A 56,632-nucleotide genomic window follows, 5' to 3' on the forward strand; every position below is an offset into this window, starting at 1 on the left:
TGGGTGAGGACGTCGAAGCCCGGCGCTCCTTCATCCAGCGCAACGCCAAGGACGTCCGCTTCCTCGACATCTGAGTCGGCTCCGCTGACCGCCGCCTGAAAGGACTTCTGACCAGCAATGGCCGACGAAACCACCCCTACCGCAGAGAACTCCGCGGAGGAGCAGCCCGTGATGCGCATCGAGCCCGTCGGGCTCGAGACGGAGATGCAGCGCTCCTACCTCGACTACGCGATGTCCGTCATCGTCTCGCGCGCCCTGCCGGACGTGCGCGACGGCCTCAAGCCGGTGCACCGCCGCGTGCTGTACGCGATGTACGACGGCGGCTACCGGCCCGAGAAGGGCTTCTACAAGTGCGCCCGTGTCGTCGGCGACGTCATGGGTACCTACCACCCGCACGGTGACAGCTCGATCTACGACGCCCTGGTCCGCCTGGCCCAGCCGTGGTCGATGCGCATGCCGCTGGTGGACAGCAACGGCAACTTCGGCTCCCCGGGCAACGACCCGGCGGCCGCGATGCGCTACACCGAGTGCAAGCTGATGCCGCAGGCCATGGAGATGCTCCGGGACATCGACGAGGAGACCGTCGACTTCCAGGACAACTACGACGGCCGCAACCAGGAGCCGACGGTCCTGCCGGCGCGCTTCCCGAACCTGCTGGTCAACGGCAGCGCCGGCATCGCGGTCGGTATGGCGACCAACATCCCGCCGCACAACCTCCGCGAGGTCGCGGCCGGCGCCCAGTGGGCGCTGGAGCACCCGGAGGCCACGCACGAGGAGCTCCAGGACGCGCTCATCGAGCGGATCAAGGGCCCCGACTTCCCGTCGGGCGCCCTGGTCGTGGGCCGCAAGGGCATCGAGGAGGCGTACCGGACCGGTCGCGGCTCCATCACGATGCGCGCGGTGGTGGAGGTCGAGGAGATCCAGAACCGCCAGTGCCTGGTGGTCACGGAGCTCCCGTACCAGACCAACCCCGACAACCTCGCGCAGAAGATCGCGGACCTGGTGAAGGACGGCAAGGTCGGCGGCATCGCCGACGTCCGTGACGAGACCTCGTCGCGGACCGGCCAGCGCCTGGTGATCGTCCTGAAGCGCGACGCCGTCGCCAAGGTCGTGCTGAACAACCTCTACAAGCACACGGAGCTGCAGACCAACTTCGGTGCGAACATGCTGGCGCTGGTGGACGGCGTGCCGCGCACGCTGTCGATCGACGCGTTCATCCGCCACTGGGTGACGCACCAGATCGAGGTCATCGTCCGGCGCACGAAGTTCCGCCTGCGCAAGGCGGAGGAGCGCGCCCACATCCTGCGCGGTCTGCTCAAGGCGCTGGACGCGATCGACGAGGTCATCGCGCTGATCCGGCGCAGCAACACGGTCGAGATCGCGCGCGAGGGCCTGATGGGCCTCCTGGAGATCGACGAGATCCAGGCGAACGCGATCCTGGAGATGCAGCTCCGCCGCCTCGCGGCCCTGGAGCGGCAGAAGATCGTCGCCGAGCACGACGAGCTCCAGGCCAAGATCAACGAGTACAACGCGATCCTGGCCTCGGAGGAGCGTCAGCGCTCCATCGTCAGCGAGGAACTGGCGGCCATCGTCGAGAAGTTCGGCGACGACCGGCGTTCCAAGCTGGTGCCCTTCGACGGTGACATGTCCATCGAGGATCTGATCGCCGAAGAGGACATCGTCGTCACGATCACGCACGGCGGTTACGTCAAGCGCACCAAGACCGAGGACTACCGCTCGCAGAAGCGCGGCGGCAAGGGCGTGCGCGGGACCAAGCTGAAGCAGGACGACCTGGTCGACCACTTCTTCGTCTCCACCACGCACCACTGGCTGCTGTTCTTCACGAACAAGGGCCGGGTCTACCGGTCCAAGGCGTACGAGCTCCCGGACGCCGGCCGCGACGCCCGCGGGCAGCACGTGGCGAACCTGCTGGCCTTCCAGCCGGACGAGAAGATCGCCCAGATCCTCGCGATCCGCGACTACGAGGCGGCGCCGTACCTGATCCTGGCCACCAAGGGCGGCCTGGTGAAGAAGACGGCGCTCAAGGACTACGACTCGCCGCGTTCGGGCGGCGTCATCGCCATCAACCTCCGGGAGACCGAGGACGGCGGCGACGACGAGCTGATCGGTGCGGAGCTGGTGTCCGCCGAGGACGACCTGCTGCTGATCAGCAAGAAGGCGCAGTCGATCCGTTTCACGGCCACCGACGACGCGCTGCGTCCGATGGGCCGCGCCACCTCGGGCGTGAAGGGCATGAGTTTCCGAGAAGGTGACGAACTGCTCTCGATGAACGTTGTCAGGCCGGGTACGTTCGTCTTCACCGCGACCGACGGCGGCTACGCCAAGCGGACGCCGGTCGACGAGTACCGCGTCCAGGGCCGTGGCGGTCTGGGTATCAAGGCCGCCAAGATCGTGGAGGACCGCGGATCGCTCGTCGGGGCGCTCGTGGTCGACGAGAGCGACGAGATTCTCGCCATCACGCTCGGCGGTGGTGTGATTCGTACGCGCGTCAACGAAGTCAGGGAGACCGGCCGTGACACCATGGGCGTCCAGCTGATCAACCTGGGCAAGCGCGATGCCGTGGTCGGCATCGCCCGGAACGCCGAGGCCGGTCAGGAAGCTGACGAGGTCGAGGCCGACGAGAACGACACCGAGGTGGCCGACGGACAGGCCGCCGAGGCCGCCGAGGGCACGCAGCCCTCGGCCGGGGAGCACGAGGAGTAAGTCGTGAGTGGAGCCACGGGCGCCGGACCGGCCAAGACTGGAGCGAACGGTGCCCGTGGCCCTGCCGCGGACTCCCAGGGGGGAACCGTGACGGACACCCGAGGTCCGAAGCCGTCGGTCGACGCGGACGCCGGCCAGGACAAGCCCGCACAGCCGTACCACCCGCCGCAGGCCTACCCGGCGCCCCCGGGCCCCGCGACGGCGCAGGGCGGCACGGGAGCGGGCGCGCAGCGCAAGCCGCGCACGGGGGTCCGTACGGCCCCCCGCACGCGCAAGGCGCGGCTGCGGGTGGCCAAGGCCGACCCGTGGTCGGTCATGAAGGTCAGCTTCCTGCTCTCGATCGCGCTGGGCATCTGCACGATCGTGGCGGCGGCCGTGCTGTGGATGGTCATGGACGCGATGGGCGTCTTCTCGACCGTCGGCGGCACGATCAGCGAGGCGACCGGTTCGAACGAGGGCAACGGTTTCGACCTCCAGTCGTTCCTGTCGCTGCCGCGCGTTCTGATCTTCACATCGGTCATCGCGGTGATCGACGTGGTGCTGGCGACGGCACTGGCGACGCTGGGCGCGTTCATCTACAACCTGTCGGCGGGCTTCGTCGGTGGTGTGGAGCTCACCCTCGCCGAGGACGAGTAGGCCCTCCGCCCGGGCGCCCGCGACGGGTCGGATGACCTGCGCAGACGCCCCCGGACAACGGATTTTGGCCTGACCGGGTCTGTGCGCTAATCTTCAGGAGTCAGCGCGCAGCGCGGATGGGGCTATAGCTCAGTTGGTTAGAGCGCATCCCTGATAAGGATGAGGCCACAGGTTCAAATCCTGTTAGCCCCACAGTGTCGAAGACCCCCAGGCCAAGGCCTGGGGGTCTTCGTCGTTGGGCCAGTTGGTGGACCGCCAGGTCACCGATCGGTATCGGTCGGTGTGTATTGTTGGGCGCCAGAAGTCCCCTACGTCAACGAAAGACGAGGTCGCGCGGTGAAGAAGCTGCTCCTGGTCGCACTGGCCGCCATCGGCGGGCTCCTCGTGTACCGCCAGATCCAGGCGGACCGCGCCGAGCAGGACCTGTGGACGGAGGCAACTGACTCCGTGCCCTCTGGTTCCGGTGTGTGAGACCCAAGGCTGATTCATGAAGCCCCGGCTGCCGCTGCGGCCGGGGCTTTGTGCTGCTCTGTGACGAAAAATTCCGTTATGTAAAGATTTGGCTTGCGCGAGCAAACTCGGGGTGGGCGTGATGGTTCGGGGACGGACGACAGCGTGGGCGGCGGCCCTGGGCCTGGTGGCGGGAGCGCCGGGGCTCGCGTACGCCGACGGGGCCGCGCCCGGCCCCCTGCCGGCCTACCGGGCCGCGGACGGCGCCAAGGCGATCGAGGGCAGGCCCTCCACGGCCGACGCCCCGCAGATCGAGGCCGGGAACGTCTACCAGGACAGGCTCGGGCCGGGGGAACGCGTGTACCGGCTCGTCCTGGACCAGGACGGGTCCGACGTCTACGTCTCCGCCGTGGTCCGCCCCGCGGCGGGCGCGAAGGTCTCCGGCGGCGACGGCATCGCCGTGGAGGTCATGACCACCGCCGGGCGCTCCTGCCCGCGCAGCGGCGGCCGGGCGAACTTCGGCTACGACCCCTACCCGATCGCCGCCGCGGGCGTCCGCCGGGGCGCCGAGGACGAGGACTGCGCGCCCGCGGGCGTCTACTACGCCAAGGTCACGCGGACCTCGGCCAAGGGCTACGACCAGAGCCCCTGGCCGCTGGAGATCAAGGTCCAGCGGGAGCCCGGCCCCGGCGCCGGCGTCCCCACCACCGCGCCCGGCACCTGGCCTTCGGGCGCCCCCGTGCTGCCCGGCACCGAGGCGGTGCCCCGCAGCGGCGGCACCGGCTTCAACGACGCCCGCGCCCTGGGCTCCGGCGTGTGGCGTGACGAGATGAGGCCCGGGCAGACCCGCTTCTACCGGGTCCCGCTGGACTGGGGGCAGCAGCTGGGCCTCGGCGCCGAACTGGCCGCCGCGAAGATGACCAAGACCTACGGCTCGGCCTCGGGCGGGCTCACCGTGTCCCTGTACAGCCCGTACCGGAGCCTGATCTCCGACAAGGACACCTCGTACGACGGCAAGCAGGCCGGGATCACCCTGGAGAAGACCCCGCCCGTCGCGTACGAGAACCGCTTCGCAGGTGACCCGGGCGTGAAGCCCGTCTCCCTCGCGGGCTGGTACTACGTCGCGGTGACGATGGGCGCGAAGGTCGCCGAGTTCACCGAGGACGCGGCGCCCGTGCCGCTGACCCTGCGCCTGGACGTCACCGGTACGCCGGCCAAGGCGCCCGCGTACCAGGGGAGTTTGGCCGCGGGAGGCTTCGGCGTGGGCGACGAGGACCGGGCCGCGGCCAAGGAGGGGCTCACCGCTCCGGAGGCCGCCGAGGCCGCCGAGGCCGCCGAGCGGCACTCCACGATGCGGATCGTGGCGGGCGCCGGATTCGGCGCCGGGACCGTCCTGCTGCTGGTGCTGGGCGGCTGGACGCTGCTCGGGCGGCGGGGGCGCGGTCCTACAGCCGGGTGAGGGCCCAGACGCCCACCGCGAAGCAGAGCAGCGCCGCGGCGAGCAGGGAGGCCACCGCCTTCGCCGGGGGCGGGGCGATGCCGCCGCCCGCCCGGACCGGCGCCCCGGCGGGGGCCGAGGGGACCGGCGCGGCCGGCGCGCTCGGCGGCGGCAGGTGGAAACTGCCCGTCTCCGAGGGCCCGTACGCGGGCACCTGGGCCGGGACGGCGGCGACGGGGACGGCAGGAGAGGCGGGAGCGGCCGGGTAGGGGGACGTCGGCGTGGTGCGGGCCACCGGGGCCGTCCCCGCCGTACCGCGCGGGTCGGGCCGGACCGGCTCCGCGGGCACCGTCACGGAGGCGGAAGCCCCCGGCGCCACGGCCTCGGCGGCGGGCGCCTGCGGGGTCGCGGCCGCCGTGCTCAGCGGGCCCTGCGGTCCGAATCCGGGCGGCAGCGGGCCGAGTTGGTCGAACACCTCCACCGGATCCTCGTCCGGGGCGGGCGGCGGCAGCAGCTCCACGGCCTCGGCAAGGGCCTTGCGCGCCCCTGTGGCCGTCCGGAAGCGGCTCTGGGGGTCCGGCTGCAGGAGACCGGCGATGACGTCCCAGAGGGGTGCGGGAACGCCTTCGGGGGCGCCCGGGGTGCCCTGCGCGAAGAAGTGCTCCACCAGGGCCCGGGAATCGGGCTTGCGGCCCTGGAGGAGGTACAGGGCGACCAGCCCCACGGCGAAGAGGTCGGCGGGGAAGTCCGGCTCGGCGCCCAGGAGTTGCTCGGGGGCGAAATAGCCCGGCGTGCCGACCACGAGGTCGGTCTCGGTCAGCCGGGGCTCGCCCTTGCGCATGGAGATGCCGAAGTCGGACAGCCGCAGGTGCGGCCGCCCGGTTCCGGTGGCCTCCATCAGGATGTTGGCCGGTTTGATGTCGCGGTGCACCACGCCCTCCGCGTGCACTGCCGCGAGCCCCGACAGGAGCTGGTCGAGCAGGGCGCACACGAAACGGGGCGGCAGGGGCCCGTAGTCCCCGATGACATGGCCGAGCGAGCCGCCGCCGACCAGGTCCATGGTGAAGAGGACCTTGTCGTCGTCGGCCGCCCAGCTGGCCGGAGCCAGTACGTGCGGATGGTCGATCCGCAGCGCCTGCTCCCGTACGAACCGTAGGAGCGTGTGGGCGTCGCTCTGCAGGAGGACCTTCGCGGCCACGTAGCGACGACGGCGGTGGTCCCAGGCCCGCCATACGGCACCCGCGCCACCGCGTCCGATCGGATCGATCAGCTCGTACCGACCGGCGAAGACCTCACCCATCGCTGCGCCCGTCCCCCGTCACCCGTCGTCCGCCCCCGTGTGTGCGTGTCAGTTCTGGTGGGCCTCGTAGTGGGCGACCGCGTCGGCGGTGCGGCCCGCGCCGTACACCCGGAGGAACTCTGCCAGTTCCGGGTGGCTGGGGGCGAGGGTGTTCGCCGCGTCGATGATGTCGCCGGCCGCGGAGACCGAGCGCAGCAGCGACTGGATCTCGCGGACGACCCGCTTGACCGTGGGTGCGCCGGAGCTGGTGGTGGTCTGGCCGCTGTTGCTGAGGACGGAGCCTCCCTGGGTCTTCTTGATCTCGTCCATCCGGTCGGTGGCCTCCCCCGCGCTGACGCTTCCGTCGGCCACCTGGCCTGCGAGATCCTGGAGGGCCTGGACGCGCTGGACCACGGCCGGGTTCCCGATCTTGGCTCGCTGGCCGCTCATCAGCTGGGACAGCATGGGCGCCGACAGTCCGAGGACGGCAGCGAGGCGGGCCTGGTTCAAGCCGAGGTCATCTATGAGCCGGCGGAAGAGCGCTCCCAGCGGCTCCCCGTACCAACTGCGCTGAAGCTCTCTGGCTCTGGCCGTGGCCTCTTGTTGTACTGCGTCCACTCTTACTACTCCCCTTCGCTGGTGCGAACCTCGCGAGCATCTTACGGAGAGTGGTCGCACGGCGGGAGTCCCTATCATTTTGCGAGATGAGGGGGTACACCCGGTACTCTGTTCTGCGGAACGACCACACCTCCCGCAGGGGACCGGTGCGTCCACTTCCATGGGGCCTTAGCTCAGTTGGTAGAGCGCTGCCTTTGCAAGGCAGATGTCAGGAGTTCGAATCTCCTAGGCTCCACACTTCAAATGCCCTCCGACCTGCGTAAACGCAGTGTCGGAGGGCATTTTTCATGCCTGCCGGCGGGGTTCGCCGAACCAGTGGTCCAGGGCGCCGGCCAGGGAGCCGCCGTCCGGGGCCCAGGCGATGTACCCGTCGGGCCGGACGAGGACGGCGTCCCAGGGCAGCGGCCGGGCGGTCGTGGCGGACACCGTGCGCACCGCGTGGGTCCAGCCCGCGCCCTGCTCGCCGTGGGCCAGGCCGGCGTCCCCGAGCAGGAGCAGGAGGGGACGGCCGGGCAGCAGCAGCCGGGTCAGGTCGGTCGGGCCGTCGGCGGTGGTGAGCGGCAGGTTCGGCAGGAACCGGCCCTCCCAGCGGGAGCCGCGCCCGGTGCGCGCCGGGTACACCGTCTCCTGGGCGCTGATCATGTGGCCTACGTGGGTGCTGACCGCGTCGATCGCGAGGAGTTCGGAGACGAGGTCGCGCAGGGGGTCGAGCCCGGGGTCCGGCCGCATCAGGGCGAGCTGGGCCCGGGTGTTGCCGATGACGCGCTGCGCGGCGGGCCGGCGTTCGGCGTCGTAGGTGTCGAGCAGGTCCTTGCCCGCGGTGCCCGCGAGGGTGTGGGCGAGCTTCCAGGACAGGTTGAGTGCGTCCTGCAGACCCAGGTTGAGGCCCTGCCCGCCCACGGGGAAGTGGATGTGGGCGGCGTCGCCGGCGAGGAACACCCGGTCCTGGCGGTAATGGCGCACCAGCCGGGCGAAGTCGCTGAAACGGGAGAGGAATCGCGGGTCGGCCATCGGCACGCGGTGGCCGAGGATGCGCTCGGCCTCCCGGCGCAGCTCGTCGAGGGTGAGCGGGGAGCGCCGGTCGGGGTGCGGCCCGCGGAAGTCCATCGTGATGAACCTGCTGTGCCCGTACGGGGAGACGCCCGCGACCGTCCAGCCGTGCGGGGTGCGGTGCCAGCCGTACGGCACGCTGTCCGGGTCGGTCAGCCGTACGAGGCCGAGGAGGGCGGACACGGTGGCCGGGTGGGTGTCCGCGGCGAAGCCGAGCCGCTCGCGCACCGTGCTGCGTGCGCCGTCCGCGCCGACGGCGTACTCGGCGGTGAACTGCCGTAAGCCGTCCGGACCCTGGGCGGTGACCTGGACGCCGTCGGGTCCCGGGACGATGTCGGTCACGCGGTGTCCGCGCAGTACGGTGACGCCCCGTTCGCGGGCCCGGTGCTCGAAGTCCCGCTCCAGGTCGGCCTGGGAGCGGCCGAGCACGGGTCCGGGCTCGGTCGCGGGGGCGGTGATGGCGAGTCCCGGCATGCCCGCGAAGTGGAACGCGTCGGCGCGGCCGCGCCCCAGCAGTTCCTCGGTCGCGACGGGCGCGGGGAGATGGCCGCGGCGGGCCAGGCCCTGCGCGGTGCGGGCGTGCAGGGTGCCGGCCTTGGGCCGGTCGACGGTCCGCGGTTCGGCTTCGAGCAGGACGGTGGCGACGCCGTGGTGCCCGAGCTCGGCGGCGACGAGCATCCCGACGGGCCCGCCCCCGACGACCAGGACCTGGGTGTGGGTCATGCGGTCCTCCTGGGGGAGCTGCCGCGCAGCAGGGTGGCGATCGCGGCGCACAGGACGGCGCAGACCGCCGCGAGTGCCCACAGGACGGTGTGGAAGGCGGAGTCGTAGGACCGGGCGAGGAAGTCGGCGAAGCCCTCGGAGTCCAGCGCACCGGACAGTTCGGTGGCCCGGGCGAGGTCACCGCCGGCCGCCCGGTCGGCGACCTGGTCCGCCTGCGCGGCGCCGGCGTATCCGCCGATGCCGTCCTCGACGCGGGAGCGGAGCACGGTCGCGAGGACCGATCCGTACACGGCCACGGCGATGGCCTCGCTGCCGAGGCGCAGGGTGTTGAGGAAGCCCGCCGCCATGCCCGCCTTGGCGGGGTCGACCAGTGCCAGCGCCTGGCCGTCCACGAGCCCCGCCGACAGGCCCATGCCGGCGCCGGTGACGAGCATCGGCAGGGCGACGACGAGGATCGTCACGTCGGGCGAGAACAGCGTGAGCGCCAGGTCGCCGACGACCAGGCAGGCGAGGCTGACGTGGACGAGGGTGAGCGCGGGGACCCCGCGGGTGACCAGCTGCGCGGCGAGTATCGGGCAGACCAGCACGGGCGCGGTGAGCAGCAGCATGATCAGGCCGGCCGCGCCGCTGTCGCGGCCGGTGGCCGCGGTCAGGTAGCTCGGCAGGTACGTGAGCATCGTGACGAACCCGAAGGACGCGGCGACCGGTACCAGGCACAGGCCGACGAAGCGCCGGTCGCGCAGCAGGCCCAGGTCCAGCATGGGGTGCTTCCGGCGGTTCTCCACGGCGGCGAAGACCGCGAGGACCACGACGGCGCCCGCGAACAGCCCGAGGACGCCCGGGCTGCCCCAGCCCCACTGCGAGCCCTGCACGATGGCGGTGGTCAGCAGCACCATGGCGACGACGAACAGCGCGCTGCCCGGCACGTCGACGGGGGCCCCGCTGCCGCCGCCGGCCGGCACGGCCCTGGCGATGGCGGGCACCGCGAGCAGGACGAGGAGCAGGGCGGCGGCGTGCACCGCGAACACCCAGCGCCAGCCGAGGCCCTGGACGAGCGCGCCGGCCAGCGAGGGGCCGACCGCCACCCCGACGCCCGCGACGGTGCCGAACAGGGCGAAGGCCCTGGCGCGTGCCGGGCCGTCGAACACGGTCGCGATGATCGCCGCGCCGCAGGAGAAGATCGCGGCGCCGCCTGTCCCGGCGAGCGCGCGGGTGGCGTCCAGCCACAGCACGTCGGTGGCGAGCGCGCCGCCCAGCGAGGCCACGGCGTAGACGGCGGCGCCGGCGGCGAAGGCCCTGACCCGGCCGACGATGTCGGCGACGGAGCCCCAGACGAGGGTGAAGCAGGCGAAGGCGACGTTGAAGGCGTTCACCACCCACTGCAGGGGCGCGAGGCCGGCGTGGGTGTCGGCGCCGATCCCGGGCAGTGCCACGGCCGTGCCGGAGATCGACATCGGGACGACGAACACCGCGAGGAGCACGGCGGCCAGGGTCGCCGTGCGACCCGGCTGCCCTTGCGCCCGCACCGGTGGCGCGGCCGACGACATGGTCTGCGTACTCATGGGCACAACTCCAGGCTCGGCCCGGCCGGCTGACGGCTAGGTTCGGTTTTGATCGAACCTTAAGCTGGCACAGGAGGGAGGTATGATGCAAGCCGTACCTAAGGGAGGAGGGCGCGATGCCCGACGAGGACGGCCACCCCTCGCTGGAGGAGATGAGCCTGCTTGCCGTGCTGAACGCGCTCTCCGACCCCCTGCGCTACGCCGTCGTCAGCGAGCTGCTGGGGGAACCGGCGGGCACGGCGCGCACCTGCGCCTCCTTCAACCTCCCGGTCTCGAAGTCGACCACCACCCACCACTTCCGGATCCTGCGCGAGGCGGGCCTGGTGCGGCAGGTGGACCGGGGCAACAGCCGGGCGGCCACGCTGCGCCGCGCGGACCTGGACCTGCGCTTCCCCGGCCTGCTCGACCTGATCGACGCCGACCGCTGAGGACGCGTCGGCCGGAGGCCGGACGTCGGCCGGAGGCCGGACGTCGGCCGGAGGCCGGACGACAGCCGGAGGTCAGACGACGGCCGGGCGGCAGCTGAGACAGCCCCGGAACCCGGCGGCGGAGGCCTCGTCGGCCGAGGTGAAGGGCACCTCGTGGCGGGCGGTGATGCGGCGCGCGTGTGCGCACGTCGGGTAGCAGAAGATCCGCGTGGTGCCGCTGCCCAGGAACCGTGCGCCCGCCCGCACGAACCGCTCCACCCGCTCGGCGTCCACGCCCTCCCACTCCCGCAGCCGCCGTTCGAACCCGGCCGGCAGCCCGCAGTCCGCCGGGAGCCCGTCGTCCGTGCACAGCCGGTGCGCCGGCACGAGCACCGGGACGGGATTGATCCGGACCGCCGCCAGAACCGTCTCGGGTGCGAGACCCGGCATGCCGGCCTCGCGGGCCAGCCAGGCCGCCGGACGGAGCTGCCCGAACGGGATGGCCCGGGTCGCCTGCAGGACGGCGCGCTGTTCGTCGGCGAGCGGCCCGAATTCGTAGCGCAGGGTCCGGTCCCGGCCACGCAGGGCCCGCGCCAGACCCGGCGGGGGCTTGACACCGGAGAGCGCCGACCGCCGGGTCCGGGCCCGGTAGGCGTCCTCGAAGGCCCCGTCGTCGGCGTACCAGTCCGTGGCGGCGGCGCCCGTCACCGCGCCCCGCCCGTGGGCCACGTAGAGGGGGCCGACCGGGGAATCGGCCCGCACGTAGCAGTCGTAGCGATGGGCCGGAACGCCGACGCGGTCCAGCACGCGTGCCGCGAACCCCGCGGGTGCCGCCTCGCGCAACGTGTCCAACTCGTCCGGCAGTCTCATCCCGTCGCCTCCTTCCTTTCCGTCCGGGCCGGTTCGTGTGCCGTCTTCGCCGTCGTTCCCCCAGCCGCTCCGGCCGCTCCGGCCGCTCCGTACGTCCTGCGGTCGGCGGCCAGGCCGGGCTCCGCGCGCAGGGTGGCGAGCCCCCGCGACACCTGGGCCTTCACCGTGCCGACGGGACACTCCAGGATCGCGGCCACCTCCTGGTAGCTCAGCTCTCCGATGTGCCGCAGGACCACGGGCAGCCGGTGGTGGTCCGGCAGCCCGGACAGCGCGGCCACCAGCCGGGCCCGGCGCGCCCCGTCGAGCGCGCGCTGCTCCGGCCCCGGGGAGCCGTCCGGGATCTCGATGGCGGTCACCTCGATGCCGTCGGCGACGCCGGGCCGCCGGCTCAGGGTGCGGACGTGGTTGCGCCACACGTTCGCGGCGATGGTCAGCAGCCAGGCGCGCGGCTGGAGCTGCCCGCGGCGCTCGGGCGGGTACTCGCGCAGCGCGGAGTAGGCGCGCAGGAACGTTTCCTGACCCAGGTCGTCGGCGTCCCGCGCGGATCCGGAGAGACGCAGCAGGACGGAGCGCACGGTGCCGGCCTGGGTGCGTACGAGTTCGGTGAACCCGTCGTCCAGGTCGGTCGCGAGCAGTTCCGTCAGTGGGAGAGTCGTCTCGTCCATCCTCCTTGTGAACACCGGGCCGCGTGAGAACGTTGCACCTCACGGAAAAGTTCTTCTACTTTGCCTGCCATTCGCATTCGGTGCGATATCCGGTTCCCTTTACGTCATCCGAATATCGGGCGCGCCGGTGCGATCTTTCCCGGGCGTGACGGAGATCGTGTTCGGGCGAGATCGTGAGCAACTGGCCATTTCTCGCCACCTGGCCGGTATTCGAGGGATTCCGAAAACCGGAGGTACAAGGGGTGCGATGCGACCGGTTCGGAACAAAGGGGGCGAGCCCCTTGACCAGTGGTCGCACCGCGAAGCTAGAGTTGCGAACGAGTTGTGGGCGCTCAGCCGGGTCGCTCACGGTTCGGGTGGGTCAAGATCCGGCGAGGTCTCGGGGGAGGCGTGGTGGCGACCGTTCTGCACACAGCAATGGAAAAACGATTCACAAGACGTTTCCTTCCTCCCTTCCTTTCGGCCGTTCCCGCATTCCGGGCATGATGGGGAACCGTGTCCGCGGCACGGCGCCCGCGGACGAGGACTTAAGCAGCGGCAGTTGGTCGTTCGGCGAACGGCTTCTCTCCTTCCGGGGGCGGGAGGGACTGACCCAGCGCGAGCTGGCGGAACGCGCCGGGGTGAGCGTGCGGGTCCTGCGCGACATCGAGCACGGCCGGGTGCACCGGCCCCAGACGCGGACCGTGCGGCTCCTGGCCCGTGTGCTGGGCCTCGACGCGGACACCGCACGGCGGTTGGCGCCGCCCGCGCGTGAGCCCGTACACCCGGGGAGCGAGCGGCTCCACATCGGCATCCTCGGTCCGCTGTCCGTCCGGTACCGAGGCGTCGAGACCCACGTCCACGCGGCCAAGGTGCGGCGCCTGCTGGCCCTGCTCGCCCTGCGGTATCCCGAGGCGGCCGGCCTGGGGGAGATCACCCACGCGCTGTGGCCGAAGGACCCGCCGCGTTCGTACCAGAACCTGGTGCACACCTACGTCAGCCAGGCGCGCCGGGTGCTGCTGCTCCCCGGCGGCCAGGCGGGGGCGCCGGCCCCCTCGTTCCTGGCGCGCACGCACACCGGCTACGTGCTGGAACTGGAGCGCGACCAGGTCGACCTCACCCAGTTCCAGGACCTGTGGGCACGGGCGCGCCAGGCGCACGGGGCCGGGGACGCGGAGGCCGCCCACGAGCTGGCCGAACGCGCCTACGGCTGCTGGCGCGGCCCGCTGCTGGCCGGCGAACCGCTGCTGCCGCACCACCCCGCCGCCATGGCGGCCGCCCGGCAGCGGGTGGAGAGCCTGCTGCTCTACACGGACCTCTCCCTGCAGGTGCGGCGGCCCGAGCGGGTGCTGGGGGCCCTGCGCGGTGCCACGGAGGAGGAACCGCTGCACGAGGGACTCCAGGCGCGGCTGATGCTGGTGCTGGCGAGCTGCGGGGAGCAGCGGGAGGCCTTGAAGATCTACTCCGAGGTGGCCCGCGGACTCGACCGGGAGCTGGGCGTCCAGCCGGGTGACGAACTGCGCCGCGCCCACCTGCGGATCCTGCACCAGGAGCTGCCGTGGCCGCGGACGGGACCGGCGGCCGCGTGGGCCGCGTTCGACGTGCCGGCCGTGCCCGCGTCCCGGCCGGCCGCGCCCCCGCCGAGGCCCCGGCCGTCCCAGACACCGGCCGTGAGCCCGGGGTTCGTCGGCCGCGCCGCCGAGCTGAAACGGCTGGACCGGCTGCTCCTGCCCACCGGCGAGCGGGTCGGGCAGGTCCCGGCCGTGCTGGTCACGGGCTTTCCCGGGGTGGGCAAGACGGCGCTGGCCGTGCGCTGGGCGCACCGGGTGCGCGAACGGTTCCCGGACGGGCAGTTGTACGTCGACCTGCACGGGTACGCCGACCGGCGGGCGCTGCACCCGCAGGAGGTCCTCGCCTCGTTCCTGCGCGCCCTGGGCGTCCCCGACGGGGAGCTTCCCCGGTCCCTCGACGAGGCCGCGAACCTGTACCGCACCCTGCTGTCGGACCGGCGGATGCTGATCGTGCTGGACAACGCGCGCGAGGAGAGCCAGATCCGTCCGCTCGTTCCGGGAGCGGCCGGCTGCGCGGTCCTCGTCACCAGCCGCGACACCCTGCCGGGACTGGTGGCCCGGGACGGTGTGCCGCGCCTCGACCTCTACGTGCTCGGTGAGGACGAGGCGCTCACCCTGCTGTCCCGGCTGCTGCGCAGCGGGCGGGTGGATGCCGAACCGCTGGCCGCGCGGGCGCTGAACCGGCAGTGCGGAGGTCTGCCCCTGGCGATCCGGCTGCTCGCGGCCCGTCTGGAGGAGCATCCCCGGGTCGGGATCGCCCAGCTCTGCGTGGAACTGCAGGAGTCCGGGGCGTTCCGGGAACTGCCGGTCGAGACCGACGACCTGTTCACCGCGGTCCACGCGGCGATCGAACTCTCCTACGTGTCCCTGCCGGAGCCCCTGCGCCGCTGGTTCCGGCTGTTCGCGCGGACCGAGGGCCGGCTCGTCAGCGGCTACGCCATGGCGGACCTGGCGGGGACGACTCCGCTGGAGGCGACGCGCGCACTGCGCCGTCTGGTCGGGGTGAGCCTGCTCCGGGAGTGTGCGCCCAACCGGTTCTCGCTCCCCGCTCCGCTGCTGCGCTATGCGCGCAGACTGGCGCTGCGGGAGGACGCGCAGTGCCCGCTGCGGTCGGTGTGACCGCAGCGGGGCGCAGGCAGGCGGCCGGGTCACCCGCCGAGCGCCAGCCGGACCGCGAAGAGCCCGAACACGGCGGCGGTGAGGCTGTCGGCGATCCGCAGCACCCGCGGTGAGCGCAGGTGCGGTGCGAGCCGGTGGACCAGCCTCATCCAGGTGAGGAGCCAGAGCAGGCCCAGGGCCAGGTAGCAGGCGGCCAGCAGCGGGACGCCGGCCTCGGGGGCCATGCCCGCGGGCACGAACTGGGGCAGGAAGGCCATCAGGAAGATGCCCACCTTGGGATTGGACCCGGTGCACAGCAGGCCCTGTCCGAAGGCCTGGCGCACCGAGGGGCCGGCGTGGCCGGCCGCTCGCCCGGACGGCGGGGGGCCGGCGGGCGGCTCGCCCGTCGCGTGCGCGGGGACCGAGACCGTGGCCTGGGGTGACGGCGCCGGGGCCTGGCGTGACGGCGCCGGGGCCTCGGTGCCGGCCCGGCCGGTGGCCCGCCGCACGGCGAGCACGGCCCAGCCGAGCAGCACCACGGCGCCGGCCCAGCGGAAGGCCGCGAAGAGTCCGGGGCTCGCCGCGAGGAGCGCGGCCAGCCCGGCCGCGCCGAGCCCGGCCTGGACGGCCCCCGCGGTGATCATGCCGAGTGCGGCGGCGGTGGCCACCCGCAGGGAGCCGTTCAGCACCAGGTTGGTGATCATGACGAGATCGGGCCCGGGCGTCATGATCACCACCAGGGAACTGATCAGGAAAGCGGCGGTGTTGATCGCTGCTCCTCGATGGAAAGCAGGCGTTCCGCGGCCCGGACGGCCTCGTAGTCCCGCTGGATCTGCCCGGCGTCGGGGTGGGCGAGGATCACGAATCCGAAGTTGAGACTGTCGACCAGGTCCCGGGTGGCGGGGACGTGGTCGCCGTCGGACAGGTTCTGGATCGAGAAGTGGTGGCTGGGGAGGTCGCGGACGCCGTCCAGGGCGGCCGTGCCGCGGACCGTTCCGGAGCGGGGCGCGATGTGGAAGACGCACATCTGGTGCACGAGCAGCTCGTAGCTCTGCGGGAGTTCACCCCCGGTCAGCCAGCGCACGGTCCGGTCGATCTGGCTGTCGCCGGTGGCGTTGCGGTTGAACCGCGGCTGGCCGCCGCCGTGCGGCCGGGCCCCGAGCTCGATGAGCAGCGGTCCCTCCGCCGTGCCCATCACCTCGACGTGGGCCGAGCCGAAGCGCAGGCCCACCGCGTCCAGGACGCCGAAGACGTACTCCGTGAGGCCGGGCAGGGCCGGATCGTCCGGCGGGAGCCATCGCATGGTGTCGTAGACGGCCATGTGCGGACCGTTGTCGACCTTGCGGTAGGCGCACACGTCGACCACGGCGTGCTTGCCGTCGTGGCTGAAGGTGTCGATCACGTACTCGGTGCCGGTGACGAACTTCTGGACCAGGAGCCGGTCGTCGACCTCGCCGAACTGGTTGACCCGGCCGAGCTGGCGCGCGAACACCGTCCGCCAGTCCTCGCCGCCGGCCAGCTTGATCACACCGTCCGTGCTGGCGCTCTTGGGCGGCTTGACGACCAGGTCCGCCCCGGCCAGGCCCTCGCGCTCCAGCCAGGCCGCCACCTCGTCGGCGTCGGCGGTGCAGATCTGCGGGATGACCGGCAGGCCGGCCGCCGCGACGGCATCCGCCATGCTGCCCTTGTCCCTGCGCGCCGCCGCGAGTCCGGGGACGTTGCACCGCTCGGGCGTCACGAGCGGTGCGAGCCGTTCGGCCAGTTCCACCCCGGACTCGCAGCCCGCCACGACGCAGCGCGGGTCCAGCGCCCGCAGCCGCTCCGCGACGGCCTCCAGGTCGCCCTCGTAGACGATGATCTCGGGGAAGTCCTGCGGCTGGTAGGAGGAGGCGTAGGCCTCCGGCGGCCGGGGGCCGGTGACCACCGCCACGACCGGGACGCCGTGATCGGCCAGCGTCTGTGCGAACAGGGCCCCCGAGGAGTACGGGTCCACGATCACGCAGGGGCCCTGCGGTGCGTCCGGGGTCCGCTCAGCGCTCGTCACGGCCGGCCGCCTCTCCGGCCGCCAGGGTGGCCACGGCGTCGCAGTAGCGCGCGAAGAACGCCCCGGCCGGCTCGCTGATCCGGCGGGCGCGCACCGGGGCGTGCACCATCCCCTCCTCCATCACGTACGTCACCGGCGTGCCGTTCTGCCGCAGCCGGGCGGTGTACTTCTCGGCGTCCACGCGCAGCGAGTCCATCTCGCAGCCCACGACGTAGGCGGGCGGCAGGTCGTGGAAGGTGCCGGTGAGCAGCGGCGAGACGTACGGGAGTTCCGCCTGTCCGGGCTCCGGGCAGTAGCACGCGGTGTAGAACTCCATCTCCCCGCCGGAGAGCAGGGGCGCGTCCTCGCCGCCGTGCCGCCACCGGGTGAAGTCGAGCACCGGACTGATCACCGCCTGGCCGCGCAGCCGGGGGCCGCCCCGGTCGCGGGCGATCATCGAGAGGACGACGGCCATGTTGGCTCCGGAGCTCTCTCCGCAGAGCACCGCGCCCTCGGGGTCGATGCCGTCGAGCCCGAGCCCGGGCAGGTCGGCCAGCGTGCCGCACAGTCCGGCGTAACAGTCCTCCAGCGGGCCGGGGTGCGGGTTCTCCGGGGCCATGCCGAAGTCGAGGGCGATCGCCACCAGGCCGGTGCGGTCGGCGAGTTCGGCGACCAGGCTGTGGTGGCTGTGGAGGGAGCCGATGACGAAGCCGCCGCCGCGTATGTAGAACAGCACGGCGTCGCCGGTGCGCCGGGCCGGCTCGTAGATGCGGATCCGGGCGGTCCGGCCGCCGTGGGTGACGCTCGCGTCCCGGTGGCTGACGCCCTCGGGCACGGGGATCGGGAGGACCTCGGTCAGCCCGTCGTACAGGGCGCGCTGTCGTTCGACGGGGTAGGTGTAGAAGTCCGGCGGCAGGGCGCCGTCGACCGTCTTCACGAAATTCTCGATGCCGTCTGCGTAGGCCATGGGCAGCTTCGCTCACTTCCGGATCACGGTGTGCCGGCGAACCGCGGCACGGGGGAGAGGGCTCAGGGGGTTTCGGCGGGCGCCGGCGCGGCGGCCGGCTCGGCGTCCGCGGTCCGCTGCCGCCGGTCGGCGGGGGGTTCGGCCATGCCGATCAGGGTGACGACGACGGCGACGGCGGTCAGTGCTCCGCACAGCCACCACACGGAGGCGGCCGAGGCCTGCCAGGCGGCGATGCCGATCACCGGGCCCACCGCGTAGCCGATCTGCATCGGGAAGGCGGAGGCCGCGATGTAGCGGCCCCGCAGGTGCGCGGGGGCGACCTTGCCCGGCCAGGCGGAGGCGGTCGGGGTGCCGATCATCTCGCCGACCGTCCACACCACCGTCGCGATCACGAACGTGGCCATGCCGGGACCGGCCACGTACAGGTTCATGCCGACGCCGACCAGGCCGACGCCCAGCGCGACGGCGAACCGGCCCGGGAGGTGCTGCACGTACTTGGTGAACAGCAGTTCCAGGCAGATGACCATGGCCGCGTTCAGCGAGAGCAGGGTGGAGTAGAAGGTCGGTCCGTGGCCGTCGGCCTTGAGCTGGAGCGGCAGCGCGGAGGTGTGCTGGATGTAGACGACGGCGTTGAGGAACAGCGCCAGCAGGAACAGCAGGTAACGCCGGTCGCGGAGTACGGCCAGGTACGACGCGCCGTCGGCCTGCGGATCCCGGGCGCCGGGACCGGGGGTCGTGCCCGTGCGGACCAGGACCAGGGCGAAGAGGGCGAAGCCGACCGAGGTCACCGCATCGATATAGAACATCAGGTCGTACGAGTAGCTGATGAGCAGGGCGCCGAGCAGCGGGCCCGCGGTGGTGCCGAGGTTGAACGCCATGCGGTAGACCGCGAACACCATCACGTGGTGTTCCTCGGGGGTGGCCTCCACCAGCAGCGCCGAGGAGGCGGGCCGGTAGGCCTGGGCCGCGATGCCGATCACGGCGGCCACCGTGATCACCACGGGCAGGCTGTCGAGGAAGACCAGGCTGAGGGTGAGCAGGCCGGCGAGGGCCATCGATCCGACGATGGTCCACGCGTAGCCGACCCGGTCCGAGATCGAGCCGCCCGCCAGGACGCCGACGACCGAGCCCACCCCGTACGCACCGAGGGCGAAGGCGGCCGCGGACGTGCTGAAGCCCTTGTCGGTGAGGTAGAGCACCAGGTAGATCTGGAGGAAATTGCCCAGCCGGTTGATCAGCATGCCGACCAGGACCAGCCAGATCGGTCCCGGGATCCCGCGCAGGGTCTGTACGACGGACGGCCGGGCGGCCTTGCGGCCCTCCGGAGAGTCGTGTCCGGTGTTCGTCACGGAGCGGGTACCTCCGCCGGGCGGGAGTCGAGCTCCACGATCTCGGGGGCGCTCAGCAGGGCGGCGCGGGCCTGCTCGACCGAGTCGGCGAGGGCGATCACGCGGGCGTAGCGGGAGATGTAGCCGCGCGGCGGCAGACGCAGCACCGCGCCGGGGCCCGCCATCGCGTCGGCGCTGTGGACACCGGCCGGGAAGCGGTCCTCGTGGACGGTCACCGCATCGATCTCGATGTCCTCCTCCGGGTACAGGAAGGCGATGGCCGCGGCCTTGCGGTGGCGCGCCTCGGTGTCCGGGCGGACCCCCGCGGCGGTGTCCGCCGCCGCCATCGCGACGTCGACACCGGTGGCCAGTTCCCCGAGGTAGGGGATCATGTCCCCGCCGAGGCGGGCGTTGACCTCCATCAGGCGCAGTCCGCCGGCGGTGATCCGGAACTCCGTGTGGCTGACGCCGGTGTGGAAGTCCAGCGCGGCGTGCGCGGACCGCAGCGCCTCCAGCAGCCCGGGATCGGTCAGCAGCGGGTCGGCCCCGTCGACCTCGTGACCCGTCTCCTCGAAGAAGGGCGCCAGGCCGACCTGCTTGCGGGCGACGACGAGCGGAACGCACTCCCCGTCGAAGAAGACCGCGTCGACGCTGATCTCGGGGCCGTCGGCGAACTCCTCGACGAGCACCGACACGTCGAAGACGGGAACACCGGGGTAGGAGGCACCGGAGGCCGCCCGGTAGGCGTTCTCCACGTCATCGGGGCCGTCGGCCTTGCGCACGCCCATCCCGCCGGCCAGCCCGCGCGGCTTCAGCACGACCGGGAAGCCGATCTTCTCCGCCGCCGCCCGGGCCTCGGCCAGGGACCGGACGCCGATCGAGGCCGGCTGCGGCACCCGGGCCGTCTCCAGCGCGGAGCGCGTCGCGGCCTTGTCCCGGCAGGCGATGACGGACTCGGGGGAGTTGCCCGGCAGCCCGAGCGCCTGTGCCGCATGCGCGGCGGGGGTCACGAGCCCCTCGTCGTAGCAGAACACGCCGGCCACGTCGTGCTCGGCGGCCACCTGCCGGGCGGCCGCCGTCAGCGCCTCCGGGTCGGTGTTGTCCACGGTCGTGGAGCCCACGACGTACGGCTCTTCCCAGCTCAGCGGAGCGGGCTGGAGGAGCCATAACGCGTAACGCGTGCTCACCGTCCGCAGAATGAACTCCCTGCTGCGCTGACCGCTGCTTCCGATCAGCAGCAGAAGCGGCTTCTCGCCGTCCCACGCCATGGTCCACACTCCTCGTTCGTCGTGATGCCTTCGGCCGGTGCGCCGCCACCTGTAGAACACCGGGTCGGTGCAGGCCGTTGCACCCGGCGCCGGATGTCCGGCGCCGGGTGCAACGGGATGGGATCAGAGAGCCGCAGCCGGGCGGGCGAGTTCGGCCGACAATGGCCGGTACTCACGGCTGGTGCGGCCGCATACGTCGGCCGGGGCCGCCGCGGCGCGGGCGGGCCGGTCGGGGAAGACCGCCGTGACCCGGTTCCCGGTCCGCACCGCCGGCACCTCGGCCCGCAGCCGCGCCGCGGACGTCTTGCGGTCGTGCCAGGGGCAGACGAGCCGGCCGGCGTCCGGCGTCACACCGGCCAGGTGGAGCGGGCCGCCGCGGTGGGGGCACTGGGCGTTCATCACGAAGCCGCGTCCGCCGACCGTGGCGTACACGTACGCCGTCCCGGAGACGACCACGCAGTTCTCCCGCCCCGCGACGGGGAAGCTCACTACAGGCATTTGCGGTAATCCCCCACCGAGTGGATCTCGTAGACACACTCCTCGGACAGAATGTCGGCGCCGTGCAGCCGGTTGCGCCGGATGACGACTCCCTCTCCGGCCTCCAGCGTCAGCGACGAGCCGAGCCCGCTCTCGAAGCGCATGGTGCCGGAGACGATGTGGCAGAGCTCGTCGCCCTCGTGGCAGTGCGTGTTCGACAGCTCGTTGAACGGCTCGACCAGGTGCGCCACCGGCGCCTGGACCCGGCCTTCCTTGATGGCCTCGTAGACGGGACCGTGCAGCTTCTTGAGCTCCGGCTGGTCGTCCATCCAGGAGATCTGCGCGACGAAGTCCTTGTCGGCGACCTCCAGGAGCACCCGGTACTCCTCGATGCCCCGGACGATCTCGGGGATGATCCCCTCGCCGTGCGCCTCGATGAGCGGCGCGATGATCTTCTCGCGCGCCATGCGGCCGTGGTGCTGGTCGATGTGGACGTGCTCGGTGAAGTACGTGGTGTCGACGGAGTCGCCGAAGACGCCGTGCAGCAGGCGGTCGGCCCGCCGGCAGAAGTCCACCAGCGAGCTCTCGGTGTAGAACAGGGCGCCGACGTAGCGGAAGAACAGCTCGTGGTTCTTGCCCAGGTAGTGAAAGTAGTTGTTCAGCAGCAGGCTGCTGTTGAGGTAGTACTGCCAGTACCGGTGCAGGTCGGACTGCAGGCCGACGGATTCCAGCGTCCGCTCGAACAGGGTGCTGTGCTTGGTGTCGTGCACGCCGTAGCCGTACTCGTCGATGACGACCTTGAACCACTCGGACTGGACCGGTCCGTAGTAGCCGAGGACGTTGCGCATCATCGGCGACGCCTCGGACAGGAAGTCGGGGGCGAACTGCACCAGCCACATGCGGGCGGCGCGCTCGGGGTCGGTGGAGCCGGTGACGGCCGCCTCGATCGGTGACAGCTCCTCGCCGCCGCCCATGTCGAGCGAGTCGAGGTAGCTGTCCAGGCTCGCCCTGGTCCACTTCCCGGACGTCTCGACCTCGTCGTCGAGGAAACCGAAGGCGTAGCGCTCCAGAGCGGGGCGTATTCGCTCCCCGAGCGCCCGGTTGGCCGGACTGTAGAACGCGCGGAAGTCCTCCTCCTTGCCCTCCAGGCCGGACTTGGGGAAGAACACCAGGTCCGCCTCGTAGACCGAGGTGAGCAGGCGCTGCACGGCCAGGCTCGTGTAGTCGAGGATGTTCTCCCGGCCCGGCACCTTGTCGAAGTCGAGGTGCGGCAGGATCTGCGGGCGCAGCTGGCGACGGTAGGGATTGTCGTCGTTCTGCCAGTCCAGGTTGTCGAGGAAGATCGGGTTCGTGGCGTACTGCACGATCGCGTCGCGCAGTTCGGTGCCGCTGAGTTCGAACGGGACGTGCTGCGGTGCGTGACTCATTGCGTTCTCCTTGGTCCGGATGCGCAGGAGGTACGGCCGGCGGCGCGGGGTGGGTCCGCCGGCGGTGTCGGTCGGACGTCAGACGTGCACGCTGAGCGAGAAGTCGCTCCACCGGAGCCGGAGCGGGACGCTCTCGCCCGCCTTCACCTGGACGGACTTCTCCAGCGGGACCCAGCCCTGCATCCAGTGCGACCGGGTGTTCTCCGGGGAGTTGGTCAGCGTGGTGCCGGCCGCCATGTCCAGCTCGAACCAGACGACGAGGGCGTGCGCCTCCCCGTCGGTGCTCGCGGTCAGGTCGACCTGGCGTTCGCCCGGCTCCAGGGGGTCCTCGGCCAGGTCGAACTCCACGACCGTGGCGGTCTCGGACAGGAACCGGTGGGGCCAGGTGCTCAGGCGCACCGGGAGGTGGCCCCGGGTGGAGAGCGTGTTCATCAGCGAGACGTCGAAGCCGCCGGCCGTCGTGACCTGGTTGAGCCGCAGGATGTCCTCGCTGCTGACCAGCCGGCCGAGGATCCGGGCCGCGGAGGGGAACATGATCCCGCCGGGCTTCAGCAGATGCCGGCGCGCGTGCCGGATCGACGGCAGCAGGCCCTCGCCGATCAGCCCGCAGTCGACGATCTCCGAGACCAGTACGTCCACCGGGCCGTCGAGGTCACGGCCGGTCTCCAGCGAGGTCGACGGCTTTCCGATCACCGTGATGACGTCGCTGAAGCCGTGGGCGTCGATGACCTGCCGGGCCACCTCCGCGAGCAGCGGATTCATCTCGCAGGTGATGACGCGTGCCGCGCCCGCCCGGGCCGCCGCCATGGCGAGCAGCCCGCTCCCCGAGCCGATGTCCAGCACGGTCGCTCCGGCCGGGATGCCACGAGCCAGGGCGCCGGCCAGGGCGTCATTGCGCTCGGTGTCGTTCAGCATCGCGAAGTGCCAGCGGGGAACGGTTCTGCGGGCGATCCGGGTGAAGACCTCGGAGTCGGTCGACGGACGGCCCGCCGGGGTGGTGAGCAGTGCGGACGCCTGCTCGGCGATGTCGTTCATCTCCTGCGCCAGCGATTGCAGGGACGCGGTGATGAGCCGGTGTTGAGAGCTGTTGACCGACAGGCTCGGACCGTCGGGTCCGGGATCGTGCCCTGATGTCGCGACCTGTGCGCCCTGGACGTGCTGCATGTTCGCCACCGCTCCTCACGTTGGACCGCCCGATCAGCCGTGGTGCACGACGGCTCGTCAAGATCGGCGCTCCGTCGCAAGGCGACCGTACGGAAGCCCGGTGGGGCGGAACTTCAGCGGAACTCCAGCGCGAGCGGCGGTTCTGCCGGGGGTGGGCGTGCCGTACGGGGCGCTGACCCGCGGGAACCGCGGGTTCCGCCGGTCCGCTGGACCGGGGCGGCAGAAACCGGGTCCTCGGACCGGTTGATTCCGCCGCCTCCCGGTATAGACACCCGACCACTCCTAGCGCGCGTCGTGGAAGATGACGCCCAGTACGTGGCGCTGCCCGCTGAGGACGGCGCTCACGCCGTGCCGCAGCGTCACCCGGCTCCAGCCGCGCACCGAGCGCACCGGGCGGTGGTCGACCGTGAAGATCAGGCCCTGGCCCTGGGTCGGCCGTCTGACGAGCGGGCGGGACTGGGCGCGCGGGCGCTGTTCGACGAACACGCTCTCCCCGCCGGTGAAGTCCTCGTCCGGGCGGTCGAGCATGATCGCCACCTGGAGCGGGAAGGTCAGGTCACCGTAGACGTCCTGGTGCAGGCAGTTGTAGCCGCCCCGCCCGTACCGGAGCAGGAGCGGGGTCGGGCGGTGCTGCCCGGCGGCCCCGCACGCCTCGACCAGCCCCTCGTGGTCGGGGGCGAAGGACGGCTGCCCCAGACGCCGCGCCCAGTCGTTGGCGATCAGGGCGAGCGGCGGGTACAGCCGCTCCCTCAGGTCCTGGACGAGCTCGGGCAGCGGGTAGGCGAAGTAGCGGTAGAGGCCCTCGCCGAAGCGGTGCCGCGCCATGGTCACGGTGCTGCGGAAGGCCGTGGGGTGGTCGAAGAGGTCCCGCAGCTCCGCACACTGCTCGGCCGACAGCAGCGGCGGGGTCACCGCCACCCCCTCGGTGTTCAGTTCCGCGGCCAGCTGCGTCCAGTCGAGGGTTCCGGGTGCGGAGGGGGCGAAGACCGGGCCGGGCAGTTCGAGGCCGGGGAGCTGGGACGGCTCGTACGCGCTCACATGCTCTGCTTTCTGCGGCGGGGAGGGCGGATTCAGGCGGCCGGCGCGGCCGCGGCTTCGAGGGCGAGCAGATGGCGCTTGGCCTCCAGCCCTCCCGCGTAGCCGCTGAGACTGCCCGTGGAGCCGATGATCCGGTGGCAGGGCAGCACCACGCACAGCGGATTCGCTCCCAGCGCCGTGCCGACGGCACGCGCGGCGCCGGGCCGCTCCAGCGCCCGGGCGAGTTCCGCGTAGGTCGCGGTGCGCCCGTACGGGACGAACCCGGCCAGCATCAGGTTGGTGCGCCGGCTGAACGGGGTGGCGAGCCGCAGGTCCGTCGCGACGGTGAAGTCCCGGCGCGTCCCGGCCAGGTACGCGTCGATCTGTTCCCGGGCCTCGTCCAGGACCTTGTGTCCCGGTGCGCCCGCCTCCCCCGGTCCGGCCGGGCGCAGTCCGGCCCGGCCCAGGCGTTCCGCGGCTTCCTCGGTGGTGCCGTAGCAGCACAGCACGAGCGCGTCGTCCGTCGCCGCCAGCACGAGCGGCCCCAAGGCCGTGGGATGGATCTCCACCGTGGCGGTGCTGCCGCTGAGCGGACCGGGGGTCGGCATGGCGGGACTCCTTCGTTCGTCATGATCTTCGTTCGTCACGACCCGGCCCACCGCCAGGGCCGTGCGGCGACGGTAGAAACACCGTCGCCGCCGAAAGGGTTGCGCGGTCAGCGATCGCGCAGTTCCAGCGTGCAGCACTTGACGCTGCCGCCGGCCTTGAGCAGTTCGGAGAGCTCGACCCCGATCGGCTCGAAGCCGCGCGCCCGCAGCTTGGCGTGCAGGCCGGTGGCCGCGGCGGGCAGGAGCACGTGGCGGCCGTCGGAGAAGGCGTTGAGGCCGAAGACGGCCGCGTCCTCGGCGGTGGCCAGGATCGCCGTGGGGAACATGGCGCGCAGTACGGCCTGGCTGCCCTGGGAGAAGGCGGCCGGGTAGTACATGACCTCGTCCTCGGACAGCACGGAGAGCGCGGTGTCCAGGTGGTAGTACTCCGGGTTCACCAGGGTCAGCGAGGTGACCGGGAGGCCGAAGAACTCCTGGGCCTCCGCGTGGGAACGCGGGTCCGTGCGGAAGCCGGTACCGGCCAGCAGGCGGCGGCCGACGGTGAGGATGTCACCCTCGCCCTCGTTGACGAATTCGGGCCACAGCGTGTCCGTGTAGCCGCGGCCCTCCAGCCACCGCAGGTACGCGGGCCCTTCGGCGGTGCGCTCCGCGTGCCGGAACCGGGCCCCGTAGACCTTGCCGTCGACGACGGTGGCGCCGTTGGCCGCGAACACCATGTCGGGCAGGCCCTCGATGGGGTCTATCTCCTCGACCACGTGGCCGAGTTCGAGATACAGGTCGCGCAGGCCCTCCCACTGGCTGACGGCGAGCGCGTTGTCCGTGGCGTGCTGCGGGTTCATCCACGGGTTGATCGAGTACGTGACGTCGTAGTGCCGGGGACGGCACATCAGCAGACGTCGGCGCGTGGCGACCCGTGTGGGGCTCTCGGAACGGTAGAGCGCGCCGGCAGGGGTGATGGGCTCGGTGAGCGGCACGAGGGCTCCTTCTCATGGGGTTTCGATGGAAGCCCGGCTGCCCGAGGGATGGTTCGGCCAGCCGGATGCGTGTGACGCAACTGATCACAAGACCCCATGGAAATGGGGCCCGGAGTTGACCGGAAGTAATCGTGGACACCGGCCAATCAACGCGCCCGCGAGGGCCGCCGCCGAGTTGATTGTCCGTGGCCGAGACGGCTTCCGGGCAATCGGGCGACGCCATGGAATGTGGTCATCACCCGGGAGGCAACGCAAGGACGCGAACCGTCCTGCCTGACCGTACGAACCTGTCCACCTGTTCCATCTGGAGGTACTTCCATGGCGCATCGCAATGTCGAACTGCTCGCAGTCGGCGCAGGCCCGGCGAACCTGGCGCTGGCGGTCGCCGTCGAGGAGCTCGCACCCGAGCTGGCCGGTGACACCCTGCTGATCGAGCGCGAGCAGGACATCGTGTGGCAGCGCGGCATGCTGCTGCCCGACGCGCTCAGCCAGGTGTCCTTCCTCAAGGACCTGGTCACCATGCGCAATCCGTGCAGCAGATTTTCCTTCGTCAATTTCCTTCACTCGCAGGAACGTCTCGACGCTTTCGTCAACCTGGCGAGTTTCGTTCCTTACCGCAGCGAGATATCCGAGTACCTGCAGTGGGTCGCCAATGAACTGGAGACGGTGCAGGTCGAATACGGCCGTGAATGCTCCGGCGTCGAGGCGGTGACGGGCGACGACGGCGAGGTCGCCGGCTGGCTGGTCACCCTGGCCGACGGCGACACCATCGGCTGCCGCTACCTCGTGATCGGTGCGGGCCGTGACGCCCACGTCCCCGCCGTGTTCGACGGTCTGCCGGCCGAGCGCGTCATCCACAGCACCCAGTACACGCAGCGCATCGCCGAGGTGCGGGCCGACCTGCCGCACCGCGTCGCGGTGATCGGCGGCGCGCAGAGCGCGGCCGAGCTGTTCGGCGCCGCGCTGCGGGACCTGCCCGAGTGCAAGCCGACGATGATCATGCGCTCCATCGGTCTGAACGGTTACGAGAGCAGCAAGTTCACCAACGAGCTCTATTACACGTCCTTCATCGACGAGTTCTACGGCTCCTCGCCCGAGGCCCGTCAGCAGCTCCTCGGCGAGATGTACCGCTCCAACTACGGCGGTCTCTCCCCCGCCACGCTCGACGGTCTGTACCGGCAGTTCTACCAGGACCGCCGTTCCGGCCAGGAGCGCCTGGGCATGCACGCCATGACGGACGTGACCGGCGCCCGCATGGACGGCGACGAGGTGGTCCTGACCCTCGTCGACCGCAAGTCGGGAGCCGAGCGGGAGATGCGCACGGACCTGGTGCTCCTGGGCACCGGCTTCGTCCGCGAGATGCCGTGGGCGGTCAAGGCCCTCGCGGAGTCGATCGGTGTCGAGGAGATCAACGTGAGCCGCAACTACCGGCTCGACCTCGGCCGCCCCGGGACCGCCGCCTGCTACCTGCAGGGCGTCAACGAGGCCACGCACGGCATCGCCGACTCGCTGCTCAGCGTGCTCGCGGGCCGCTCCGCCGAGATCACCCAGGACATCCTGGCGCACCGCGGCAACCGTTCCGCGGAGGCCCCGGCCCCGCGCGAACTCGCGCTCGCCGGCGCGGTCTGAGACCCGCGCACCCCTCACGAGCCGTACCCGCCTGACGAGGAGAGACCGAAGCACATGCTCACCCAGCCACTCGACCGCGAAGGACTGACGCACGAGAACGGCCTCGACGCGCAGCGGCTGCTGCCCTGGCCCGAGCTCAACGCCCCGTTCGAGGGGTCCTGGTGCGTGATCCGCCCCGGCACCGCATCGACCGCCCACGCCCACCACGAGTACGAGATCTTCATCGCCGTCGCCGGCACCGCCGTCCTGGAGTCGCAGGGCGTCCGCAAGCCCTTCACGACCGGGGACATCGTGCACTTCACCCCGGGCTCCGACCACCGGGTGATCAACGAGTCCGACGAGGACTTCGAGATGTACAGCGTCTGGTGGGACCTCGACATGACACAGCGGTTCGCAGCTCGCCACGAAGGAGCCCAGGCATGACACGCCGTACGGTCATCATCGCGCCGCCGCCGACCCCGAACGGGGACCTGCACACCGGGCACCTGGCGGGCCCCTACCTGGCGGGCGACGTGTACGCACGCTACCTGCGGGCGTCGGACCGGCCGGTGATCTTCACCAGCGGTACCGACGACAGCCAGACCTACGTGGTGGCCAGCGCCGCCCGCGCCGGTCTGACCCCGGAGGAGCTGGCCCTGCGCTCCGCCACGCAGATCCGCGCCACCCTGGAGGCGGCCGGCGTCTCCGTCGACGGCTTCGCCCCCTTCGACAAGGGCTACCGGCAGACGGTCATCGACTTCGTCACCGACCTCCACAGCGAGGGGGCCTTCCGGCTCAAGACGGTGCTGCTGCCGTACGTCGAGGCCACCGGCGAGTACCTGATGGAGGGCCTGGTCGCCGGCGACTGCCCGGTGTGCCTCGTGGAGAGCCGCGGCGGACTGTGCGAGTCCTGCGGCCACCCCAACAACTTCGACGAACTGCTGCGTCCGCGCTCCACCGTCGACCCGGACGCCGTGGTCACGCACCGCGAGGCGCAGATCCTCGTGCTGCCGATGGAGGAGTACCGCGACCGGCTCGCCGACTACTACGTCCGCCACCGGGACGTGCTGCGCCCGCACACCGCGCAGCTCGTCCGGGAGGCGCTGGACCGCCCGCTGCCGGACTTCCCGATCACGTACCCGACCGCGTGGGGCATCCCGGCGCCGTTCACCGAGACGCCGGGCCAGGTCCTCAACGCCTGGGCCGAGGGCATGGCCGCCTCGATGTACTGCACCTGGTACGCGGCCGAGCAGCTCGGTGAGCACACCGACCGCTTCGACGAGCACTGGCTGTCCGAGCACGGCATCGACCTCGTGTACTTCCTCGGCTTCGACAACGTCTACTTCTGGGGCATGACGCACCTGGCCCTGCTGATGGCGCACGGCGACCGGTACGTCGAGCCGCACGCCATCGTGTCGAACGAGTTCTACGAACTGGAGAACCAGAAGTTCTCCACAAGCAAAGGCCACGTGGTGTGGGCCGCCGATCTGGTGGCCGAGGTACCGCGTGACCTGGTGCGCTTCTACCTGGCGCTGACGGCGCCGGAGCACTCCCGGACGAACTTCAGCCGTGAGGCGCTCGACAGCCTGTCGAGCTCCCGGCTGGTCGATCCGTGGAACCACCTCGCGGGCCGGCTGGACGCGCTGCTCGCCGGCGTTCCGGCGGACGCGCTGCTGCCGGTCTCCGAGACCGGTGCCCAGGAGGCGGGGATCGTCGTCGAGCGGTTCCGCTCCCACTACGAGCTGGAGAGCTTCAGCCTCCACCGGGCCGCGGACCTGATCGTCGTCCACCTCGACCGGCTGCTGAAGCAGGCGGACCGCGTGGCGGCGGACGTCCCGAGCGACCTCGGCGACCTGGTCCTCGCCGTCCGGACGCTGACCGCGTGCGCCGCTCCGCTGCTCGTCGACCTCGCGGCCCGTGCCGAGCGGGCCGGCGCCGATCTGAGCCTGCCGGCCGGTGCCTTCCCGGCCGACCCCGTCGCTCCGCTGCGACTCCCCCTCCTGTCGACCGCGGTCGGGGCCTTCGCGCCCGTGGCCGAGCCGGCCGACATCCGAGCCTGACCTCCGAGGAGCACTGTGTCCACGATCGCCCCGCCCCGTCCCAATCGGGCAGAACGACTGCTCATCCCCGCGACCTTCATCACCAACCTCGGCAACGGCATCCAGCTCACCGCCGCCTCGTACCTGGTCTTCACCGAGGCCAACACCATGCTCGCGGTCAGCTGGCTGATGATCGCCGTCACCATCCCGCAGGTGGCGCTGTCCCTCTTCTTCGGCAAGCTCGCCGACCGCTTCGACCGCCGCACCCTGGCGATGATCTCCGACCTGGCCAGCGCGGCCGCCGCGATCGGCCTGCCGGTCTGGCTGGCCCTCGGCGGCAACCCCTCGACCGTCAGCTACGTCGCCAGCTTCGTCCTGTCGATCTCCGCGGCCCTCTTCTTCCCGGCCAGCAACGCCCTGATCAAGGAGCGCATCCCGGAGTCCCGGCTCGCCCAGTTCAACGGCAACGCCGAGATCGCCATCCAGGGCGGCACGCTCGCCTCGGCCGCCCTCGGCGGCTGGGTGATCGTCTGGGTCGGCACCACGTCGCTCTTCTACTTCAACGCGATCACGTTCCTGCTCTCCGCCGTCCTGCTGTTCTTCATCGGCCGTCGCCCGGCCGGCCAGGGCACCAGCGCCCCGGAGGCCGCTGCCAAGGCCGCCGCCGCCGCCAAGGCCGCCGCGACCGGCTCCCGCCCGCCGCTGGCCCGTCTCGCGCTGCTCTACATCATCGGCAACATCGTCATCATCGTCGGCAACAGCATCATGCTGGTCCTGGTGATCGAGGGCTTCAAGTCCAACGCCGGCTACCTCGGCATCGTCGACGCCCTGTTCGGCATCGGTGCGCTGTTCGCGGCCTGGGCCTTCAAGAAGATCAGCTCCAAGGCCACCGTGCTGAAGACGGCCCTGATCGGCTACCTCGCCTTCGCGGTGCTCCTGTCCCTGGAGTCCGTCCACCTCTACGCGATGATGGCCGTCATCCCCTTCGCCGCCATCGCCTTCTGCGTGGCCCGCATCTCGGCCCGTACCGCCCTGATGAGCGCGGCGCCCGAGGAGAAGACGGGCTTCGTCTTCGGCGCCACCAACGCCTTCGGCCTCGCGGCCGGCACCACCGCCGTCGTCCTGATCTCGCTCCTCGTCGACTCCACCAACGTGAAGAACGGCTTCTACGCCCTCTCCGTCCTGGTCGTCGTCATCGCCACCCTCACCGTCATCTCGCTCCGCAAGCACGACCGTGAGGTCGCCGCCGCCGAGGCCGCCGCCGCCGAGATCGTGTCCGAGCCGGCCGCCGGAACCGCAGGGACCGCCGAGGTCACCGAAGCCGCCGAGCCCGTCCCGGCCAAGGTCTGAGGGGGAGAAGCACAGATGAAGCTGCTCGCCATCGAGGCCAGCCAGAACGCCACCTACTACATCTCGCGCTACCGGCAGATCGAGGCCCTCGGGGCCGAGGTCCACGTACTCAACGGCATAGGAACCGAGGACTTCTGGGACGCGGAGCGCTACCGGATCGCCGGCTCCAAGCAGATCGAGGACATCGTCACCGCCGCCAAGATCTGGCACGCGGAGGAGGAGTTCGAGGGGGTCCTGACCTTCTCGGAATCCGGGGTCGTCACGGTGGCGGTCGTCGCCGAGGCGCTCGGACTGCCGAGCATCGGCTTCGAAGCCGCCCGGACCAGCCGCAACAAGCTGCTGATGCGCCAGGCCCACGAGCGCGGCAGCGCGGCGCACCCCGGCTTCCGGTACGCCCCCGGCGTCGAGGCCGCCCTCGCGGCCGGTGAGGAGCTCGGCTACCCGCTGATCCTCAAGCCCACCCTGGGCGCCGCCAGCAACTTCGTGTTCAAGGTCGACGACCCCGAGGAGATGCGGGCCCGCTTCGCGGACGCCACCTCGGGCATCGAGACCATGACCTGGGCCCTGATGGAGGCCGACGGACTGGACCTCGGCCCGAACGGGATCATCGTCGAGGGCTACCTCGACGGCCACGAGCACCTCATCGAGGCGCTGGCCTGGGAGGACGAGGTGTACCTCGGCTCCATCGTGGACCGGATCACCGTCGAGAGCGGGACCTTCGACGACGACGTCCACCACGCGCCGAGCTCCCTGACCCCCGAGCAGATCGCCGCGGTCCACGAGGTGGTCCGGGACGCGGCGCACGCCCAGGGTCTGCGCCGGTCCGTGCTGCACGCCGAGGTGAGGTTCCACCAGGGCAAGCCCTTCATCCTGGAGATAGCGATCCGTCCCGGCGGCGGCGGTCTCGACCACATGGCGCGGATCAGCGCCGGCCACGACCCCATCCGGTGCGTGGCGGACGTGGCGCGCGGCATCCGGCCCGACGTCTCCCACTACGCGCCGACCGGTGTGCACACCGCCGCGATGTGCCTGATCAGCGGGGCGGGAACGGTCGAGTCCATCGAGGTGCCGACCGAGGTCGCCGAGGACCCCGCGCTGTTCTTCCTCAAGATCACGGCCGCGGCGGGGACCGTCATCAAGCGCCCGCCGGCGGGCAACAACATCCTCGGTTTCATCGGCGCCACCGGCACCTCCCTGACGGAGGCGCTGACCACCGCGCACGTCGCGGCCGGCCGGATCCGCACCGAGATGAGGCCGGAGCATGGCTGAGACCCCGCGGCGCACGGCCACCAGGCGGCACTACCTGATGTGCCGGCCGACCCACTTCGAGGTGACCTACGCGATCAACCCGTGGATGAACCCCGAGAAGCCCATGGACGCCGACCTGGCGCTGGCCCAGTGGGAGCGGATCCGGGACCTCTACCTCGGGTTCGGACACGAGGTGTCCTACATCGACCCGGTCCCGGGCCTGCCGGACATGGTGTTCTCCGCCAACGGCGCCACCGTGGTCGACGGCAAGGTGCTGCTCGCCAGGTTCCGCCACCAGGAGCGGGCGGCCGAGGCCGACGCCCACCGGGCCTGGTTCGAAGCCCGCGGCTACACCGACCTCCACGTCCCGCAGTACGTCAACGAGGGCGAGGGCGACTTCGCCCCCGCCGGCCGGCGGATCCTGGCCGGCGCGGGATTCCGCAGCGACCCCGGCGCGCACGAGGAGCTCCGCGCGTTCTTCGGCCTGCCGGTGGTCGGCCTGACCCTGACCGACCCCCGCTTCTACCACCTGGACACCGCGCTGTTCGTCCTCGACGAGGACCTGGTGGCGTACTACCCCGCCGCCTTCTCCGAAGAGAGCCGGGACGCGCTGCGTCAGCTGTACCCGGACGCGATCCTCGCCACCCGCGAGGACGCCGATGCCTTCGGTCTGAACGCGGTGAGCGACGGACTGAACGTGGTGGTGACGGAGACCGCCACGCACCTGATCGGTGAGCTGCGCGAACGCGGCTTCGAGGTGCACGGCGTGGACATGTCCGAACTGCTGAAGGCCGGTGGCGCGGTCAAATGCATCACTCAGGAGATACGACGCCCGTGATCGATTACGACGGCAGAAGTTTCCGCAACACCGGTTACCCGGCGGGCGAGGACGCCCCCGTCGGCCACTACCGCCAGGACGGCGACCTGCTCTGGGCCGACTTCGACGGAGGCCCCGTCCGCAGGGGCTCGCTGAACGGGCGCGTGGAGCCCGACGGGAACCTCGAATTCGCCTACACGATGGTCCTCGCGGACGGCGAGGTGGTCGCAGGACGGTGCTGGAGCACCCCCGAATTCCTGGACGACGGACGGATCCGGCTCAACGAGCGCTGGGAGCGCTACGGAGCCCACTCGGACAGCGGTGAATCCGCACTGGAGGAGGTAAGGACATGACCCCGCCCACCACCCCGCTCCGCGGGGGCAGCGTGACCTGGGCCTGCACCAGCGGCTTCAGCCCGGTCTTCATCTTCCCCTTCACCCCGGGCGAGTACTACGGGGTGGCCAACCTGCACGAGTTCCAGACGCTGATGTACCGGCCGCTGTACTGGTACGGCACCGGCGGCCAGCCGACGGTCGACTACGAGCGCAGCCTCGCCGAGCCCCCCGAGTGGAGCGAGGACGGCCGCACGGCGACGATCACGGTCAAGCCCTACAAGTGGTCGAACGGCGAGACGGTCGACGCCGACAACGTGATGCTGTGGATGCACCTCCTGGAGGCCGAGAAGGACAGCTTCGGCGGGTACACACCGGGCTTCTTCCCGGACAACCTGACCGGCTACGAGAAGGTCGCCGAGGACAAGGTCAGCTTCACCTTCGACCGCGCCTACTCGCACAACTGGGTGCTGATGAACCAGTTCAGCACCATCACCCCGCTGCCGAAGGCCTGGGACCGCACCGCCGACGACCGGCCGGCGGACGCCACCCACGACCCGGCGCAGGCCTCCGCGGTCTACGCCTACCTGCGGGCCTGCAACGACGAGCGCAAGAGCTGGGACACCAGCCCCGTCTGGAGTGTGGTCAACGGACCCTGGAAGCTGAGCAGTTACACGATCGACGGCACCTCGGGCGAATGCGTCCTGGTGCCCAACGAGAGCTACTCCGGCCCCAACAAGCCCTACCTGGACGAGTTCCGCCTGATCCCCACCGGCTCGGACACCGAGCAGTACGAGATGCTGCGCCGCGGCCCCGAGGCCCTGGACGGGGTGCAGATCGGCTTCCTGCCCTTCGACGAGGTCACCGAGCCGGCCGAGGACCTGCTGGCCGGCGGGCCCAACCCGCTCGGCGAGCACTACGACCTCGTCCCCCAGCTCACTTACAAAATCCACTACTTCCCGATCAACTTCAACAACCCCACCGTCGCCGGAAAGATCTTCAAGCAGCTCTACTTCCGCCAGGCCCTGCAGTCCTGCCTCGACTCCCGGGGCGCCATCCGCGACGTCTACAAGGGCTACGGCTACCCGACCACCGGGCCCATCCCGGCCCTGCCGGACAGCCCGCTGCTCTCACCCGCCGCACACGAGGACCCGTACCCCTTCGACGTCGCGAAGGCCCGTGCCTTCCTGACCGGGAACGGCTGGGACACCAGCACCACCCCGGCCCGTTGCGTCCGCGAGGGCACCGGCCCCGGGGAGGCGGGCGAGGGCATCCCGGCCGGCACCCCGCTGCGGTTCTCGATGCGGTACGCCCAGGGGCACGAGACCCTGACCGCGGTCATGCGCAAGTTCGCCGCCGACGCCGCCGAGGCGGGCATCGAGATCGTGCTGACCGAGGTCGAGGCGAGCGTCCTGGTCCTGGAGGACACCACCTGCACCCCGGGCCCCGACAGCCCCTGCCTGTGGGAGTTCAGCGACTGGAACGGCGGCTGGGGTTACGGACCAGGCTTCTACCCGACCGGCGAGGCGCTCTACTCGACCGGCTCCTCGGTGAACTTCGGCAGCTACAGCGACCCGAAGGCGGACGAGCTGATCGCCCGCACCGTGGTCAGCGACGACCTGGAGGACCTGTACGCCTACCAGGACTACATCGCGCAGCAGGTCCCGGTCATCTGGATGCCGAACTTCCCCTTCCGCCTGCTGGAAGTGGCCAACAACCTGAAGGGCGTGGCTCCGATCAACCCCTTCGGACTGATCAACCCCGAGGACTGGCACTACGTCGGCGAGGTGCTCTGATGTATCAGCGGCTGATCGGCCTCCTCGACAGCAATCAGGCCCGCTACCGGCTGATCGACCACGTGGCCGAGGGCCGGACCGACCTGGCGAGCGTCCTGCGCGGCCACCCGCTGGAGCAGGCCGCCAAGTGCATCGTCGTCCGCGTGAGCATCACCAAGCGGGTCGGCAAGTACGTGCTCGCGGTGGTTCCCGGTGACCGGCAGGTCGACCTGGAGGCGGTCGGCGCCCTGTTCGGCGGCGGGCGGACGGCGTTCGCCACGCCCGAGATCGCCGAGCGCCTGGCCGGCAGCGTCTGCGGCACGGTGATGCCGCTCAGCTTCCACCCCGATCTGCACCTCGTCGTCGACGAGGGCCTGATCCTCACCGAAGAGATCTATTTCAACGCGGCCCGCCTGGACCGCTCCGTGGCCCTGTCCACCCCCGACTACCTGGCCATCGCCCAGCCGCAGCTCGCGGCGATCGCGACGGCCGGCGACCGGGTCCTGACCCACTCCGCGAGGTGACGAAGATGACTGACGACACCAGCCCGACCGATGACGGCGTGGTGATCCTGGTCGGCAGCGGTCAGCGCGCCTACCGCGAGTACCTGCTCGCCGGCGCCGCCCGGCGCCGCCCGATCTGGATCCTGGACGCGGTGGACCCCACCTGGCAGGAGCAGTACGTGCTCGGCTCCACCACGGTGGAACTGCTCGACCGCGCCCGCCTGGTGCCCGACACGGACGGCCTGATCAAGGCCGCCGAGGCGGTGGCCGCCGAGCACCGCGTGGTCGGCGTGTTCAGCTACGACGAGACGCTCGTGGTGACCACCGCCCTGATAGCCGAGCGGCTCGGACTGCCGGGCCTGACCTCCCGCGGCGCCGACAACTGCCGCAACAAGCACAACACCCGGCAGCTGCTGACCGCCGCCGGACTGCCCCAGCCGCACTTCGCCTACGTGACCGACGCGGAAACGGCCCTGGCCACGGCCGACTCCTTCGGCTACCCGGTCGTCCTCAAGCCCCGCGGCATGGGCGCGAGCATCGGCGTCATCCGGGTCGACGCCCCGGACGGGATCCGCGCGGCCTTCGAGGTCGCCGACTCCGCCAGCCACGGCGGGAACAGCGACTACGAGGGCGGGGTGCTGGTCGAGGAGTGCGTCATGGGCCCCGAGATCAGCATCGACGGAGTGGTCTTCGACGGCGCCTGGACCCCGCTCTTCCTCGCGCACAAGGAAGTGGGCCTCGCGCCCTACTTCGAGGAGACCGGCCACGTGGTCAGCGCCACCGACCCGCTGCTCGCCGACGAGGAGCTGCTCGGCATCCTCCGGGACGCCCACCGGGAACTGGGCATCGGCTACGGGATCACGCACACCGAGGTGAAGCTCACCACCCGCGGCCCGGTGATCATCGAGGTGAACGCCCGCCTCGGCGGCGACCTCATTCCCTACCTCGGCAGCCTCGCCACCGGCGTGGAGCCCGGGGAGCTGGCCGCCGAAGTGGCCGCCGGCGTCCGCCCCGAGTGGACACCGGCCGAGTCCCGCACCGTGGGGATCCGCTTCCTGTACCCGCCGGAGAACGGCACCGTCCGCTCGGTCGACGTACCCGCCCCCTCGGACGTACCGGGGCTGCTGGAGACGAACGTGATGGTGGCGCCCGGGGTGACGCTGCTGCTGCCGCCCGAGGGCTATCTCAGCCGGTACGCCAACCTGATCTGCGCCGGAGACGACTTCCCGAGCTGCGAGGAGTCCCTCGCCAAGGCGGCCGCACTGACCACGATCGTCCTCGACAGCTGACCCGTCGGCCATGCGAAAACTGAAGGGAGGTGTGTGATGTCGACGAGGGTGACGGTAGTGGGCGGCGGAGTGATCGCCCTGCTCACGGCGGTCGAGTGCGTGCTCGACGGACACAAGGTCACGGTCGTGGACCAAGGCCCCATCCCGCACAGCAGAGCCACCTCTTTCGACCAGCACCGGATCCTGCGGGCCCTGCACCCGTCGGACCCGCGGACCACGGCGGCCGCACTGCGCGCGCACCGCCGCTGGGTCGAACTGGAGGAACTGTTCCTGACGCGGTTCTACGAGCAGGTCGGCTCTCTCACCGTCCTGCCGCCCGCGGCCGCGGCCGACGCGGCGGCGATGCTCGCCGACGCGGGCGGCCACGCCAGGGAACTGACGGCGGCCGGCCTGGCCGACCGCTATCCGCACCTGCACGTGGGCGGCGGCCTCGGCGCGGTACTGGAGGACGAGGCGGGCGTACTGCTCGCCGAACGGGTCCTCGCCGCCTGCGTCGGCTGGCTGAAGTGGCAGCGGGGCATCGAGCTGATCGAGCACCGGGCCGTGACCGCCGTCGACGGCGAGAGCGGCAGCGTACGGCTGGTGGACGGGCGGGTGCTGCGCAGCGACGCGGTCCTGGTGGCCGTGGGCCCCTGGTCCCGGGACCTGCTGCCGCAGAGCATCTCCGAGCAGCTCACCCTGTACCGGCAGTCCCTCCTCTACTGCCGGGTGCCCCGGCAGCAGTCGCAGGCCTGGGCGGCCACTCCGGCCATCCCGGCCCTCGGCACGGCGGGCGGAGCCTGGCTGATCCCGCCGGTGGCGGGCACGGCCCTCAAGCTGACCTCGGCCACCGCCTGCCGGGTGGTGGACGCGATCAGCGACTACGCCACCGACCCGTACTGGCAGCGCAGGCTGGAGAAGGAGTTCGGGGACATCCTCCCCGGCTTCGGCCCGGCCTGGGTCACGGCGGCCAAGGACGCCTACTACTCGGCCTTCTCACCGACCGGCGGCCCGCTGCTGGTCGCCCTGGGCGGCGCGGGATTCGCGTACGCGGCCTGCGGTGGCACATCCTTCAAGTTCGCGCCGCTCATCGCGCGGTCGCTGGCCGACCGGCTGATCGGCAGGACTCCGTCGCTGATCGGCCTCGGTGCGCTCGACGGGCCACCGCTGGACGTCCACACCCCGCAGCTCGCGGGACTGTGAGCGGCGGCCGGATGCGCAAGGAGCGGGCCGTGGCAACGGTGGACGACGTACGGAAGCTCGCGATGAGCCTGCCGAGGACCGAGGAGCACCTGATCCGGGACCGGGTGAAGTTCCGGATCGGCGGCATCGTCTACCTCGCCCTCTCCCGGGACGAGAGCGAACTGGGCTTCGCCTTCCCCAAGGAGGAACGGGCGGCGCTCGTCGCCGCCGAACCGGAGAAGTTCTTCCTGCCCCGGGAGTCCGATCTGCGCTTCAACTGGGCCGAGGCCCACCTCGGGGCCCTCGACCACAAGGAGCTGACGGAGCTGGTCACCGAGGCCTGGCGGATGGTGGTGCCCGCGAAGGTCGCCCGCGCCCACCTGGATCCGCCGGCCGCGCCGCCGCTCCCGCCCGCCCCGTCCCTCGCCGAACTGCGGTCCTCGGCAGAGGTGTTCAACGGCTTCGCGGGCGTGGACCGGAGCTGGCAGGCACTGCGCGAGGAGACCGGCCACGCCCTCGACCTCTCGCTCGCCGCGCACCGCACCGCCCTGCACCGCTGGCTGAACTCCTGGGGCTGCCGCATCCGTTACCCGCGCGAGGGCGAGCCCGACACCTTCGGCGCGGGGCTCGCCGCATGGTGGGAGCGGCACACCCTGGCGCACGCACCACTGGCCCGGCTCACCCCGCGCGAGATCTCCCGGTTCGCCGCCGCCTACGAGGAGCTGGCGGCGCTGCCGATCGGCCGCCGCAGCCTCGGCCCGACCGCCGCGGCCAAGGCGCTGTACGCACTGCGGCCCGACTCGGTCATGCCGTGGGACGCGGCCATCGCACAGCGGCTGCACGGGGTCCGGGACGGGGCCGCCTTCGCACGTCACCTGGAGCTCGGCCGGAGCTGGGCGCGTGCGGCACTGGAGGAGGGCGGCGGTCTCGGCGAGGCGGCCCTGTGCGCCGAGATCGGCCGGCCCGGGGTGTCCCTCGCCAAGATCCTCGACGAGCACCTCTACGTCACGATCACCCACGCGGCCTGATCGCCGGGAGCCTCCCGGGCCGGGCCTACCCCGACTGCCGCGCGTGCGCCTGGCCCCGCGCAACCGCGGGCGCGGGCGCCGGGTCCTCCTCCGTGGGGTCCGGCTGCGTCAGCGCGTACGCCCGGGCCATCGGCGTCAGTCCGTACTGCCCCGGCAGGTCGGAGTGGTCGAGCAGACCCGCGTCGAGGAGCCGTTCGAGGAGGTCTTCCACCGGCTGGGCGGACCGCTCGACCAGCATGGCGAGCGCGTCCGCGGACTCGTACACCACGTTGTCCACGGAGGGCGGGTTGTCGGAGCCGGCGAACTGGCGCAGCATCAGCCGTGCCCACGGGGTCAGCAGCCGGTAGGCGCTGTCGAGGCGGTTGGTCAGCGCATCGTCCCCGATCTGCAGCCGGCCCAGGAAGCGGCCGGGTGCCCGCTGCCCGTCGCGCCCGTCGTGGCCGCCCGGCCCGTCCCCGAGCAGCTCGGACACGGAGTCCTGGAGCATCCACTCGGGGCGGGCCGCGATGCGCCGGCCGGCCAGGTTGAGCGCCAGCGGCAGGTCCCCGCAGGCGTCGGCGAGGCGCAGGCAGGCGCGCGGCTCGGTACCGACCCGGTCGCCGCCGAGAAGCTGCGCGAGCAGCTCCATCGACTCGTCGCGGTCCAGTGCGGGGAGCCGGATCCGGCCAATTCCGTCGAGGCCCAGTAGCCGCGATCGGCTGGTGATGATGATGCGGCTCTCGGGCGCCGCGATGAGAAGTTCCCGGATCTGCCGCTCGTGCTGTACGCCGTCCAGCACCACGAGCAGCCGCCGCCGGTTCAGGAGCGACCGGTACAGGCCAATTCTCTGACCGGGATCGTTCGGGATCCGGTCGGTGGGGATACCGAGCGCCTCCAGGAAACCGCCCGCGATCCCGGCGGCGTCCTTGCGGCCGTCGGCGGCCGGGTCGAGGTTCGCGTAGAGCTGCCCGTCGGGCAGGTTCACGGCCAGTTCGTGGGCGAGCCGCAGGGCGAAGGCCGTCTTGCCCACGCCCACCTGACCGCTGATCACCAAGGGCGCCGCGGGGCGCTGCCCGCCGTACGAGGGAGCGGTCAGAGCCCGGGCCCGCTGGAGCAGCTCACGCCGTCCCACCAGGGGATGAGCCTCCATCGGCAGCTGTGACGGGGGCGGCAGCACGGCGCGTACGTCGGCCGCTCGCAGCTCGTTCTCCTGGTGCTGCTGCACGGCTTTGACCGCCGGACGGGCGGTTCCGTCGTCCCCGTCGGCCCGTGCCGCCTCGTGCCAGCGGCGCTCCCAGGTGGCGCGGTCACCACCGCAGGCCTCGGCGAAGGCGAGGGCCACCTGAAGGGTCGGGAGGCGGTAGCCGGCGGCCGCGTCGGAGAGCACGGACGCGGAGAACATGGCCCGGGTGGCCATGTCGCGGTAGCCGGGACTGCCGGCCGCGGTCCGCAGCCTGCGCAACTCCCGGGCGAACGCGGTGACTGGTCCGGCATCGGGGGCCAGTGGTCTCTCCAGTCTTCCCACAGCCTGCTCCTTCGGTGTTCGCTCCGTGTGCTGCCTGCTCCGGGCCGCCCATGAACTGTCCGTGTCGCCCTTCCTGATCTGCTACCGGATGCTTACCGCCTGCTAGGGGTAACCCCTATGATCCGGCTGACATGACCTGGCCAGGGGTCTTGTTCATTTGGGGGTGGATGTCCGATGCCGGGGGCGGATGCGGAATCCGGGGAAAGACGAAGCGTGGAACCTGCGGGGGGCAGGCTGCGCTTCAACGTGCTCGGATCGCTTGAGGGATGGTTCGGCGAGGTACGGCTGAGGCTGGGGGGAGCGATTCAGGAACGGGTCCTGTGTGTCCTGCTGCTCGAAGCCGGCCGGGTGGTGCCCGTGGCCCGCCTCGTAGAGGCGACCTGGGAGAAGGACCCGCCGGTGACCGCGGCGCACCAGGTCCGCAAGGCCGTCGCCGACCTGCGGCGGCGCATACCCACCGGCACCGAGGTGATCGCCACCGACGGTCCGGGGTACCGCGTGGTGGTGGCGGACGACCAGGTCGACCTCCTGGAGTTCGACGCCCTCACCAAGGCGGCGGGCCAGGCCCTGCGGGAAGGCGGGCGGTCCGAGGCCGCCGAGGCCCTGCGGTCCGCCCTCGCACTGTGGCGGGGATCGGTCCTGTCCGGTACCGGCGGACCGGTGATCGAGGCGGCGGCGATCGCGCTGGAGGAGCGCCGGCTGGCCGCCGCCGAGCAGTTCTTCGACCTGAGCCTCGCACTGGGCGAGAGCGGTGAGCTCATCTCGGGCCTGCGGGCCTTGATCACCCAGCACCCGCTGCGGGAGACGCTGCGCGGCCAGCTGATGCTCGCCCTGTACCGCTCCGGGCGTCAGGCCGAGGCGCTCAAGGAGTACGGAGAGGTCCGCGAGCTGCTCGTGGACGAGCTCGGGATCGACCCGGGCCCCCGGCTGGCCAGGCTGTACGAGGCGATCCTGCGGGACAGCCCCGAACTGGCCGCGCCCGAACGGCCGGCGCCCGTGACCGCGGCGCCCGTACGTCCGGTGCCCGGGCCGGCGGCCCCGGTGGAGCCGGCACCCGAACCGGCCGTTCCCGCGCCCGCGGTGTCCGAGGGCGCGGCCCCCGAGGCCCCGGCCCGCACGGAACCGGACCGGGAAGGGGAGCCGGGAACGCGCGTCGCGCCGGCCGACGCCCCGTGCACCCTGCCGTACGACCTGCCCGACTTCACCGGCCGTGCCAAGGAGCTGGCCGAGCTCTTCGACTACGTGCAGGACGAGGGCCGGGGCGGCGAGCGGTACGCCCGGATCGTGGCCATCGACGGCATGGGCGGCATGGGCAAGACCACCCTGGCCGTGCGCGCCGCGCACCGGCTGGCCGGGCGGTATCCCGACGGGCAGCTCCACATCGACCTGCACGGATTCACCCCGGGCCGCGAGCCCGTGACGCCCACTGCCGCGCTCGACGGTCTGCTGCGGACCCTCGGTACTCCGGGCGACCGGATTCCCGAGGACCTGGAGGGGCGCACCGCCCTGTGGCGGTCGAAGCTGGACGGCCGGCGGATGCTGCTCCTGTTCGACAACGCGGTCGACGCGGCGCAGATCAGGCCCCTGCTGCCGGCCTCGCCCGGCTGTCTCGCCCTGATCACCAGCCGCGGGCGGCTGCTGGACCTCGACGGCGTCGAGTGGGTGTCCATCGGGATGATGGAGCCCGAGGACAGCACCAGCCTGATGGCGGAGACCCTCGGCACCACCCGGGTGGCCGCCGAGCCGGCGGCCTCCGCCGAACTGGCCGAGCTGTGCGGGCACCTGCCGCTGGCGCTGCGGATCGCGACCGCCCGGCTGCGCAACAGGCCGCGCTGGACGGTGCGTTATCTGGTCGAGCGGCTGCGCGACGAGAAACGCCGGATGGACGAGCTGAGTTCGGGAGAACGCAGCGTCGCTGCGACCCTGCGTCTGTCGTACCTGGCGATGGACGAGGAATACCGGACCGCGTTCCGCATCCTCAGCCTCTACCCGTGCGCCGGGACGGACGTCCACTCGGCGGCGGCGCTCCTCGGCACCGCCGTCCGCGACGCCGAGGACGCCCTGGAGTTCCTGCTCGACGTCCACCTGGTCCAGCAGCCCGACATCGGCCTCTACACCTTCCACGACCTGGTGCGCAGTTTCGCGCAGAGCCTGCGGGGCCCGGCGACGGCGGACGACGACGCGGCGGCGGTCGAGCGGCTGCTCGGCTACTACCTGACGACCTCGGACGCCGCCTGCGAGGTGCTGTTCCCCAGCCGTGAACGCCGCCCCACCGGTATCCCGCCGTACCAGGGCGAACGGCCGTCCTTCCGGGACACCGAGCAGGCCCTGAGCTGGTTCGACCGGGAACAGGCCGGGCTGCTCGCGGCCGTGTCCCTGGCCGAGCGGTGCGGCCACGACCGGTACGCGGCCTGCCTGAGCCGCAACGTCGGCTTCCACCTGCACACGCACGGACAGCTCGACGAGTTCTGGAGTGTCGGGCACCTCGCGGTGGCCGCAGCCCGCCGGCTCGACGATCCCGCGCTCCTCGGCATCAGCCTGGCCAACCTGGGCGCCGCCTGCTGGAAGCTGGGCCGCTTCGAGGAGGGGCTGGAGGTGGCCACGGAGGCGCGCGACACGGCGATCCGGGCCGGGGACCGGCACACCGAGGCGAACAGCGAATCGACCATCGGGCTGCTGATGTCGATGCTCGGCAGGTACAAGGAGGCCTTACCGCTGGTGGAGCGGTCCGTCTCCATGGCCCAGGAACTGGGCAATCCGCGTGCGGAGTCGGAGAGCCTGACCATCCTCAGCACGCTGTACGAGCGGTGGGGCCGCTTCCCGGAAGCGGCGGAGGTCGCCCGCCGGGCGATCGAGATCGACCGTGACCTCGGCTACCGCAGCAACGAGATCGTGGCCCTGACCGATCTGGCCTTCGCCCAGGTGGGCCTCGGCGAGTTCGCGGAGGCGGACGCCAGCCTCAGGCGGGCCCGGGACCTGTGCGACGAGACCAGGTCGCCGGGGGACGTCGCCCTGGTGCTGGCACTGTCCGCCCAGATCGCGCACGAGCGGGGCGACATGGTGCAGGCGCGTGCCTTCGCCGAGCGCTCCCTGGTGCTCGGGCGCACGAGCGGGGCCCCGATCCGGCTCGCGAAGGTCGAGAACGTCCTGGGCCAGCTCCACCTGCTGTGGGGGGAGCACGAGGTCGCGCTCGCGCTGCACGGCCACGCCCACAAGATCGCGGCGCCGATGAGCTTCCGGGCGGAGGAGGCGTCCGCGCTGGTCGGCCTCGCCTTGGCGGCCGAGGCACTCGGTGACGCCGTGGCCGCTGCCGGACACCGGGCGGCCGCCGAGGAGCTGTCCGATTTCATGGGCCTGCCGGCGCACCGCCGCAGGTACTGAGCGCGGAAACGGAACTGCCCCGCACCGGACTTCGGTGCGGGGCGGTTCCGTGATGTGCGCGGCAAGCGGGTCACCTGCGGGTGGACGGGGCCGGGGACGGGGCCGGGGAGGCGACCCCGGGGCCCTTGTCCTCCGCGAGGACCTGGTAGCCGGAGGGCTGACCGGCGTCGGCCTGGCTGTCGACCGTCACACCGAACCCGAACGCCAGGGCCGCCGCGATGATCCCGATCAGTCCGGCCAGCTTGCTGCGCATCTCTCGAACCCCCTGGTGTGTACCCGGTGTGCGGTTCCCGTGTGGTGCGGTGGCCGCTCTCGACAGGACAGAGACTGGCCCAGTCCCTTACCGGTCCGTTCCCCTCTCGATACCGCTCGTGACCGTGGCGCGGGAACGGCCGCTACCGTGCCGTTCCCGGTCCGGCTCCGTGGCCGCCGCGATACGCGATCCCCGCGCGCTGACCAGCACATCCGTCCGCGTGGTGCCCGATTCGTACCCGGCCAGATCCAGCAGGGCCCGGACCGTCGCGCGGATCCCGGCCTGCTCCGCGTCGCGCAGCGGCGCCGCCGTTCCCTCGGGGGCGATGTCGGCGACCAGGTGCATGCCGTCGACGGTCAGCGTCTCCACCCTGAACTTGGCTCCGGTCAGGAGCTCTTCGACGAGATAGGGGGCCGAGTGCCGTGCGGTGACCGCCTGTTCGGCCCACCGGGCCAGAGCGGGCCGGTCGTGCACCGGAACGGTCCACCAGCATCCGGATTTGTCGGCGGACTTGATGACCACGGGCAGGGGGAACTCCTCCGCCAGGGAACACGCCTCGGTGACGGACCGGGCCTCCGCGGCACGTACCGCGGAGGTCCGGCTCTCGTTCAGGATCCGCCGGATCGTCACCGCGTCCGGCAGTCCGCGGGCCGGCTTCCCGCGGTTCGCGGACAGCTCCCTCAGGACCTCCTCGGCGGCGGCCGCGGCCCCGCTGCCGAGACCCCGTTCGAGATCGCTCGTGAGAGAGAGGACCTGCCCGATCCCGTGTTCGAGGACGGTGTCCGTCAGCAGGGTGCGCAGCGCGGCCGTGTCATCGAAGTCCACCCGGAGGAGCCGCTGCGGGGGCAGCTCCGCGGGAAGCCGTGCGTCCGGTGGGCGGGGTCCGGGATCGGACACCACCCACACGTCCAGGCCCGCCACGATCGCGGCGCTCACGAGCCCGGGTCCGGGCCTGACCAGCATTACCCGCTCCGCGGCCTGTCTGATGATCACAGAAATCTCCTCCATCGTGTCCCACGATGGTGGCGCCGGGCCTTCCCGGTACCTTCCCGCCGCGTTCCCGGACGGGCCGTGACCTGGGCCGCTCGTCCCCCGGACGGCCCCGTCGCAGGGCCGCGGGGCGCCCGGTGCAGGACAGTGGAAGGAGGTACCGATCCCGGGGGGCACCATCACGCCGGAGGCGTACAGACATGGGACTCTTCGACTTCATGAAGTCCGACAAGAAGAAGGCGCACGACGCCGCCGAGAAGGCGAAGGAGCAGGTGCAGCAGCAGGCGGGCGAGGCCAGGAGGCCTCCCTCGGGTTCGGCGGCCGACGCCGCCTCGGCCACCCGGGCCACCGCCGAGCGCATGGCGGCGGCCGCGCCGCCCAGGCCCGCCCCCGCGACCCCGACCCCCACGTCCGCCGCGCACAAGGCGGTGCCCGCGGCCCCCAGGCCGACCGCGATGCCGAAGCCCGCGGCCTCCTCCGCCGCCGCGCCGGGCGCCATGCACACCCCCACCCCGCACTCGGCCGCGCACAAGGCGGTACCGGCGGCCCCGATGCCCAAGCCCACCGCCACCAGGCGCACGTACACCGTCAAGCCCGGTGACTCGCTCCCCGCGATCGCCCGGAACGAGCTCGGCAACGAGGCCCGCTGGCGTGAGCTCTACGCGATGAACAGGGGTGTCGTCGGCTCCAACCCCGACCTCGTCCGCCCGGGCGTGGTCCTCACCCTCCCCGGCTGACACCCCGCGGACGCGGGAAGGGGCCCGGATCCTCGTGACAGGATCCGGGCCCCTTCGCGTGCACCGCTCAGAGCTGCTTGTCGTCGGGGCCCGCCTCGGCCTCGCGCTCCTTCTCCGCCAGCTCCTCGTCGAAGGCGGACGGCGCCGCGTCGCGCGCCGACAGCTCGGTGGCCGCCGGCGGTTCGACGAGCCAGTCCGGATTCGACTGCTGGTCCCACCACCGCCACGCCGCGTAGGCGGCGCACGCCAGTACGCCGACCAGCGCGGCACCGCGCAGGAACTTCCCCGTGCGCGCGCGCCGCTCGTGGCGGCGTACGAGCTTCTGTACTTCCTTGGCCGTCACCTGGCCGCGCAGCGCCGCGAGCGCCGCCGCCGACCGGGACGCGGCCTCCTCGGCCACCGGGGTGGCGGCCGCGATCGCACTCTCGAACTTCGGCTGGGTGTATTCGGCGGCCTGCCGCGCCGCCAGACGCGCCTGTGTCGCCGCCCGGTCGACGGAGGGCGGCACATGGGCCCGCGCCGCCTTGAGCCGTGGATGCAGATGGCAGTCGTAGGTCGTACGGGCGTGCTGGGCGGCGCTGGTCGCCGCGTACGACATCTTGGGCGCCAGCCGTTCGTTCGCTTCCTGGGCGTAGTGCACCGCGGCTTCCCTGGCGGATTCCGCGTACGGTGCCACCACTTCCGTCGCGTGCCGCACACTCTCCCTGGCGCTCTCGGCTGCCAGGCGCATGCTCTCCTTGCCGGTCACGGGATCCTCCTCCTCGGTGGCGGACACAGTTCACCTTTCCACCCTTTGTCGGATCATGCCTGCCATATCGAAGACAGGCATGCGTGACAGGGCATACGGGTGGAGGATTTCAGTGCCGCGGAGCGCTCCGTGCGACCATCTGGACCGACAGTGATGACTATGGAAGGCAGATCCGTGGCCGAGAAGCTCTACGCCACCCTGAAGACGACCCACGGCGACATCGAGATCGAGCTGCTGGAGAACTTCGCTCCGAAGACCGTCAGGAACTTCGTCGAGCTCGCCACGGGCGCCCGGGAATGGACCCGCCCCACCGACGGCCAGAAGACCACGGACCCGCTGTACGACGGCACCGTCTTCCACCGTGTCATCAGCGGCTTCATGATCCAGGGCGGCGACCCGCTCGGCAACGGCACCGGCGGCCCCGGCTACCGGTTCGCGGACGAGTTCCACCCCGACCTGGCCTTCACCAAGCCCTTCCTGCTCGCCATGGCCAACGCCGGCCCGGGCACCAACGGCTCGCAGTTCTTCATCACCGTCGCCCCCACCGCCTGGCTGACGCGCAAGCACACCATCTTCGGCGAGGTCAGCGACCCGGCCAGCCAGAAGGTCGTGCAGGCCATCGCCGCCAGCGCCACCAACCCGCGCACCGAGCGCCCCCTGGACGACGTGATCATCCAGTCCGTGGTCGTCGAGAAGCGCTGACCGAGAAGCGCTGACCGAGAAGCGCTGACGCCGGGAACCTTTCGGCCCCGCCCGTCCGTACTGGATACGTACGGGACCGGCGGGGCGCCCCCTGGCCTCCTGGCCCCTCTGCCTCGCCGCTGACCTAGGGAACCGATGGACACCGACCGTCTGCCGGGCTGCTACCGCCACCCGGACCGCGACACGGGGATCAGCTGCACCCGCTGCGAGCGCCCCATCTGCCCCGAGTGCATGATCAGCGCCTCGGTCGGCTTCCAGTGTCCCGAGTGCGTCCGCGCGGGCTCCGGCACCGGGCACCACCCGACCGCGAACGCCCCGCGCACCGTCGCGGGCGGGGTGGTCGCCACCGACCCCCACCTGGTCACCAAGATCCTCATCGGGATCAATGTGCTGGTGTTCCTCGCGGCGCTCTTCGCCCCGGCGCTCGCGGTCCAGCTGGAGCTGATCGGCGGCCGGTACCGGGAGTACGCCGGCGGCCCGGTCCACGGGGTGGCCACGGGTGAGTACTACCGGCTGCTGACCTCGGTGTTCCTGCACGTCGAGTGGTGGCACATCATCGGCAACATGATCGGGCTGTGGGTGATCGGCGGTCCGCTGGAGGCGGCGCTGGGCCGGGTCCGCTATCTCGCGGTCTTCCTGCTCTCCGGCCTGGGCGGCAGCGCGCTGGTCTATCTGCTGAGCGAGCCGTACGTGCCGACCCTCGGCGCCTCGGGCGCCGTCTTCGGCCTGCTCGGCGCCACCGTCGTCCTGGCGAAGCGGCTGCGGTACGAGATGCGGCCGGTGATCGTCATGGTCGTGCTGATGCTGATGCTGACCTTCGTACCGCTCGGCGGCGCGCTCACGGTGTCCTGGCAGGCCCATGTGGGTGGCCTGGTCACCGGAGCGCTGGTGGGTCTGGGCATGCTCGTGCCAGCCGCCGGCCGCAATCGCGCACTGGTCCAGTGGGGCACCTGCGCGGTGGCTTTTCTGCTGGCCGCGATGCTGATTCTGATCCGCACCGCGGAACTCACCTGATCACACCGGCGTCAACTCTCCACAGAGTTATCCACAGATCTTCTGTCTTTTCCTCAGGTGTGGATGACGCTGTGGATAACTCATGGGGAGAGCTTCCGTCAGGGGCTGTCGGGTGCTACTTCCACTGCGTGGATACGCCGAATCCGGCAGCGATGAAGCCGAAACCGACCACAATGTTCCAATTGCCCAGAGCCTCGATCGGCAGCTGGGTCTCGGTCACGTAGAAAACGACGATCCACGCGAGTCCGATCAGGAAGAACGCCAGCATGACCGGGGCGACCCAGCTGCGATTCGTGAGCCGGATGCTCTGCGGCTGCCGGGTCGGCGGCGGCGTGTAGTCGTCCTTCTTGCGGATACGTGACTTCGGCACGAGGGGCTCTCCTGTCGATGCGCTGGGGACCTTGCCTGCCCCGGGCGTCCGTTAGCGTAGTGGACCTGTGGCGTTGAAGGAGAAGGGTACGTTGAGCAATTCAGACGACTCCTCCGCGGGTCCCCGTCGCCGGGCCAGGCCGGTCCGGTTGCTGACGGCCGCCGTCTTCGCCCTGGCCGGGCTGCTCTTCGTCACCAGTTTCAACACCTCCAAGGGTACGAACATCCGGACGGATGCCTCACTCCTGAAGCTGTCGGACCTCATCAAAGAGCGCAGCCAGGACAACGCGGCGCTGGAGCAGAGCACCGCGGCCGCACGCGGCCGGGTGGACGCCCTCGCGGAGCGTGACGACGGCAGCACCAAGGCCGAGGACGCCAAGCTGGCCGCCCTGCGCGCCGCCTCCGGCACCGAGGAGCTGACCGGCAAGGGCCTGACGGTCACCCTGAACGACGCCCCGCCGAACGCCACCGCCCGCATCCCCAACGTGCCCGAGCCGCAGCCCAACGACCTGGTGATCCACCAGCAGGACCTGCAGGCCGTGGTCAACGCTCTGTGGCGCGGCGGTGCCCAGGGCATCCAGGTCATGGACCAGCGGCTGATCTCCACCAGCGCGGTGCGCTGCGTGGGCAACACCCTGATCCTCCAGGGCCGGGTCTACTCGCCGCCGTACAAGATCTCGGCGGTCGGCGACCCGGGCGCGATGAAGAAGGCCCTGGCCGCCTCTCCGGCCCTGCAGAACTACCAGCTGTACGTGAACGCGTACGGGCTCGGCTGGAAAGTGGACGAGCACAAGGCGCTGACACTTCCCGGCTACTCCGGCACAGTGGACCTCCACTATGCGAAGCCGGTGGCGCCCACCCCCTGACCGGGTCCGTCCTGACGTCGTACTGCGCCTGGTGGTACGGACGTTCAGCGAGGTGTGCCTGACGGCGGGCACGCTGATCGTGCTCTTCGTCGCGTACGTCCTGCTGTGGACCGGGGTCAAGGCCGACCGGGCCATGGACGGCGAGATGGACCGGATGCGCGACCGATGGGCGGCCGCCCCGGCCGCCCCGGCCGCCGCGGCCGCCGCGCCGCAGCCGGAACCGTCGAAGGCCCCGCCGGTGTCCCCGCCGCCCACCGCGGAGCCGGAGCGCCACCCCGCCGGCCGGGCCTTCGCGGAGATGTACGTCCCGCGCTTCGGCCCGGACTGGGTCAAGCCCGTCCTGGAGGGCACCGACCCCGAACTGCTGAAGAAGGGCCTCGGCCACTACGCCGCCACCGCCCCCCTCGGCGCCGTCGGGAACTTCTCGGTGGCCGGCCACCGGCGCACCTACGGGGACCCCTTCAAGGACTTCCCGCAACTGCGTCCGGGCGACGAGGTGATCCTCAAGGACGCGAGCACCTGGTACACGTACACGCTCCGGTCCGCGCCCCTGCGCACCCTGCCCACCGACGTCGCCGTGGTCGACCCGGTCCCGGAGAAATCTCCGTTCCGGGCGCCCGGCCGCTATCTGACGCTGACGACCTGCGATCCGGAATGGGGTCACAGCCACCGGCTGGTCGTCTGGGCGGAGCTGACCGGCACGCGCCCCGCCGCCCGGGGGCGGCCGGAGGGTTTGTCCGGGTGACCCACCCTTTCGGGCCGCTGCCTTTAGTCTGTTCGCGTACCGCCCCCGCGGTGCGTTGAACGAACGTGGACGAAAAGGAATCAGGCGGCATGTACGGCTGGATCTGGCGGCATCTGCCGGGAAACGCGTGGGTACGCGCGCTGATCTCACTCGTACTGGTCCTCGCGGTGGTCTTCGTGCTGTTCCAGTACGTCTTCCCGTGGGCCGAGCCGCTTCTCCCGTTCAACGATGTGACGGTGGACGAGGGATCGGGAGCCACTCCGTGAGCGCGCGCATTCTGGTTGTGGACAACTACGACAGCTTTGTCTTCAACCTGGTCCAGTACCTCTACCAGCTCGGTGCCGAATGCGAGGTGCTGCGCAACGACGAGGTCGAGCTCTCCCACGCGCAGGACGGCTTCGACGGCGTGCTGCTGTCCCCCGGTCCCGGTACGCCGGAGGAGGCGGGCGTCTGCATCGACATGGTCCGCCACTGCGCGCGCACGGCCGTTCCCGTCTTCGGCGTGTGCCTCGGCATGCAGTCGATGGCGGTCGCCTACGGAGGCGTCGTGGGCCGGGCTCCCGAGCTGCTGCACGGCAAGACCTCACCCGTGATCCACGAGGGGCTCGGGGTGTTCGAGGGACTGCCGTCGCCGTTCACCGCGACCCGCTACCACTCCCTCGCCGCCGAGCCCGGGACCCTGCCGGACGCGCTGGAGGTCACGGCGCGGACCGAGGACGGGATCATCATGGGCCTGCGCCACCGGGAGCACGACGTCGAGGGCGTCCAGTTCCACCCCGAGTCGGTGCTGACCGAGTGGGGCCACCGGATGCTCGCCAACTGGCTGGTGCGGTGCGGTGACGCGGGTGCCGTGGAGCGCTCGGTGGGGCTGGCCCCGGTGGTGGGCAAGGCCGTCGCGTGACCACGGTCGCGCCGTCCGCGCCCGCGCAGGGCCGGGCCGCGCGACGCAGGGCCGCGCAGGAGGCCGCGAAACAGGCCGCCCGACGCACCCGCAGGCGGGGCGGCCGACGGCGCAGGCGGCCCGCTTCGGGCGGCCCGGTGGTCATCGCGAGCCGGCTGGGCGGAGAGCTGTTCATCACGCTGGGCCTGGTGATGCTGCTGTTCGTCGCCTACCAGCTCTGGTACACGAACCTGCTGGCGGAGCGGGTGGCGAACGGCGCCGCCGGCTCCCTGCGCCAGACCTGGGAGCAGGATCCTGGCGGCTCCGGGGCCGCCGCGCCGCCCGTGACGGCCTTCGAGCCCGGCCAGGGCTTCGCGATCCTCCACATCCCGAAGCTGGACGTGAAGGTCCCGGTGGCGGAGGGCATCAGCAAGCCGAAGGTGTTGGACAAGGGCATGGTCGGGCACTACGGCGAGGGCGCGCTGAAGACGGCGATGCCGGCCGACCAGCAGGGCAACTTCGCGGTGGCCGGACACCGCAACACCCACGGCGAGCCGTTCCGCTACATCAACCGGCTGGTGCCCGGGGATCCCGTCGTGGTCGAGACCCGGGACGCCTACTACACGTACGAGATGACCTCGTCGCTCGCGCAGACCCCGCCGACGAACGTGGCGGTGATCAAGCCCGTGCCGGAGGGGTCGGGATTCACATCCGAGGGCCGGTACATCACGCTGACCACCTGCACCCCGGAGTTCACCAGCACCTACCGGATGATCGTATGGGGCAGGATGACCGAGGAACGCCCCCGCAGCCAGGGCCCGCCGCCCGCGCTGACCAGCTAAGGACGAATCAGCAGTGTCTCGTGCCCGCCGCCGCGCCGCGGCCCCGCCCGTCGGCAACCGCAGTGTGCTCGCCGGATTCCTGAGCCTGCTGGGCGAGGTCCTGATCACCGTGGGCCTGGTGCTGGGCCTCTTCGTCGCCTACTCGCTGTGGTGGACGAACGTGCTCGCGGACCGGCAGGCGTCGGCGCGCGGCGACGAGGTCCGCCAGCAGTGGCAGGCTCCCTCCCCGCAGGCCGCCGGACCCGGGGCGCTGGACACCCGGGACGGGGTCGGCTTCCTGCACGTACCGGCGATGCGGAACGGCGAGGTGCTCGTCAAGCCGGGGACCGACCCGGACATCCTCGACGACGGTGTGGCCGGGTACTACACGCAGCCGGTGAAGTCGGCGCTGCCGTGGGACGAGAAGGGCAACTTCTCGCTGGCCGCGCACCGCGACGGCCACGGGGCGAAGTTCCACAACATCGACAAGGTGAAGACCGGCGACGCGATCGTCTTCGAGACCCGCGACACCTGGTACGTCTACAAGGTCTTCGCGGAGCTGCGCCAGACCTCGAAGTACAACACCGACGTGATCAGCGCGGTCCCCAAGGACTCGGGGAAGACCGCCCCCGGCCGGTACATCACGCTCACCACCTGCACGCCGGTCTACACCTCGAAGTACCGGTACATCGTGTGGGGCGAGCTGGTCCGGACGGAGAAGGTGGACGCGGAGCGGACTGCGCCGGCCGAACTGCGCTGAGCCTCGGCCGGGACCGGAGCGGGCCTGGCCCCACCAGGCCCCCACAAGGCCCCTGTGAGCGGCGCCGACGCCTCCCGGGCCCCACGAGGCCCACGCGTCCCGGATGTGGCCGCAGGCGGCCGTACAGCGGCGGGACGCACAAAGGTCCGGCCTCCCTCCCCGATGTCGGGGAGGGAGGCCGGACCTTTTCACTGTGCCGGTGGCGGCGACGTCGGTCGCGTCAGCGGTTGTCGCCCAGGCCGCCGAAGCCGCCGCCGTTGTTGTTGCCGCCCTGTTGCTGGCCGCCGCCGCCGAAGGCGATGACGTTCACGGTCTGGCCCGTGTTGACCGGGGTGCCCGGCTGCGGGTCGGTGTTCAGGACGATCGCGTTGCCGTCCGTGGAGCCGGTGACGACGCCGAGCCGGAGGTTGGCGCGCCGCAGCTCTTCCTTGTACTGGTCCACGGTGCGGCCGGCGAAGTTGGGCACCGTGGTCTGCGCCGAGGCCTTGGCGATGCTGATGTTCACCGTCTTGCCCACCTCAAGCTGCTGGCCCGCCGCGAACTGCTGGTCGACGACCGTGCCCGGTACGGCTCCGGGCGTCTCGGTCTCCGTCACGCTGCCGAGCCTGAGTTTGGCGTCCGTGAGGGCCTTGATCGCCTCGTCCTTCTTCTTGCCCCTGAGCTCCGGCACGTCGGCCTTGGAGATCTCCTTGGCGACGGTCAGCGTGACGACGCTGTTGCGCTCCGCCTCGCCGCCCTTCGGGCTCTGGTCGAGGACGGTCCCGGCGGTGCGCTCGGACTCCTGGGGCTTGCGGTCGACCTGCAGGCCCTTATCCTTGAGCGCCTTCTCCGCGTCCTCGAACTTGAGGTTGACCACGTCGGGGATCGTCACCTTCGGCGCGCCCGTGGAGACCGTCACCGTGATGGTGGTGCCGCTGTCGGCCTTGGTATCGGCCGGGGGGTCCTGCTTGCAGACGTTGCCCTTGGGCTGGTCCTCGCAGGGTGCGTCGGCGCCCTTGACCACCTTGAGGCCGACGCTGTCGCCGCTCTTCTGCGCCCGTTCGAGGGTCTGGCCGACGAGCTTGGGCACGGTGGGGCGGTTGTCGGCGCCCTCGCCGAAGAGGGAACGGCCGATGAGGATCGCGCCGACCAGGACGAGGATTCCCGCCGCGACGAGCAGGACGGTGGACGCCTTGCTCTTCTTCTGGCGGCGGTTCGGGCCCTGGTCGTAGCCGCCCTGGTCGCCGTAGCCGTAGCCGCCGTCGCCCGGGGGCATGGGCGGCATCATCGACGTCTGGCCACCGGGGTCGGTGGTGCGCAGGGCAGCGGTGGGCTGGTCGTAGCCCTGGTGCCCGTAGCCGTGCCCCTGGTCGGGGTAGCCGTAGCCACCGGCCGCACCCATGGTGGCGGCGGCGGCGACGGGCTGGCCGTCGAGGCAGGCCTCGATGTCGGCACGCATCTCGTCGGCCGACTGGTAGCGGTAATCGGGGTCCTTGACCAGTGCCTTGAGGACGATGGCGTCCATCTCGGGCGTGATCTCGGGATCGAAGTTCGACGGCGGCTGCGGCTCTTCCCGTACGTGCTGGTAGGCGACGGCCACGGGGGAGTCACCGACGAACGGGGGCCGGACGCTGAGGAGCTCGTAGAGCAGGCAGCCCGCGGAGTAGAGGTCGGAGCGCGCGTCGACCTGCTCGCCCTTGGCCTGCTCGGGCGAGAGGTACTGGGCGGTGCCGATGACGGCGGCCGTCTGCGTCATGGTCATGCCCGAGTCGCCCATGGCGCGGGCGATGCCGAAGTCCATGACCTTGACCTGGCCGGTGCGGGTCAGCATCACGTTGGCGGGCTTGATGTCGCGGTGCACGATGCCGGCGCGGTGCGAGTACTCCAGGGCCTGGAGGATGCCGATGCACATCTCCAGGGTGCGCTCGGGCAGCAGCTTGCGGCCCGAGTGCAGCAGCTCGCGCAGCGTCGAACCGTCGACGTACTCCATCACGATGTACGGGATGGAGATGTTGTCGACGTAGTCCTCGCCGGTGTCGTAGACCGCGACGATCGCCGGATGGTTCAGCGACGCGGCCGACTGGGCCTCGCGCCGGAACCGGGCCTGGAAGGACGGGTCACGGGCGAGATCGGCGCGCAGGGTCTTGACGGCGACGGTACGGCCGAGCCGGGTGTCGTGGGCGAGGTAGACCTCGGCCATGCCACCACGGCCGAGCACGTGGCTCAGCTCGTACCGGCCGCCGAGGCGACGCGGCTCTTCCATAACGTTGCAGCCCTCTCCGTCAGTCCCGACCGCACCTGTGTGTGGTCCGGCGGTGTGCTGTTCGCGCAAAGGCTACCGGCCGATCGTCCGTGATCGGTTCGTGGCCACAGGCTGATACTGGACCGGTACCGTACGCGCGGACCGGGCCGGAAATCTGTGATGTGAGTCACTGCACTCCGGTCCGTCGTCCCTCGGTCACTTCTGGCTGTTCAGCACCGCCTGCATGACCGCCTTGGCGACGGGAGCGGCCAGACCGCCACCGCTGATGTCCTCACGGTCCGCCTCGCTGTCCTCGATCACGACGGCGACGGCGACGGGCGAGGCCTTGTCCGGGGTCTCGGCGTAGGAGATGAACCAGGCGTACGGGCGCTTCTTGTTGCCCTCGCCGTGCTGCGCCGTACCGGTCTTGCCGCCGACCGTCACGCCGTTCATCTTGGCCTTGGTGCCGGTGCCGTTCTGGACGACGTTGACCATCATCTGCTGCACCTTCTCCGCGTTGGCGGCGGAGAGCGGCCGGCTCATCTCCTGCGGCTCGTGCTTCTCGATGATGTCCAGGCCGGGGGACGCGAGGTTGTCCACCATGTACGGCTTCATCAGCTTGCCGTCGTTGGCGATCGCGGCGGTGACCATGGCCATCTGGAGCGGGGTGGCGGCGGTGTTGAACTGCCCGATGGAGCTCTGGGCGTTGCCGTCCTTGCCCATCTTCTTGTCGTAGATGCTGGCGAACGCGCGGACCGGAATGTCGATCTTGTCGTTGTTAAAGCCGAACTTCTCCGAGGTCTCCACCATCTTGTCGCGGGTGACCTTGTCGCCCATGTTCGCGAAGACCGAGTTGCAGGAGATGCGCAGCGCCTCGTTGAGGCTGGCCTTCTCGCAGCCCTTGGCGTGGTTGATCATCTCGGTCTTGGTGCCGGGCAGGAAGTACGGGTCCGGGGTGTCCGTCGGAGCGTTGATGTCCTGGACGACGCCGTGTTCGAGGGCGGCGGCCGCGGTGACCACCTTGAAGGTGGAGCCCGGCGGGTAGGTCTCGCGCAGGGCGCGGTTCACGAGGTTCTTGTCCTCGCTGTCCTTCAGCTCGACCCAGGCCTTCTCGTCGTCCTTGGAGTTGCCCGCGAAGCGCGAGGGGTCGTACGAGGGCGTGGAGACC

At 71.4% G+C, this 56,632-nt stretch carries 51 protein-coding genes, 2 tRNA genes and 1 pseudogene (1 of these 54 cut by a window edge); 30 read left to right on the top strand and 24 right to left on the bottom strand.

The annotated features are described in order from the left end of the window. The first annotated feature begins 117 nt into the window (after positions 1–117). The 5 genes from gyrA (at position 118) to ACFY0D_RS00025 (ending at position 5,269) form a co-directional block, all read left to right on the top strand. Positions 118–2,724 (top strand): DNA gyrase subunit A, encoded by a 2,607-nt coding sequence (gene gyrA, locus ACFY0D_RS00005; protein WP_390796183.1) that lies wholly within the window; start codon positions 118–120, stop codon positions 2,722–2,724. Between the two features lie 87 nt (positions 2,725–2,811). Continuing rightward, positions 2,812–3,360 (top strand): DUF3566 domain-containing protein, encoded by a 549-nt coding sequence (locus tag ACFY0D_RS00010; protein WP_390796184.1) that lies wholly within the window; start codon positions 2,812–2,814, stop codon positions 3,358–3,360. 118 nt (positions 3,361–3,478) lie between these two features. Further along, positions 3,479–3,552, top strand: a tRNA-Ile gene (locus ACFY0D_RS00015). 144 nt (positions 3,553–3,696) lie between these two features. Further along, entirely contained in the window at positions 3,697–3,831 is a 135-nt protein-coding gene (locus tag ACFY0D_RS00020; RefSeq protein WP_208809277.1) for a DLW-39 family protein, read from the top strand. 121 nt (positions 3,832–3,952) lie between these two features. Then, the gene (locus ACFY0D_RS00025; RefSeq protein WP_390796185.1) at positions 3,953–5,269 is read left to right on the top strand and encodes a hypothetical protein; all 1,317 of its coding nucleotides are present in this window, start codon (positions 3,953–3,955) and stop codon (positions 5,267–5,269) included. On the opposite strand, the gene ACFY0D_RS00030 is transcribed toward ACFY0D_RS00025, so the two are convergent. Further along, a complete protein-coding gene (locus tag ACFY0D_RS00030) occupies positions 5,256–6,548 on the bottom strand; it encodes a serine/threonine-protein kinase (RefSeq protein ID WP_390796186.1) in 1,293 nt (430 codons plus the stop codon). The genes ACFY0D_RS00025 and ACFY0D_RS00030 overlap by 14 nt on opposite strands. A 48-nt stretch (positions 6,549–6,596) precedes the next feature. After that, positions 6,597–7,145 carry a transcriptional regulator gene (locus ACFY0D_RS00035; RefSeq protein WP_030012999.1) on the bottom strand — a complete coding sequence of 183 codons (549 nt, stop codon included), beginning with the start codon at positions 7,143–7,145 and terminating at the stop codon, positions 6,597–6,599. A gap of 162 nt (positions 7,146–7,307) precedes the next feature. Here ACFY0D_RS00035 and ACFY0D_RS00040 point away from each other — a divergent pair. Then, a tRNA-Ala gene (locus ACFY0D_RS00040) sits at positions 7,308–7,380 on the top strand. A gap of 50 nt (positions 7,381–7,430) precedes the next feature. Here ACFY0D_RS00040 and ACFY0D_RS00045 read toward each other — a convergent pair. Together ACFY0D_RS00045 and ACFY0D_RS00050 are read right to left on the bottom strand one after the other, a co-directional pair. Beyond that, positions 7,431–8,918, bottom strand: coding sequence for an FAD-dependent monooxygenase (locus tag ACFY0D_RS00045; protein ID WP_390796187.1), 1,488 nt, complete (start codon positions 8,916–8,918; stop codon positions 7,431–7,433). Then, complete coding sequence (locus ACFY0D_RS00050) at positions 8,915–10,480, bottom strand: MFS transporter (protein ID WP_390796188.1); 1,566 nt, start codon at positions 10,478–10,480, stop codon at positions 8,915–8,917. Before ACFY0D_RS00050 ends, ACFY0D_RS00045 begins: the two co-directional genes overlap by 4 nt. Positions 10,481–10,596: 116 nt before the next feature. Between ACFY0D_RS00050 and ACFY0D_RS00055 the strand changes: the two genes are divergently transcribed. After that, positions 10,597–10,908 (top strand): ArsR/SmtB family transcription factor, encoded by a 312-nt coding sequence (locus ACFY0D_RS00055; RefSeq protein WP_390796189.1) that lies wholly within the window; start codon positions 10,597–10,599, stop codon positions 10,906–10,908. A gap of 72 nt (positions 10,909–10,980) precedes the next feature. Here the strand turns inward: ACFY0D_RS00055 and ACFY0D_RS00060 are convergent, their stop codons facing one another. Together ACFY0D_RS00060 and ACFY0D_RS00065 are read right to left on the bottom strand one after the other, a co-directional pair. After that, positions 10,981–11,757 carry an MGMT family protein gene (locus tag ACFY0D_RS00060; protein WP_390796190.1) on the bottom strand — a complete coding sequence of 259 codons (777 nt, stop codon included), beginning with the start codon at positions 11,755–11,757 and terminating at the stop codon, positions 10,981–10,983. Continuing rightward, positions 11,754–12,422 (bottom strand): RNA polymerase sigma factor, encoded by a 669-nt coding sequence (locus tag ACFY0D_RS00065; RefSeq protein ID WP_390796191.1) that lies wholly within the window; start codon positions 12,420–12,422, stop codon positions 11,754–11,756. Before ACFY0D_RS00065 ends, ACFY0D_RS00060 begins: the two co-directional genes overlap by 4 nt. A 482-nt stretch (positions 12,423–12,904) precedes the next feature. Here ACFY0D_RS00065 and ACFY0D_RS00070 point away from each other — a divergent pair, with 482 nt between their 5' ends. Next, the gene (locus ACFY0D_RS00070) at positions 12,905–15,091 is read left to right on the top strand and encodes a BTAD domain-containing putative transcriptional regulator (protein ID WP_390796192.1); all 2,187 of its coding nucleotides are present in this window, start codon (positions 12,905–12,907) and stop codon (positions 15,089–15,091) included. A 29-nt stretch (positions 15,092–15,120) separates the two neighbouring features. On the opposite strand, the gene ACFY0D_RS00075 is transcribed toward ACFY0D_RS00070, so the two are convergent. From ACFY0D_RS00075 to ddaH (ACFY0D_RS00125), 11 genes are all read right to left on the bottom strand, one after another. Then, positions 15,121–15,798, bottom strand: coding sequence for a LysE family transporter (locus tag ACFY0D_RS00075; protein ID WP_390796193.1), 678 nt, complete (start codon positions 15,796–15,798; stop codon positions 15,121–15,123). A gap of 20 nt (positions 15,799–15,818) precedes the next feature. Beyond that, positions 15,819–17,114 carry an ATP-grasp domain-containing protein gene (locus ACFY0D_RS00080; RefSeq protein WP_390796194.1) on the bottom strand — a complete coding sequence of 432 codons (1,296 nt, stop codon included), beginning with the start codon at positions 17,112–17,114 and terminating at the stop codon, positions 15,819–15,821. Continuing rightward, a complete protein-coding gene (locus ACFY0D_RS00085; protein ID WP_390796195.1) occupies positions 17,101–18,060 on the bottom strand; it encodes an alpha/beta hydrolase in 960 nt (319 codons plus the stop codon). Before ACFY0D_RS00085 ends, ACFY0D_RS00080 begins: the two co-directional genes overlap by 14 nt. 62 nt (positions 18,061–18,122) lie before the next feature. Then, complete coding sequence (locus tag ACFY0D_RS00090) at positions 18,123–19,409, bottom strand: MDR family MFS transporter (protein ID WP_390796196.1); 1,287 nt, start codon at positions 19,407–19,409, stop codon at positions 18,123–18,125. Next, a complete protein-coding gene (locus ACFY0D_RS00095; protein ID WP_390796197.1) occupies positions 19,406–20,656 on the bottom strand; it encodes an acetyl-CoA carboxylase biotin carboxylase subunit family protein in 1,251 nt (416 codons plus the stop codon). The genes ACFY0D_RS00090 and ACFY0D_RS00095 overlap by 4 nt, the downstream gene beginning before the upstream one ends. Positions 20,657–20,779: 123 nt before the next feature. Continuing rightward, complete coding sequence (locus ACFY0D_RS00100) at positions 20,780–21,154, bottom strand: Rieske 2Fe-2S domain-containing protein (RefSeq protein ID WP_390796198.1); 375 nt, start codon at positions 21,152–21,154, stop codon at positions 20,780–20,782. Continuing rightward, on the bottom strand, positions 21,145–22,560 hold the full coding sequence (locus tag ACFY0D_RS00105; protein ID WP_390796199.1) for an iron-containing redox enzyme family protein: 1,416 nt from the start codon (positions 22,558–22,560) through the stop codon (positions 21,145–21,147). The genes ACFY0D_RS00100 and ACFY0D_RS00105 overlap by 10 nt, the downstream gene beginning before the upstream one ends. A 78-nt stretch (positions 22,561–22,638) precedes the next feature. Then, positions 22,639–23,724: a 50S ribosomal protein L11 methyltransferase gene (locus ACFY0D_RS00110; protein WP_390796200.1), complete on the bottom strand. Its 1,086-nt coding sequence runs from the start codon at positions 23,722–23,724 to the stop codon at positions 22,639–22,641. A 282-nt stretch (positions 23,725–24,006) separates the two neighbouring features. Beyond that, positions 24,007–24,762 carry a 2OG-Fe(II) oxygenase gene (locus ACFY0D_RS00115; RefSeq protein WP_390796201.1) on the bottom strand — a complete coding sequence of 252 codons (756 nt, stop codon included), beginning with the start codon at positions 24,760–24,762 and terminating at the stop codon, positions 24,007–24,009. 32 nt (positions 24,763–24,794) lie between these two features. Next, the gene (locus ACFY0D_RS00120; RefSeq protein WP_390796202.1) at positions 24,795–25,349 is read right to left on the bottom strand and encodes a methylated-DNA--[protein]-cysteine S-methyltransferase; all 555 of its coding nucleotides are present in this window, start codon (positions 25,347–25,349) and stop codon (positions 24,795–24,797) included. Between the two features lie 107 nt (positions 25,350–25,456). Continuing rightward, positions 25,457–26,323: a dimethylargininase gene (gene ddaH, locus ACFY0D_RS00125; RefSeq protein ID WP_030008802.1), complete on the bottom strand. Its 867-nt coding sequence runs from the start codon at positions 26,321–26,323 to the stop codon at positions 25,457–25,459. Positions 26,324–26,641: 318 nt separating this feature from the next. Here ddaH (ACFY0D_RS00125) and ACFY0D_RS00130 point away from each other — a divergent pair, with 318 nt between their 5' ends. Genes ACFY0D_RS00130 through ACFY0D_RS00185 form a run of 12 tightly spaced genes read left to right on the top strand, consistent with a single transcriptional unit; the run spans position 26,642 to position 39,473 of the window. Continuing rightward, positions 26,642–27,952, top strand: coding sequence for a SidA/IucD/PvdA family monooxygenase (locus ACFY0D_RS00130; protein ID WP_390796203.1), 1,311 nt, complete (start codon positions 26,642–26,644; stop codon positions 27,950–27,952). A gap of 54 nt (positions 27,953–28,006) precedes the next feature. After that, the gene (locus ACFY0D_RS00135; protein ID WP_030714028.1) at positions 28,007–28,375 is read left to right on the top strand and encodes a cupin domain-containing protein; all 369 of its coding nucleotides are present in this window, start codon (positions 28,007–28,009) and stop codon (positions 28,373–28,375) included. Beyond that, positions 28,372–29,991 carry a class I tRNA ligase family protein gene (locus tag ACFY0D_RS00140; RefSeq protein ID WP_390796204.1) on the top strand — a complete coding sequence of 540 codons (1,620 nt, stop codon included), beginning with the start codon at positions 28,372–28,374 and terminating at the stop codon, positions 29,989–29,991. The genes ACFY0D_RS00135 and ACFY0D_RS00140 overlap by 4 nt, the downstream gene beginning before the upstream one ends. Before the next feature lie 15 nt (positions 29,992–30,006). Next, the gene (locus tag ACFY0D_RS00145; RefSeq protein WP_390796205.1) at positions 30,007–31,320 is read left to right on the top strand and encodes an MFS transporter; all 1,314 of its coding nucleotides are present in this window, start codon (positions 30,007–30,009) and stop codon (positions 31,318–31,320) included. A gap of 15 nt (positions 31,321–31,335) precedes the next feature. Then, on the top strand, positions 31,336–32,589 hold the full coding sequence (locus ACFY0D_RS00150) for an ATP-grasp domain-containing protein (protein WP_390796206.1): 1,254 nt from the start codon (positions 31,336–31,338) through the stop codon (positions 32,587–32,589). After that, positions 32,582–33,406 (top strand): dimethylargininase, encoded by an 825-nt coding sequence (gene ddaH / locus ACFY0D_RS00155; RefSeq protein WP_390796207.1) that lies wholly within the window; start codon positions 32,582–32,584, stop codon positions 33,404–33,406. The genes ACFY0D_RS00150 and ddaH (ACFY0D_RS00155) overlap by 8 nt, the downstream gene beginning before the upstream one ends. After that, positions 33,403–33,738 (top strand): hypothetical protein, encoded by a 336-nt coding sequence (locus ACFY0D_RS00160; protein ID WP_189738075.1) that lies wholly within the window; start codon positions 33,403–33,405, stop codon positions 33,736–33,738. The genes ddaH (ACFY0D_RS00155) and ACFY0D_RS00160 overlap by 4 nt, the downstream gene beginning before the upstream one ends. After that, positions 33,735–35,513, top strand: a complete 1,779-nt coding sequence (locus ACFY0D_RS00165) for an ABC transporter substrate-binding protein (RefSeq protein ID WP_390796208.1) — start codon at positions 33,735–33,737, stop codon at positions 35,511–35,513. The genes ACFY0D_RS00160 and ACFY0D_RS00165 overlap by 4 nt, the downstream gene beginning before the upstream one ends. After that, positions 35,513–36,016 (top strand): YbaK/EbsC family protein, encoded by a 504-nt coding sequence (locus ACFY0D_RS00170; RefSeq protein WP_189738080.1) that lies wholly within the window; start codon positions 35,513–35,515, stop codon positions 36,014–36,016. The genes ACFY0D_RS00165 and ACFY0D_RS00170 overlap by 1 nt, the downstream gene beginning before the upstream one ends. Before the next feature lie 5 nt (positions 36,017–36,021). Then, entirely contained in the window at positions 36,022–37,284 is a 1,263-nt protein-coding gene (locus tag ACFY0D_RS00175; protein ID WP_390796209.1) for an ATP-grasp domain-containing protein, read from the top strand. A 36-nt stretch (positions 37,285–37,320) separates the two neighbouring features. After that, positions 37,321–38,466, top strand: a complete 1,146-nt coding sequence (locus ACFY0D_RS00180) for an NAD(P)/FAD-dependent oxidoreductase (RefSeq protein ID WP_390796210.1) — start codon at positions 37,321–37,323, stop codon at positions 38,464–38,466. A 29-nt stretch (positions 38,467–38,495) separates the two neighbouring features. Beyond that, on the top strand, positions 38,496–39,473 hold the full coding sequence (locus ACFY0D_RS00185) for an MmcQ/YjbR family DNA-binding protein (protein WP_390796211.1): 978 nt from the start codon (positions 38,496–38,498) through the stop codon (positions 39,471–39,473). 25 nt (positions 39,474–39,498) lie between these two features. Here the strand turns inward: ACFY0D_RS00185 and ACFY0D_RS00190 are convergent, their stop codons facing one another. Then, entirely contained in the window at positions 39,499–40,977 is a 1,479-nt protein-coding gene (locus tag ACFY0D_RS00190; RefSeq protein ID WP_390796212.1) for an NB-ARC domain-containing protein, read from the bottom strand. Positions 40,978–41,190: 213 nt separating this feature from the next. Between ACFY0D_RS00190 and ACFY0D_RS00195 the strand changes: the two genes are divergently transcribed. Further along, entirely contained in the window at positions 41,191–44,358 is a 3,168-nt protein-coding gene (locus ACFY0D_RS00195; RefSeq protein ID WP_390796213.1) for a BTAD domain-containing putative transcriptional regulator, read from the top strand. Positions 44,359–44,428: 70 nt separating this feature from the next. Here the strand turns inward: ACFY0D_RS00195 and ACFY0D_RS00200 are convergent, their stop codons facing one another. Further along, positions 44,429–44,611 (bottom strand): hypothetical protein, encoded by a 183-nt coding sequence (locus ACFY0D_RS00200; RefSeq protein ID WP_390796214.1) that lies wholly within the window; start codon positions 44,609–44,611, stop codon positions 44,429–44,431. 87 nt (positions 44,612–44,698) lie between these two features. After that, positions 44,699–45,604, bottom strand: a complete 906-nt coding sequence (locus ACFY0D_RS00205) for a hypothetical protein (protein ID WP_390796215.1) — start codon at positions 45,602–45,604, stop codon at positions 44,699–44,701. A gap of 197 nt (positions 45,605–45,801) precedes the next feature. Here ACFY0D_RS00205 and ACFY0D_RS00210 point away from each other — a divergent pair, with 197 nt between their 5' ends. After that, positions 45,802–46,338, top strand: a complete 537-nt coding sequence (locus ACFY0D_RS00210; protein WP_390796216.1) for a LysM peptidoglycan-binding domain-containing protein — start codon at positions 45,802–45,804, stop codon at positions 46,336–46,338. Between the two features lie 67 nt (positions 46,339–46,405). Here the strand turns inward: ACFY0D_RS00210 and ACFY0D_RS00215 are convergent, their stop codons facing one another. Continuing rightward, positions 46,406–47,086 carry a DUF5324 family protein gene (locus tag ACFY0D_RS00215; RefSeq protein ID WP_390796559.1) on the bottom strand — a complete coding sequence of 227 codons (681 nt, stop codon included), beginning with the start codon at positions 47,084–47,086 and terminating at the stop codon, positions 46,406–46,408. A gap of 174 nt (positions 47,087–47,260) precedes the next feature. Here ACFY0D_RS00215 and ACFY0D_RS00220 point away from each other — a divergent pair, with 174 nt between their 5' ends. After that, complete coding sequence (locus ACFY0D_RS00220) at positions 47,261–47,788, top strand: peptidylprolyl isomerase (protein ID WP_390796560.1); 528 nt, start codon at positions 47,261–47,263, stop codon at positions 47,786–47,788. Positions 47,789–47,923: 135 nt separating this feature from the next. Then, on the top strand, positions 47,924–48,802 hold the full coding sequence (locus ACFY0D_RS00225) for a rhomboid family intramembrane serine protease (RefSeq protein WP_390796217.1): 879 nt from the start codon (positions 47,924–47,926) through the stop codon (positions 48,800–48,802). A 115-nt stretch (positions 48,803–48,917) separates the two neighbouring features. Here the strand turns inward: ACFY0D_RS00225 and crgA are convergent, their stop codons facing one another. Then, positions 48,918–49,172 carry a cell division protein CrgA gene (gene crgA, locus ACFY0D_RS00230; RefSeq protein ID WP_030383881.1) on the bottom strand — a complete coding sequence of 85 codons (255 nt, stop codon included), beginning with the start codon at positions 49,170–49,172 and terminating at the stop codon, positions 48,918–48,920. Between the two features lie 91 nt (positions 49,173–49,263). Here crgA and ACFY0D_RS00235 point away from each other — a divergent pair, with 91 nt between their 5' ends. The 6 genes and pseudogenes from ACFY0D_RS00235 (at position 49,264) to ACFY0D_RS00260 (ending at position 53,243) form a co-directional block, all read left to right on the top strand. After that, on the top strand, positions 49,264–50,037 hold the full coding sequence (locus tag ACFY0D_RS00235) for a DUF881 domain-containing protein (protein ID WP_301368882.1): 774 nt from the start codon (positions 49,264–49,266) through the stop codon (positions 50,035–50,037). After that, on the top strand, positions 50,009–50,782 hold the full coding sequence (locus ACFY0D_RS00240; RefSeq protein WP_390796218.1) for a class E sortase: 774 nt from the start codon (positions 50,009–50,011) through the stop codon (positions 50,780–50,782). Before ACFY0D_RS00235 ends, ACFY0D_RS00240 begins: the two co-directional genes overlap by 29 nt. 89 nt (positions 50,783–50,871) lie before the next feature. Next, the gene (locus tag ACFY0D_RS00245) at positions 50,872–51,048 is read left to right on the top strand and encodes a hypothetical protein (RefSeq protein ID WP_030011120.1); all 177 of its coding nucleotides are present in this window, start codon (positions 50,872–50,874) and stop codon (positions 51,046–51,048) included. Further along, complete coding sequence (locus ACFY0D_RS00250; protein WP_030011121.1) at positions 51,045–51,683, top strand: aminodeoxychorismate/anthranilate synthase component II; 639 nt, start codon at positions 51,045–51,047, stop codon at positions 51,681–51,683. Before ACFY0D_RS00245 ends, ACFY0D_RS00250 begins: the two co-directional genes overlap by 4 nt. Continuing rightward, positions 51,632–52,504, top strand: a pseudogene (locus tag ACFY0D_RS00255) (class E sortase); the annotation flags it as partial. The gene ACFY0D_RS00250 and the pseudogene ACFY0D_RS00255, both read left to right, overlap by 52 nt. Before the next feature lie 13 nt (positions 52,505–52,517). After that, entirely contained in the window at positions 52,518–53,243 is a 726-nt protein-coding gene (locus tag ACFY0D_RS00260) for a class E sortase (RefSeq protein ID WP_390796219.1), read from the top strand. Between the two features lie 220 nt (positions 53,244–53,463). On the opposite strand, the gene pknB is transcribed toward ACFY0D_RS00260, so the two are convergent. Together pknB and ACFY0D_RS00270 are read right to left on the bottom strand one after the other, a co-directional pair. Further along, positions 53,464–55,485 (bottom strand): Stk1 family PASTA domain-containing Ser/Thr kinase, encoded by a 2,022-nt coding sequence (gene pknB, locus ACFY0D_RS00265; RefSeq protein WP_390796220.1) that lies wholly within the window; start codon positions 55,483–55,485, stop codon positions 53,464–53,466. Positions 55,486–55,680: 195 nt separating this feature from the next. Continuing rightward, a protein-coding gene (locus tag ACFY0D_RS00270) for a penicillin-binding protein 2 (RefSeq protein WP_351152322.1) crosses the window boundary here: on the bottom strand, positions 55,681–56,632 show its 3' portion. It continues 512 nt past the right edge of the window; only the last 952 of its 1,464 coding nucleotides appear in the window; its start codon lies beyond the right edge, outside the window; the stop codon is at positions 55,681–55,683.

The organism is Streptomyces sp. NPDC001502, assembly GCF_042894785.1.
Taxonomy (GTDB): Bacteria; Actinomycetota; Actinomycetes; order Streptomycetales; family Streptomycetaceae; genus Streptomyces; species Streptomyces kutzneri.

What these genes read in the sequence shown, in the direction of transcription:
- gyrA (WP_390796183.1), top strand. Translation starts at nt 118, where the DNA reads ATGGCCGACGAAACCACCCCTACCGCAGAGAACTCCGCGGAGGAGCAG.
- ACFY0D_RS00025 (WP_390796185.1), top strand. Translation starts at nt 3,953, where the DNA reads ATGGTTCGGGGACGGACGACAGCGTGGGCGGCGGCCCTGGGCCTGGTG.
- ACFY0D_RS00030 (WP_390796186.1), bottom strand. Translation starts at nt 6,548, where the DNA reads ATGGGTGAGGTCTTCGCCGGTCGGTACGAGCTGATCGATCCGATCGGA.
- ACFY0D_RS00045 (WP_390796187.1), bottom strand. Translation starts at nt 8,918, where the DNA reads ATGACCCACACCCAGGTCCTGGTCGTCGGGGGCGGGCCCGTCGGGATG.
- ACFY0D_RS00050 (WP_390796188.1), bottom strand. Translation starts at nt 10,480, where the DNA reads ATGAGTACGCAGACCATGTCGTCGGCCGCGCCACCGGTGCGGGCGCAA.
- ACFY0D_RS00055 (WP_390796189.1), top strand. Translation starts at nt 10,597, where the DNA reads ATGCCCGACGAGGACGGCCACCCCTCGCTGGAGGAGATGAGCCTGCTT.
- ACFY0D_RS00060 (WP_390796190.1), bottom strand. Translation starts at nt 11,757, where the DNA reads ATGAGACTGCCGGACGAGTTGGACACGTTGCGCGAGGCGGCACCCGCG.
- ACFY0D_RS00065 (WP_390796191.1), bottom strand. Translation starts at nt 12,422, where the DNA reads ATGGACGAGACGACTCTCCCACTGACGGAACTGCTCGCGACCGACCTG.
- ACFY0D_RS00070 (WP_390796192.1), top strand. Translation starts at nt 12,905, where the DNA reads ATGATGGGGAACCGTGTCCGCGGCACGGCGCCCGCGGACGAGGACTTA.
- ACFY0D_RS00075 (WP_390796193.1), bottom strand. Translation starts at nt 15,798, where the DNA reads ATGACGCCCGGGCCCGATCTCGTCATGATCACCAACCTGGTGCTGAAC.
- ACFY0D_RS00085 (WP_390796195.1), bottom strand. Translation starts at nt 18,060, where the DNA reads ATGGCCTACGCAGACGGCATCGAGAATTTCGTGAAGACGGTCGACGGC.
- ACFY0D_RS00095 (WP_390796197.1), bottom strand. Translation starts at nt 20,656, where the DNA reads ATGGCGTGGGACGGCGAGAAGCCGCTTCTGCTGCTGATCGGAAGCAGC.
- ACFY0D_RS00100 (WP_390796198.1), bottom strand. Translation starts at nt 21,154, where the DNA reads ATGCCTGTAGTGAGCTTCCCCGTCGCGGGGCGGGAGAACTGCGTGGTC.
- ACFY0D_RS00105 (WP_390796199.1), bottom strand. Translation starts at nt 22,560, where the DNA reads ATGAGTCACGCACCGCAGCACGTCCCGTTCGAACTCAGCGGCACCGAA.
- ACFY0D_RS00110 (WP_390796200.1), bottom strand. Translation starts at nt 23,724, where the DNA reads ATGCAGCACGTCCAGGGCGCACAGGTCGCGACATCAGGGCACGATCCC.
- ACFY0D_RS00120 (WP_390796202.1), bottom strand. Translation starts at nt 25,349, where the DNA reads ATGCCGACCCCCGGTCCGCTCAGCGGCAGCACCGCCACGGTGGAGATC.
- ACFY0D_RS00130 (WP_390796203.1), top strand. Translation starts at nt 26,642, where the DNA reads ATGGCGCATCGCAATGTCGAACTGCTCGCAGTCGGCGCAGGCCCGGCG.
- ACFY0D_RS00135 (WP_030714028.1), top strand. Translation starts at nt 28,007, where the DNA reads ATGCTCACCCAGCCACTCGACCGCGAAGGACTGACGCACGAGAACGGC.
- ACFY0D_RS00140 (WP_390796204.1), top strand. Translation starts at nt 28,372, where the DNA reads ATGACACGCCGTACGGTCATCATCGCGCCGCCGCCGACCCCGAACGGG.
- ACFY0D_RS00150 (WP_390796206.1), top strand. Translation starts at nt 31,336, where the DNA reads ATGAAGCTGCTCGCCATCGAGGCCAGCCAGAACGCCACCTACTACATC.
- ddaH (WP_390796207.1), top strand. Translation starts at nt 32,582, where the DNA reads ATGGCTGAGACCCCGCGGCGCACGGCCACCAGGCGGCACTACCTGATG.
- ACFY0D_RS00165 (WP_390796208.1), top strand. Translation starts at nt 33,735, where the DNA reads ATGACCCCGCCCACCACCCCGCTCCGCGGGGGCAGCGTGACCTGGGCC.
- ACFY0D_RS00170 (WP_189738080.1), top strand. Translation starts at nt 35,513, where the DNA reads ATGTATCAGCGGCTGATCGGCCTCCTCGACAGCAATCAGGCCCGCTAC.
- ACFY0D_RS00175 (WP_390796209.1), top strand. Translation starts at nt 36,022, where the DNA reads ATGACTGACGACACCAGCCCGACCGATGACGGCGTGGTGATCCTGGTC.
- ACFY0D_RS00180 (WP_390796210.1), top strand. Translation starts at nt 37,321, where the DNA reads ATGTCGACGAGGGTGACGGTAGTGGGCGGCGGAGTGATCGCCCTGCTC.
- ACFY0D_RS00200 (WP_390796214.1), bottom strand. Translation starts at nt 44,611, where the DNA reads ATGCGCAGCAAGCTGGCCGGACTGATCGGGATCATCGCGGCGGCCCTG.
- ACFY0D_RS00210 (WP_390796216.1), top strand. Translation starts at nt 45,802, where the DNA reads ATGGGACTCTTCGACTTCATGAAGTCCGACAAGAAGAAGGCGCACGAC.
- ACFY0D_RS00225 (WP_390796217.1), top strand. Translation starts at nt 47,924, where the DNA reads ATGGACACCGACCGTCTGCCGGGCTGCTACCGCCACCCGGACCGCGAC.
- ACFY0D_RS00240 (WP_390796218.1), top strand. Translation starts at nt 50,009, where the DNA reads ATGCGAAGCCGGTGGCGCCCACCCCCTGACCGGGTCCGTCCTGACGTC.
- ACFY0D_RS00245 (WP_030011120.1), top strand. Translation starts at nt 50,872, where the DNA reads ATGTACGGCTGGATCTGGCGGCATCTGCCGGGAAACGCGTGGGTACGC.
- pknB (WP_390796220.1), bottom strand. Translation starts at nt 55,485, where the DNA reads ATGGAAGAGCCGCGTCGCCTCGGCGGCCGGTACGAGCTGAGCCACGTG.